Source organism: Amycolatopsis thermalba, from assembly GCF_023376025.1.
In the GTDB taxonomy this organism is placed as follows: Bacteria; Actinomycetota; Actinomycetes; order Mycobacteriales; family Pseudonocardiaceae; genus Amycolatopsis_E; species Amycolatopsis_E thermalba.
The window spans coordinates 1,471,439-1,525,786 of sequence record NZ_CP091196.1; the positions used below are offsets into that span (position 1 = coordinate 1,471,439).

The window sequence follows — 54,348 nt, forward strand, 5'->3', positions numbered from 1 at the left end:
ACGAGCGTGACGCACAGCAGATAGGTGCCCGCACGGGCGGACTCGTCGATGAAGGCGTGGACCGACATTCCCGCAATTCTGCCGGGGTGTAGTCGTGTCACTCCGTGCGGTAGCGGACCGCCGCGGTTCGTGATCGTGGGGTGCCTGCCTTGTTGCGTTGCGTAGTGGGGGCACAATGGCCCGCGTGACCGAGCCGAGCCGTTACGGCGACGGGGTCGCCGTGGTTGTCGTGACGTACTTCCCCGGTGAGGACCTCGACCGCTTCCTCGACAGCCTCGAAAAGGCGACCACCCGCGACGTCCACGTGGTCGTCGCCGACAACGACTCGACCGACGACGCCCTCGACCGGGCCGAGCAGCGCACGAACACGCACGTCCTGCGCATCGGCGAGAACCTCGGCTACGGCGGCGGCGCCAACCGCGGCGTGGCGACCCTCGACGAGCGCTACGGCTGGATCGTCATCGCCAACCCCGACCTCGAATGGGAACCCGGCTCGCTGGACACCCTCCTGGAAGCCGCCCAGCGCTGGCCCCGCGGCGGCGCCTTCGGCCCGCTCATCCGCGACCCCGACGGCACCGTCTACCCCTCCGCCCGCCTGCTGCCCTCGCTCGGCCGCGGCGTCGGCCACGCCGTCTTCGGCAAGATCTGGCCCGCCAACCCGTGGACCCGCGCCTACCGCCAGGAACACGCCGCCCCGAGCGAACGCACCTCCGGCTGGCTGTCCGGCTCGTGCCAGCTCATCCGCCGCGCGGCCTGGGACTCGGTCGGCGGCTTCGACACCCGCTACTTCATGTACTTCGAGGACGTCGATCTCGGCGACCGCATCGGCCGCGCCGGCTGGCACAACGTGTACGTGCCCTCCGCCGCGGTCACGCACATCGGTGGCAAGGCCACGTCCCGCGCGCCGAAGAAGATGCTGGCCGCCCACCACGAGAGCGCTTACCGCTACCTCGCCGACCGCCACCAGGGCCTCGCTTGGAAGCCGGTGCTGGCCGCGGTGAAGCTGGGTCTGAAGGTGCGCCTGAAGTTCGAGACGCGCGGCAGGTAACCCGGCCCTACAGGCCTTCCAGCCGCCGCGCGAAATCGGAGTTCCCGGTCTGCGTCTTGGTCGTCGGCACCAGGCCGTCGACCTCCTCCTCCGGCTGTACCGGCCGCAGGTCGACCCGCGTGTCCGGTTTCGAGTCCGGCAGGCTGCCCTGCACCGACTCGATCACCGACGCCGGCACCACGGCCGTCGTGTCCGGGTCGTCCGCGTCGATCTCGTCGACCACGTCTCGGGGGATCTGCTGCGTGGTCGAAGCGTCCATCGGCGAGGTCGCGGCGTCCGGCGTCACGACGAACGCACCCCGGGACTGTGCCCTGGCCAGCAGAGCATCCGCTCGATCGCGGGGGTCCATCCCCTAGGCCTCCCGACTCGACGTGGGCCCTCTCCGAACGGGGCCCTCCGTGTGCTGTCTAGGGTAGGCCCTCCGGGCCGTCGCCGTCATTGTTTCCCGCGGCTTGTCGCCCACCGGTGCGTGATAACGGGAAGGATTTCGAGGTGACATCGGAGCTTGATGTCGATGCCGTGGTGCTCGTGGGCGGTAAGGGAACCCGCCTGCGGCCGTTGACCCTGTCCGCCCCGAAACCGATGCTGCCCACCGCGGGCGTGCCGTTCCTGACCCACCTGCTGTCCCGCATCCGCGCCGCGGGGATCCGGCACGTGGTGCTCGGCACGTCCTACCGCGCCGAGGTGTTCGAGGAGCACTTCGGCGACGGCGCGTCGCTGGGGCTGGAAGTCGAGTACGTCGTCGAGGACGAGCCGCTGGACACCGGCGGCGCCATCCGCAACGTGGCCGGCCACCTGCGCGCCGACCACGCGGTCATCTTCAACGGGGACATCCTCTCCGGCGCAGACCTGCGGGCACTGGTCCAGACCCATCTCGACACGAGCGCGGACGTCACCCTCCACCTGCAGCGCGTCGAGGACCCGAGCCGCTTCGGCTCGGTGCCCACCGACGCCGACGGGCGGGTCACCGCGTTCCTGGAGAAGACCCCGAACCCGCCGACCGACCAGATCAACGCCGGCTGCTACGTGTTCCGCCGCCCGGTGCTGGAGTCGATCCCGGCCGGCCGCCGCGTGTCGGTCGAGCGCGAGACGTTCCCCGGCCTGCTGGCGGGCGGCGCGCACCTGCACGGGTTCGTCGACGCCTCCTACTGGCTCGACGTCGGCACCCCGGAGGCGTTCGTGCGCGGCAGCGCGGACCTGGTGCGCGGCCTGGCCCCCACCTCGGCGCTGCCCGGCCCGGCCGGCGAGGCCCTGGTCCTGGAGGGCGCGGACGTCGCCGCGGACGCGACCGTCACCGGCGGCTCGACCATCGGCGCCGGGGCGCACGTCGCGTCCGGGGCGCGGATCGGCGGGTCGGTGCTGTTCGACCGGGTGTCCGTGGCGGAGAATGCCGTTGTGGAGAACTCCGTGCTGGGCGTGGGCGCGCGCGTCGGCAAGGGGGCGGTGCTCAAGGGCGTCGTCCTCGGCGACGGCGCGGTCGTCGGCGCCGGGTGCGAGCTGCTCGACGGCGCCCGGGTGTGGCCGGACGTGACCCTGCCCGACGGTTCGATCCGGTTCTCCAGCGACGCCTGATGCGGTACCGCCCGCCGTTCACCCTCGACCTCGACGCGGTCCTCCGGCCGCTGCGCCGGGGCAAGGGCGATCCGTGCCTGCGGGCGGACGAGCACGGCCGGACGTGGCTCACCGGCAACACCGCCGACGGGCCGGGAACGCTGGTGCTGCGCCGGTTCGCCGACGGCGAGATCGAGGCCGCGGCGTGGGGCCCGGGGGCGGACCGGCTGCTCGACGGCGTGCCCGCGCTGGTCGGCGCCGAGGACGACGACAGCGAGTTCGTCTCGCACCACGACCGGATCGCCGAGGTGCGGCGCCGCATGCCGGGGCTGCGCCTCGGCGCGACCGGGCGGGTGTGGGACGTGCTGGTCCCGGCGGTGCTGGAGCAGAAGGTCACCGGTTACGAGGCGCGCCGGTCGTGGCGGGAGCTGTGCCGGTGGTTCGGCGAGCCGGCTCCGGGCCCGGCCCCGGCGGGGATGCGGGTGCCGCCGACGCCGGAGGCGATCATGTCCATTCCGGACTGGACCTGGCACCGCGCGGGCGTGGACCACAGCAGGCGGAAGGCGTTGATCTTCGCGGCGCAGGTCGCGCATCGGCTGGAGAAGGCGGTGGAGCTGCGCGGTGCGGAGGGGCGCGCGTGGCTGCGCAAGGTGCCGGGCATCGGGGTGTGGACCGCGTCGGAGGTCGCGCAGCGCGCCTGGGGCGATCCGGACGCAGTCAGCTTCGGCGACTTCCACATCCCGGCGGTGGTCGGGTACGCCCTGCTCGGCGAGCCCCTGGACGACGAGGGCCTGGCGGAGGTGCTGGCGCCCTACGCGCCACACCGGCAGCGCGCGGTGCGGTACCTGGAGGCGGCCGGGTTCTCGCGCCCACGCTTCGGCCCCAGGTTCTCGCCACGCGACTACCGCGCGATGTGACACACGCCCCCGAGCGTGGGACTCGCGCGCTCGAACGCAGAACTCGCGCCCCCGAGCGTGGGACTCGCGTGCGTGAGCGTGGGACTCGCGCGTGGTGCGAGTCCCACGTTCCTGCTTGCGAGTTCTGCGTTCCGGGGCGTGAGTTCTGCGTTACCGCGTGATGTGCAGCGCGGCGCGGGCGATCTTCAGCGCCTCCTCGCCGGACAAGCCCAAAGCTCGCGTCACCGCGGCGTACGTCTCGGCCGCCTCGCGCGCCCGCGCCAGCGACTCGTCCCCCGCGGCGGCCACGAACGAACCCGCCCGGCCGCGCGTTTCGATGAGTCCCGCCTCCTCCAGCTCCCGGTAGGCGCGGGCGATCGTGTTCGGCGCGATGCCCAGCTCCTCCGCCAGCCCGCGCACCGTCGGCAGCTTCGTGCCCACGGCGAGCGCGCCGGAGTTGATCTGCCGCGCCAGCCCGGACCGCACCTGCTCGTACGGCGGCACCGCCGAGGACGGGTCGACCGACACGATCATTCGCACGCCGCCGCGATCAGCTCGGTCAGGTCCTCCGAACCGGGCGGCAGCGCGGTCAGCGGCCACCACCGCAGGTCGTCCGACTCGTCGCTGCGCACCGGCTCCGAACCGGCCGGCGCGGTCACCACGAACCGCACGTCGAAGTGCCGCGTCGGCACCCCCAGCGAACACGTGATCGGGTGCACGTCCAGGTGCACCGGCTCCGCCGAGATCGTCAGCCCGCTCATCCCGGACTCCTCCGACGCCTCCCGCAACGCGGCGGCCGCCAGCGACGCGTCCGAATCCTCGCAGTGCCCGCCCAGCTGCAACCACCGCCCGACGCGCGGGTGCAGCGTCAGCAGCACGTGCGACCGCGAGGCGTCCAGCACCACGGCCGACGCGGTGATGTGCCCGGCCGCGCACGACCGGCGGCACGCGTCCTCCCGCGCGGCGAGGAACCCCAGGAACGCGTGCTGCAGCGCCTCCTGCCCGGCCGTGCCCGGCTGCCACTTCTCCAGCGTCTCCACCACGTCGGTGTGCAGGCTCACAGCTCGACCAGCCCGTCGGTCACCGGCTCGCGCGGCTGGGCAGCCGTGGCCGGGTGCCCGATCGCCACCGCGCCCAGCGGCTGCCACGACGGCTCCAGCCCCAGCACCTCACGCACCACGTCGGCGGCGAAGATCGTCGACCCGATCCAGCACGATCCGAGGTCCTCCGCCGCCAGCGCCACCAGCAGCCCCTGCACGGCGGCGCCCCCGGCGACGGTGAACATCGTCCGTTCGCACGCGTTGCGCCGCTCGTCCGGATAGGTGTGCGCGCCGTCGGGCACCAGGAACGGGATCACCACCTCGGGCGCCTCGAACAGGATGTCCCCGCGCGCCACGCGCCGGGCGATCTGCTCCTCGGTGAACGCGTCGCCGGCCAGGTCGGCCCGCCACGCCTCGCGCATCGCCTCCAGCAGCTTCGTCCGCAGCCCGCGGTCGCGCAGCCACACGAACCGCACCGGCCGCGTGTGGTGCGGCGCGGGCGCGGTCAACCCGGCGCCGATCGCGCGGCGCAGCGCGTCCGGATCGACCGGCTCGTCGGTGAACGAGCGCACCGACCGGCGTACCAGCACCGCCTCGCGACGGCCCTGCGCGATCGCCTCGCGCGTGCCGAGGGAGAACATGTCCTCCTCCGACGGCCGCACCAGCTTCCGCGCGTCCGAGCCGTCGTCGGTGATCTCCAGCCCGCGCACCACCGCGACCGGCGTCGCGGTCAGCTTGCCCTTCACCAGGTCCGCGGCCGCCGCGATCTCGTCGGCCACCGCGATCTCGGTGACCTGCAGCTCGTTGCCCTGCGCGTCGACCTCGCCCTCGTAGGAGTGCAGCACGCGCAGCCCGCTGGCCCCGATGGCGTTGTCGGTCTGCCCGACCCGCCAGGCCCGGCCCATCGTGTCGGTGATGACCACCGCGATCTCGACGCCCAGCCGCTCGCGCAACCCGTTGCGCAGCGCCAGCGCCGAGGCGTCCGGATCGGCGGGCAGCAGCGCGATCTCGTCACCGGCCACATTGGACGCGTCCACACCGGACGCCGCCTGCACGACGCCGATCCGGTTCTGCGTGATCAGGGTCCGGTTGAAGCGGGCCAGCACCCGCACCGACTCCTGCTCGACCAGCTCGCGCCGCGCCGCGTCGCGGGCTTCCGGGTCGCTGGGCACGCGCACCAGCCGGCCCTCGATCTTCGACACGACCTTGCTGGTGACCACCAGGACGTCACCGGAGCGCAGCCAGGGCGCGGCGGTCGCGATCGCGCCGGTCAGGTCGTCGCCCGGCCGGAACTCGGGCAGGCCCTCGACCGGCAGGATGTCCAGCCGCGCGGCGGAATGGTCACTCAACTTCGGCTCCCGCGAGTTCGAGCGCGGCACGCGCCATCGCCGCGGTGGCGTCCACATCGGACATCAGCAGCGGCACCGCCCGCACCGCGACGCCCGGCACGTGCACGGTCTCGCCCTCGGCGACCAGCCAGCCGTCGAGCAGGCCGTCCTCCGAGGTCTGCCGCGACCCGTAGTGGATGCCGACGGCCTCGGCCGACGTCTCCACCCCGATCGCGCTCAGGCACGCGTCGGCCATGCCGCGCACCGGCTTGCCGCTGATGATCGGCGACACCCCGACCACCCCGGCCTCGGTCTTGCGCAGCGCCTCCGTCACGCCCGGCACGGCCAGCACGGTGCCGACCGAGACGACCGGATTGGACGGTGCCAACAGGACCGCGTCGGCCTCGGCGATGGCGTCCAGCACACCCGGCCCCGGCTTGGCCTCCTCGACCCCGACCGGCACGATCGAATGCGCCTGCGGCTCGGCGCGGTAGCGCACCCACCACTCCTGGAAGTGGATCGCCTTGCGGTTGCCCGGGTCCTCCGGGTCGTCGATGACGACGTGGGTTTCGACCCGGTCGTCGGTCATCGGCAGCAGCCGCACACCGGGTTGCCACCGGTCGCACAGCGCCTCGGTGACCGCGGACAGCGGGTAGCCCGCGCGCAGCATCCGCGTGCGGATCAGGTGGGTGGCGATGTCCTTGTCGCCGAGCCCGAACCACGTCGGCTCGGCGCCGTAGGCCGCCAGCTCCTCCTTGACCACCCAGGTCTCGCCCTGGTGCCCCCAGCCGCGCTCGGTGTCGATGCCACCGCCGAGCGTGTACATGCAGGTGTCCAGGTCCGGGCTGATCCGCAGACCGTGCATCCACACGTCGTCACCGGTGTTGACCACCGCCGTGATCTCGTGCGTCGAGTCCCCAGGGCCGATCGGGGGCAGACCCAGCGCGGCTTTCACTCCGAGCAGGAAGCGGGCGCCGCCCACCCCGCCGACAACTACGACAACCTTCACAGCGAGCGATCCTCGCACGCCCGGGGGCCCGGAACCCAGTACCGGTACCTGTGGTGCTCGGTGAACCCGAGCCGCTCGTAGAACGCGAGCGCTCCCGCGTTGTCCACGGCGACCTGGAGCACGGTCCGCGTCGCGCCGCGCTCGGCCGCCCACGGACCGCACGCGGCCATCAACGCCGAGGCCAGGCCGCGGCGACGGTAGTCCGGCCGGACCGCCAGCCGGGCGATGTGCAGGACGTCGTCGGCCACCGCCGCGCGCACCGCGCCGGCTGTGACTCCCATCACTTCGGCGACCGCGTAGCCGATCTCGCCGGTGGTGAGCACGTGCCGCTCGGCGTCGGTCGGATCGGGCCGTCCGACGGTCAGCTCCCACCAGCCGTCGGTCGGCTCGGGGAGGACGGGCACCTCTTCGGCGCCTTCGCCGAGCGGGCCGGTGAGCACGGACACCAGGTGCCCGGCGGCGTGACCGGTGTTCGGCACCCAGCCCGCGGCCTCGATCGCGCGCTCGTTCGCGCTGCCGGCGACCACGTGCACGACCGGCGGGATCGCGTGGGCGTGGGCGAAGTCACAAACAGCCGCCAGTGCGCTGCCGATCGGCATCCCCGGGTCACCGACGGCCAATGCGCTGTTGGCGCGCCCGGTGAAGCCGCCGGCGGCGCGAAGCCGCCAGTCACCGATCTTGTCCACGGTTACCGCCGGCCACGCGTCGGCGCAGCGCAGTTCGAGCGTCTCGGAGGAGTCCACGCCCCCATTGTGCTCGCCGATCGGCGGATTAAGGGTGGCCTTACTTTGGAAGGTCCGCGCATCGGCGCGTAATGTCCAGGATTGGTAGTGGATCCTTGGACCTAGCTGGAGATCGCAGTGACGTACGTGATTGCCGAGCCCTGCGTCGACGTGCTCGACAAGGCGTGCATCGACGAGTGCCCCGTCGACTGCATTTACGAAGGCGACCGCATGCTCTACATCCACCCGGACGAGTGCGTGGACTGCGGTGCCTGCGAGCCGGTGTGCCCGGTCGAGGCGATCTACTACGAGGACGACGTGCCGGACGAGTGGGCCGAGTACACCAAGGCCAACGTCGACTTCTTCGACAGCCTCGGCTCGCCGGGCGGCGCCTCCAAGGTCGGCAAGACCAGCAACGATCCGCAGTGGATCAAGGACCTGCCCCCGCAGGGCGAATGAACCGCGGCGGTACCGGTCTGCCCGACTTTCCGTGGGACTCGCTCGCCGAGCCCACGGCACGGGCGAAGTCCCACCCGGGCGGCCTCGTCGACCTGTCGGTCGGCACGCCGGTCGACCCGGTGCCCGAGTCGATCCGGGCCGCCCTCGCGTCGGTCTCGGAGATCCCCGGGTACCCGGCCACCCACGGCACGCCGCAGCTGCGTGCGGCGGCGGTCGAGGCGCTGAACCGACGGCACGGCGTCACCGGCGTCGAGCCGGCGGCGGTGTTGCCCACGATCGGGTCCAAGGAGCTGGTCGCCTGGCTGCCGCGGCTGCTCGGCGCCGAGCCCGGCGACACCGTGGTGATCCCCGAGCTGGCCTACCCGACCTACGAGGTCGGCGCGCTGCTCGCGGGCGCCGGGATCCTGCGCGCCGACGACCCGCGCGGTCTCGCCGAGACGCCCGCGATCGTGTGGCTGAACTCGCCGTCCAACCCGACCGGACGCGTGCTGGGCGCCGACGCGCTGCGCGGGATCGTCGAGTGGGCCCGCGAGCGGGACGTGATCGTGGTCTCCGACGAGTGCTACCTCGCGCTGGGCTGGGACGCCGATCCGGTGTCGATCCTGCACCCGTCGGTGTGCGGCGGGCGCCACGACAACCTGCTGGCCGTGCACTCGCTGTCCAAGTCCGCGAACCTCGCCAGCTACCGCGCCGGGTTCGTCACCGGTGACCCGGAGCTGGTCGCCGGGCTGCTGGCGGTGCGCAAGCACGCCGGCATGATCGTGCCGCGCCCGGTCCAGGAGGCGATGACCGCCGCGCTGGCCGACGACAGCGCGCTGACGCTGCAGCGCGAACGCTACGCCCGCCGTCGCCTGGTGCTGCAGAAGGCGTTGCAGGACAACGGTTTCCGCATCGACCACTCCGAGGCCGGGCTCTACCTGTGGGCCACCCGCGGTGAGGACGCCTGGCAGACCGTGCGGTGGCTGTCCGAGCGCGGGATCCTGGTCGCGCCGGGCACGTTCTACGGCCCCGCGGGCGGCGAGCACGTGCGGGTGGCGCTCACTGCGACCGACGAGCGCGTCGAAGCCGCCGCCGAGCGCCTCGGTCAGTAGTCGCGGCCGCTGATCCCCCGGTAGACGAACCGGGTGAGCGCCTCGATCGCCTCGTCTTCGGTGAGGTCGGTCACCCCGTCGTGCCACAGCTGGGCGAAGCTGTCGACGACCGCGGTCATCAACGTGACGCTCGCCAGCGGTGAGCCGGGCAGGCGGTGGCCCGCCTCGGTCACGTAGTCCACGTGATCGGTGATCTCCTCGTTCTGCACCCGCGTGAACTCGTTGAGCTTGCGCGCGAAGTCCTCGTTGACCTGGGCCGCCTGCCGCAGGGCGCGCAGGGTCGCCGCGTGCTCGGCGTAGAAGTGCCAGTACCCCGCGACGTGGAACCGGACCGCCGCGGGATCGGTGAAGTCCGGGCTGTGCTCGGGGTGGTCCACGGTCTCGTCGCCGGCCGCCTCCAGGTCGGCCAGCAGTGACTCGAGCAGTTCTTCCTTGCTGGCGAAGTGGTTGTAGAACGACCCGGCCGCCCGGCCCGCCTCGGCCGTGATGTCGGTGATCTTCGTGTTCAGGTAGCCCCGCGTGGCGAACAGGCGCTGCGCGGCGGCCTTCAGCGCGGCCTCGGTCTCCGCGGCCTTCTCCTTGCGCTTCACCGCACCTCCTTGACGGGAGCACGCTAGCAAGTCCATTATGAATCTAAATTCAGTGAATGGAGATTCAGTCATGGATGTTTTGATCGCGGGCGCCGGCCCGGCCGGGCTCGCCCTGGGCATCGACCTCGCCCGGCGCGGGGTGGGCGTGCGAATCGTCGACAAAGCGACCGAGTTCTTCCGGGGGTCCCGGGGCGACGGGCTGCAGCCGCGCACGCTGGAGGTGTTCGACGACCTCGGGGTGATCGACGCGGTGCTGGCCGCGGGCCGGGACACACCGGCCTTCCGGGTGCACCTGGACGGCGAGTTCGTGGAGGAGCGCCGGATGGCCGAGCGGCGCGAGCCGACGCCGGACGTGCCCTACCCCAACGGGTGGACGCTGGGGCAGGCGCAGATCGAGGGCATCCTGCGCGACCGGCTGGCGGAGTTCGGGGTGCGCGTAGAGCTGGGCGCGGCGCTGACCGGCTTCACGCAGGACGCCTCCGGTGTCACCGCGGAGCTGGCCACCGGGGAGACCGTGCGGGCGGACTACCTGGTCGGCGCGGACGGCGGGCGCAGTTTCGTGCGGAAGGCGCTGGGGATCGAGTTCGAGGGCGTCACGGACGAGTCGGCGCGGATGCTGCTGGGCGACGTCGAGGCCGATCTCGACCCGGAGTTCGGTTACTGGTTCGCGCGGGCGGCGGATCCGGGGCGCGGGGTCGTGATGAGCCCGCTGCCGGGGATCGGGCTGTTCCAGTTCGGTGCGCCGCTGGGGGAGGAGGACGTCGAGCCGAGCGTGGTGACTTTGCAGTCCATTCTGGACGGAGTCGGCGCCGGCGTGCGGCTGGGGGAGCTGACGTGGTCGACGGTGTGGCGGCCGAACGTGCGGCTGGCGAAGCGGTTCCGGGTGGGCCGGGTGTTCCTGGTCGGCGATGCGGCGCACGTCCACCCGCCGACCGGTGGGCAGGGGCTGAACACGAGCGTGCAGGACGCGTACAACCTGGGCTGGAAGCTCGCGGACGGGTCGCCGGAGCTGCTGGACAGCTACGAATCCGAGCGGCGGGGGGTGGCCGAGCGGGTGCTGGGCGTCTCGTCGGAGCTGCTGCGCAAGTACCTGGAGGGCGACGAACGGGCGCACGAGCGCGGTGAGGAGACCCAGCAGCTGGACATCAGCTACCGGACTTCGGACGAGCCCGGGCTCGCGGTGGGGGACCGGGCGCCGGACGCGCCGCTGGTGGATGAGAGCGGCAAGGCGATCCGGCTGTTCGACCTGTTCCGCGGCCCACACGCCACCCGGCTGATCTTCGGCGGCCCGGCAACGGACGAGCCGCACACCTACGCGGTGCTGCGCCCGGGGGAGTCCGCCAGGGGCCGGCACGTGGTCGACGCCGAGGGGCACGCTTTCGCCGCGTACGCCGCGAAGGAGGTGGTCGTGCGGCCGGACGGGTACGTGGGCACGCTGGTGCGCTAGTGACGCGCCGACGTGGGCGGCTGGTGATGGTGTGGTCGTTCTGGTTGTGACTGCGGTCGGCGGGCCGCCGGTCAGGCGGCCCGCCGGTGCAGCTGCCGTCTGGCGGAGGGGGCCGGGCGGTGGGGGTTGGCCGCAGCCTTTGGCTGCGGTCGTGGGTGCCGTCGGCGCGCGGGCGCGTGGGGGTCTGGTCGGTGTGGCTGCTGCCTGGTGCAGGGGGCCAGGCAGTGGGGGCCGCTGGCCGCAGCCTGGCTGCGGCCGTGAAGTGCCGTCAGTGCGCGGCGCCCCGGCGGCCGGCCTGGCCGCGCTAGCCGCGCGGTGGCCTGGCCGGTGCAGCTGCCGCTCAGTGCAGGGGGCCGGGCGGTGGGGGCGCTAGCCGCACACCTTGGCCGCCGCCGCGTTCACCTTCGCCAGTGCTGCCGGCCAGGCGGCCCGGGCGGTGGCGCGGCGCCTCAGTTCCCGCTCCGCGATGCGGCCCGCGACGAAACCCACGGCGGGCTCGTCGGCCACCGCGAGCAGGTCCCGCATCCGCGCGGCGGCCACCACCGCGTCCTGGTGGTCCCCGAGCACGTCCTGCAGCCGCTTGGTCGCCTTGATCAGCTCCCGCACCCGCGTGACCTGCTTCTTCCGCGCCGCCGCCTGCGCCGTCTCCGCCGCGTACCGCAGCCGCTTGCCGTGGATCCGCAGCTCGTGCAGCTCGTCGTCCGGCGGGTCGGCCGGCAGGGCGGCCACCGCCTTCGCCAGCTTCCGGTACGGCTTGCGCACCACGGCACCGACGTCCACCGGGCCCGGCGCCGGATCAGCGGTCAGCTGCAGCTCCGTCAGCACCAGCCGCGCCGTCGACCGCAACAACGCCGCGTACCGGGCGCTGCCCAGGCACCGGTTGAGCCGCCGCTTCGCCTTCGCCCGCTCGGCCACGAAGATCCGCACCAGCCGCGCCCCGGCCGCCTGGTCGGGCTCGCCGAGCGACGCGACCGTCGCGCGCAGGTGACCGATCAGCACGTCGTGGTCGCGCACGTCACCGAGCCCGGCGGCGAGCCACTTCAGCTCGGCCCGCACGTCGTCGCCCGCCGGCCCCAGCAGCTTCAACGCGCTGCGGAGCCGGCGGACGGCCACGCGCATCTGGTGCAGGTCCTCGGGATCGGACCCGGACCGCGTGCCCGGCTCGTACCTGAGCATCGCGCGCAGCTGCCCGTCGATCCGGGCCCGGAGCAGCGTCTCCGGGGTGTCCCGCGGACCCGCGACCAGCGGTTGCCCGGGCAGGCCGAGGTCACCGACGGTCACGACCCGGGAGGGCAACGTAGCGGTGCTCACCAGATGAATGATAGGTGAACGAAACCCGCGTTCAGTTCGCGTGCAGCATCTCGTTCAGCTCGATGCCGGCCCCGGTGCGCGGCACGGCCTCGACCGCGCCGGTCTCCGAGTTGCGCCGGAACAGCGCGCCGGAGATGCCGGACAGCTCGCGGGCCTTGACGGTCTTGCCCTCGACCACGACCTTCGTGCCGGCCGTGACGTACAGCCCGGCCTCCACCACCGAGTCGTCGCCGAGGGAGATGCCGACCCCGCCGTTGGCGCCGATCAGGCAGCGCTCGCCCAGCGAGATGACCTCCTTGCCGCCACCGGACAGCGTGCCCATGATCGACGCGCCGCCGCCGACGTCGGTGCCGTCGCCGACCACCACACCGGCCGAGATGCGGCCCTCGACCATCGACGCGCCGAGCGTGCCGGCGTTGAAGTTCACGAAACCCTCGTGCATCACCGTGGTGCCGTTGGCCAGGTGCGCGCCCAGGCGCACGCGGTCCGCGTCGCCGATCCGCACCCCGGCGGGCACCACGTAGTCGACCATGCGCGGGAACTTGTCCACGCTGTAGACGGTGACCGGGCCACGCGCCCGCAGCCGCAGCCGGGTCTGCTCGAAGCCCTCGACCGGGCACGGGCCGTGGTTGGTCCACACGACGTTGGCCAGCAGGCCGAAGATCCCGTCCAGGTTCTGCCCGTGCGGCTGCACCAGGCGGTGCGACAGCAGGTGCAGGCGCAGGTAGATGTCGTGCGCGTCGGCCGGAGCCTTCGCGAGCGTGCCGATCGTGGTGCGCACCGCGACCACCTCGACGCCGCGGGCCTCGTCCGGGCCGAGCAGCGCGGCGGCGGCCTCGCCGAGGATCTCGGCGGCCTGCTCGCGGGTCAGCCGCTCGGTCCCGCTGGTGCCGGGCTCGCCCAGCTTGGGCTGCGGGAACCAGGTGTCCAGCACGGTCCCGTCGGTGGTGACGGTGGCCAGGCCGACGCCGTGCGCACCGGTGGTCTCGGGATTGGGGCTCTGCTCGCTCACGGCCCTAACCGTAACTCAGCCGGTCACGAGCTGGGTGTCCACCAGTTGCTTGACCGACCGGAGGCTGTCGGCGATCGAGGTGAGCGCCGTGGTGCACGCCCCGCCCGGCTCGGCGACGGCGTCGCAGTGGCTGCCGCGGTAGGCGCCGATGCCCTTCTCCAGGTCGTTCGCCGCCGCGACCAGGTCCGGGTGCTTGGTGCCGGCCTGCTCGCGCACCAGGCCCGGGGTGCTGCCCAGCTCGGTCACGTACTTGCCGCAGCCGCGCGGGGTCTGCCCGGCCGGGTCGCGGAAGCAGGTGTCCGCGGTCAGGGCGTTGAGCTTGATCGACAGCGCGTAGGGGGTTTCCGCCGGCCCGGCGCCGCCCTTCGGGGTCGGGCCCGCCTCGTTCGAACAGCCGGCCAGCACGAGTGCCAGCGCACCGAGCGTGATCAGGGGCTTCCATGTGCGCATCAGCCCACGGTACGACACCCCCTAGAGTCGGGACATGACGACTCTCGACCTGCACGCCGACCCCGTCGACCTGACCGCCGCGCTGGTGGACGTCCCGAGCGTGTCCGGGCAGGAGACGGCGCTGGCCGACGCGGTGCAGGCCGCGTTGCTCGCGCAGGCCGGGCACCTCGAGGTGGTGCGCAACGGTGACGCCGTGCTGGCCAGGACGAACCTCGGCCGGCCCGCCCGCGTGGTGCTGGCCGGGCACCTGGACACGGTGCCGGTCAACGAGAACCTGCCGGTGCGCCGCGAGGGCTCCGGCGACGACGAGGTGCTGCACGGGCTCGGCACGGTCGACATGAAGGGCGGCGACGCGGTGTTCCTGCACCTGGCCGCCACCGTCACCGAGCCGCGCCACGACGTCACGTTCGTCTTCTACGACAACGAGGAGGTCGAGGCCGTGCGCAACGGTCTCGGCCGGATCGAGCGGGAGATGCCGGAGTGGCTGGCCGGCGACCTGGCGATCGTGGGGGAGCCGTCGAACGCGGTCATCGAGGCCGGCTGCCAGGGCACCATGCGGGTCGAGCTGCGGCAGACCGGCAAGCGCGCCCACACCGCGCGCGCCTGGATGGGCGTCAACGCGATCCACGCCCTGGGCGAGCCGCTGCGGCGGCTGGAGACCTACCAGGCGCGGGTGGTGGACATCGACGGTCTCACCTACCGCGAGGGCCTGCAGGCCGTGCGGATCTCCGGCGGGGTGGCCGGCAACGTCGTGCCGGACGAGGCGGTGCTCGCGGTGAACTTCCGCTTCGCCCCGGACCGCAGCCCGGAGCAGGCCGAAAAGCACCTGCGTGAGGTGTTCGACGGCTACGAACTGTCCGTTGTGGACCTTTCGCCGGGCGCGCTGCCCGGCCTGACCGCCCCGGCGACGGCCGAGCTGGTGCGGGCCGCGGGCGGCGAGGTGGCGGCGAAGCTGGGGTGGACGGACGTCGCCCGGTTCGCCGCGCTGGGCATGGCGGCGGTGAACTTCGGCCCCGGGAACCCCACCCTCGCGCACACCCGTGAGGAGCACGTCGCGGCCCGGGAGATCCGGCAGGTCACGCGCGTGTTGCGGGACTTCCTGGGCCAGTAAGCTCGGCGGGGTGACAGGGCCAGAAGTGGACGAAGCGTCCGAGTATCCCGAGCACCCGCGGGAGAAGCAGCGGGGTCCGGTCGTGCTGCGCCGCGAGCGCCGCATCGAGCAGACCACCACCGACCAGCGCCTGCTCGACTCGCGCGGGCCCAGCGACTGGGTGCACACCGACCCGTGGCGGGTCATGCGCATCCAGGCCGAGTTCGTCGAGGGCTTCGGCGCGCTGGCCGAGGTGCCGCGCGCGGTCACCGTGTTCGGCTCGGCCCGCACGCCCCGCGACCACCCCGAGTACGAGCTGGGCCGCAAGATCGGCGCCGGGCTGGCGAACGCCGGGTTCGCGGTGATCACCGGGGGCGGGCCGGGCGCGATGGAGGCGGTCAACCGGGGCGCGTCCGAGGCCGGCGGGCTGTCCATCGGGCTCGGCATCGAGCTGCCGTTCGAGCAGGGCCTGAACCCGTGGGTCGATCTCGGGGTGAACTTCCGGTATTTCTTCACCCGCAAGACGATGTTCATCAAGTACGCGCAGGCGTTCATCTGCCTGCCCGGTGGTTTCGGCACACTGGACGAGTTGTTCGAGGCGCTCACCCTGGTCCAGACCAAGAAGGTGACGAAGTTCCCGGTGGTCCTGTTCGGACGGTCCTACTGGGGCGGGCTCTACGACTGGGTCCGGGACGCGGTGTACGCCCAGGGCAAGATCAGTGACAAGGACCTGGCGCTGCTGCACCTCACCGACGACGTCGACGAGGCGGTGGCGATGGTCGAGGAGGCCTACAAGGCCTGGGAGGACACCCACTAAGTGAAGCGGATCTGTGTGTTCTGCGGTTCTTCCGGCGGCGGCGACCCGGTGTACGTGGACGCCGCCACGGCGCTCGGCAAGCTGCTCGCCGAGCGGGGCATCGGCCTGGTCTACGGCGGCGCGAGCGTCGGCCTGATGGGCGCGGTCGCCGACGGCGCGCTGGCGGCGGGCGGTGAGGTGATCGGGGTGATCCCGGAGCACCTCAAGCGGGTCGAGATCGCGCATGCGGGCTTGTCGGAGCTGGTGGTGACCGCCGACATGCACGAACGCAAGGCGAAGATGGCCGAGTACGCCGACGCGTTCCTGGCCCTGCCCGGCGGCGCCGGGACGCTGGAGGAGCTGGCCGAGGTCTGGACGTGGGCCCAGCTCGGCTTGCACGGCAAGCCCATCGGCCTGGTCGACGTGCGCGGGTACTACCGCCCGTTCCGCGACTTCATCGACCACATGGTCACGGAGAAGTTCCTGCGCGCCGAGCACCGGGACCTGGTCTTCGTGGACGAGGACCCAGCAGCACTACTGGACGCCTTCGCGAGGTACGAGGCCCCCGACATCGCCAAGTGGCAATAACAGCACCACCACCACGACCCAAACCGCCACCCGGCAACGAAACCGGCCCCACCGCCCGAGCCACCCCTCTCCCGCAACCCGATCCCCAGCCAAATCGGTTGCCGAGCAGTCGGGTCAAGGCACGCTTTCCCGCCTTGACGCGACTTCTCGGCAACCGAACAATTGAAGATCGGGTTCGGGAGGGCACTTCTCATCCGGGCGTAGCGAAGCGAAGCCGGCGCTTGAGATACGCGCGTAGCGCCTACGCAGCTTCACCCGGACGCTTGTGGTACTTGTCCACGTACTCCTGCCCCGAAAGCTCCGCGATCGCGTACATCACCTCGTCGGTAACAGCGCGCCGAATCGCCGGCGACGCGTCCAGGCCGTCGTAGCGGGAGAAGTCCAGCGGCTCCCCGAACTCGACGGTCACCTTCGCGAACCGCGGGAACAGCTTGCCGTTCGGCACCAGCTTCTCCGTGCCGGTCAGCGCCACCGGCACCACCTTCGCGCCGGTCGCCAGCGCCAGCGAGCCCACCCCGGTGTGCCCGCGGTGCAGGCGGCCGTCGAGCGAGCGGGTGCCCTCCGGGTAGATGCCGAACACCCCGCCCTGGTCGAGCACCCGGCGGCCGGACTCCAGCGCCGCCAGCCCGGCCTTCGCGTTGCCGCGCTCCACCGGCACGAACCCCACCGCGTCCAGGAACGCGGCCATCAGACGGCCGCGCAGGCCCTTGCCGGTGAAGTACTCCGCCTTGCCGAGGAACCGCACCCGCCGCGGGCTGACCAGCGCCAACAGCGTCGTGTCCACGGCCGCCCGGTGGTTGGGCGCGAGGATCACCGGGCCGTACGCCGGAACCCTCTCCGCGCCACGCACCTCCGGCCGGTAGATCAGCTTGACCACCGGTACGGCCAGGAGACGGATCAGCTGGTAAAGCACGGTTCCTCCAGTTCGTCGTCGATTCCAGCATGGCACGATCGGCGGTCATGGACACCGGCTGGTTCGCCCTGCGCACGTGGCAGGAGCCCGATTTCGACCCCGCTGACCTGGTACGGGCGAAAGCGGGCCGCACCGTGTCGGTGGTGCTGCCCGCACTCGACGAGGAGAAGACCGTGGGCCGGGTGGTCGCCTCGGTGCGGCCGCTGGTCGGCACGCTCGTCGACGAGCTGGTGGTCGTCGACTCCGGCTCCACCGACGCGACGGTCGCGGTCGCCGCGGCGGCCGGGGCCCGTGTGGTGCGCCGCGAGGACGTGCTGCCGGACCTCGAACCGCTGCCCGGCAAGGGCGAGGTGCTGTGGCGGTCACTGGCCGCGACCAGCGGTGACCTCGTCGTGTTCCTCGACTCCGACCTCGTCGACCCCGACCCCGGGTTCGTGCCCGCGCTGCTCGGCCCGCTGCTGCTGACCGAGGGCGTGCACCTGGTCAAGGGCTTCTACCGGCGGCCGCTGCGGGTCGAGTCGGCCGAGGCCGGCCACGGCGGCGGCCGGGTGACCGAGCTGCTCGCCCGCCCGGTGCTGTCCGCGCTGCGGCCCGCGCTGTCGGCGGTCGTCCAGCCCCTGGGCGGCGAGTACGCGGCCACCCGCGAGTTCCTCGAATCGGTGCCGTTCGCCGCGGGGTACGGCGTGGAGATCGGGCTGCTGCTCGACGCCGAGGCCCGCTACGGCATGGCCGGGCTGGCCCAGGTCAACCTGGGTGTCCGCAAGCACCGGAACCGGTCGCTGCTGCAGCTGGGCGTCATGGCCCGGCAGATCCTCGGCACCGCGCTGGCCCGGTGCGGCATCGACGCGGGCGGCTCCGGGACGCTGACCCAGTTCGTGGCCGACGCCGGGACGTGGGTGCCGCGGGAGTCCGAGGTCCTGGTCGCCGACCGGCCGCCGATGCGGCAGGTGCGCTCGGGGGACGAACCGCGCCCGGGTGTGTCACGATTCTGACGTGACGACCGCCCTGATCTACCTCCTGATCATGCTGCTCGTGGCGGCGGTGGTGTTCCTGCTGGCCGCCGTCGTGTTCGGCCGCGGCGAGGAGCTCGCGCCGTTGCCGCCGGGCAGCTCGCCGACCCGCCTGCCGGTCCGCGACATCACCGGCGAGGACGTGCAGAAGGTGCGCTTCCAGCTGGTCCTGCGCGGGTACAAGATGTCCGAAGTGGACTGGGTGATGCGGCGGCTGGGCACCGAGATCGACGAGCTGCGCGCCCGGGTGGCCGTGCTCGAGGCGGAACGGCAGACATCGGGATGATCGACCTGGTCCTGTCCGTGGACGTGCACGCGGGCGCGGGCACGACGTGGCTCGCGCTGACCGACTGGGAGCGGCAGCACGAGTGGATGCTCGGCACGCACGTCGAGGTCGTCGAGGGTGACGGGCGCAGCGTCGGGTCGAAGCTGAGCGCGTTCACCGGGGTGCGCGGGGTGGGCGTCACCGATCCGATGGAGATCACCAGCTGGGAGCCGCCGGTGCGGTGCACGGTCCGGCACCTGGGCAGCGTCGTCAAGGGCACCGGTGCCTTCCACGTGCACGCCAAGGGCGCGCACCGGTCCACGTTCGTCTGGTCGGAGAGCCTGGTGCCGCCGTTCGGGCCGGCGGGGCAGCTGGGCTGGCCGGTCGTGAAGCCCGCGTTCGTGCTCGGGCTGCGGTATTCGCTGAAACGGTTCGCGAAGTTCGCGGAGAGCTACTCGGTGGGGCAGGTGTGATGGAGTCGATCGGCGCCGACGGCGTGTCGCGGTGCCCGTGGGCGAACTCGGCGCCGGACTACGCCGAGTACCACGACACGGAGTGGGGCGTGCCGCTGCGCGGGCAGGACGCGCTGTACGAGCGGTTGTGCCTGGAGGCGTTCCAGTCCGGGCTGTCGTGGATCACGATCCTGCGCAAGCGGGAGGGCTTCCGGAACGCCTTCGCCGGGTTCGTGCCGGAGAAGGTGGCCGAGTTCGGCGACGACGACGTGGAGCGGCTGATGGCCGACGGGTCCATCGTGCGCAACCGGGCGAAGATCCTGGCCGCGATCACGAACGCCCGCGCGATCGCGGAGCTGGATCAGCCGCTGGACGAGCTGCTGTGGTCGTTCGCGCCGACCGGGAAGCGCCCGCGCCCCCGCACGATGGCCGACGTCCCGGCCATCACCCCGGAGTCGACGGCGATGGCGAAGGCGCTGAAGAAGCGCGGGTTCGCCTTCGTCGGCCCGACGACGTGCTACGCGCTGATGCAGGCCACCGGCATGGTCGACGACCACCTGGTGACCTGCTTCCGCGCGTCCTGACCTACTTGCCCTGGAAGTCGGGCTTGCGCTTGGCGACGAAGGCCTCCACCGCCTCGCGGTGGTCGGCCGTCGAGCCGAGCACCGTCTGCGCGGCGTCCTCCGCGGCCAGCGCGTCCTCCAGCGAGCCCTCCGCGGCCACGGTCAGCACGTGCTTGATCTTGGCGTAGCTGACCGTCGGCCCGGCGGCGAGCTTCGCGGCGAGCGCCTGCGCCCGGCCGGCCAGCTCCTCGTCCGGCACGACCTCCGTGACCAGGCCCAGCGACAGCGCCTCCTCAGCGCCGACCGTGCGCGCCAGCAGCATCAGCTCGGCCGCCCGCCCGTAGCCGACCAGCCGCTGCAGCGTCCACGACGCGCCCGAGTCCGGACCGAGCCCGACGTTGGCGAAGGCCATCAGGAAGTTCGCCGACGACGCGGCCACCCGCAGGTCCGCGGCGTAGGCGAAAGCCGCCCCCGCGCCCGCGGCCGGGCCGTTCACCGCGGCGATCACCGGCTTCGGCATCTCGACGATGGCCCGGACGATCGGGTTGTAGTGGTCCTGCACGGTCCGCAGCGGGGCCGGGTCGCCGGCCTGCAGCAGCCCGACGTGCTCCTTGAGGTCCTGGCCCGCGCAGAACGCCTTGCCCGCGCCGGTCAGCACCACCGCGCGCACCGCCGGGTCCGCCGAAGCCTCGCGCAACGCGGCGAGCAGGCGCTCCTTCAGCTCCACGGTGAGCGAGTTGTAAGCCTTGGGGCGGTTCAACGTCACGGTGCGCACGCCGTCGGCGTCGGCGGTGAGCAGCACGTCCTCGGTGGTCACCGGAGGTCCTCCTGAAAACTCGGGTGCGGGGCGATACCAGCACCTAAGCAAACACGAAAAGATCGGTCCGCGTTCGCGCGCCCATCCTGATGAGGGAGAATGGGGCCTGACCCGGTTGGCTTGAGGAGCGCGACCCGGGCGCGCCGGTTGATACGGAGGGAGCACGCTATGGCGGCCATGAAGCCCCGGACCGGAGATGGTCCCCTCGAGGTGACTAAGGAGGGGCGGGGCCTCGTGATGCGCGTTCCGCTCGAGGGCGGTGGGCGACTTGTCGTCGAGCTGTCGGCCGAAGAGGCCAAGGATCTGGGGGTTGCCCTGCAGGAGGCCACCAGCTGAGCACGTCCCGTCCCGTCGTCACCGGCTGACGTCACGCGCGGCCGCAGTCCCTTGAGTTCCAGGAGGTCGCCAGATGGCGCGGTTCCCCCTGCCGTCCGTTCCCAGCCGCCTGATCGACGTCGAGGTCGCCGACGCGCGCCGTCGTGGCGCCGACCTGGCCGTCCTGGTTCCCGCGGGTGCGGCCGCGCCGGTCGCCGGGGTCGAGCACTCCGGCAAGGCCGGTGAGGTCCGCCGGGTCCCCGCCGGGGACGTGCGCTGGCTGGTCGGGATCGGCGAGGGCGAGCCCGCGCAGTGGCGCACCGCGGGCGCGGCGCTGGCCCGGGAGGCCGCCGACGTCAAGGCCGTGCAAGTCGAGCTGGGTGGCGACGTCACCGGCGAGCAGGTCGCGGAGCTGACCCTGGGCGCGCTGCTCGGCGGGTACCGGTTCAAGGTCACCGCGGAGGTGGACGAGCCCGCGTTGCGCACCCTGCGCCTGATCACGCCGGAGGCCGGTCACCAGCGGATCGTCGAGCGCGTGCGGGTGCTGGCCGGGGCGTCGGCGCTGGCCAGGGACCTGGCGAACACGCCGTCCAACGTCAAGAACCCGGAGTGGCTGGCGGACACCGCCGCGCGCCTGGCCGGCGAGGTGCCCGGCCTGAGCGCCACGATCCGGGACGAGCAGTGGCTGGCCGCGCAGGGCTTCGGCGGGGTGCTCGCGGTCGGCGGCGGTTCGGCGAGCCCGCCGCGGCTGATCGAGCTGACCTACCGGCCGCGCGGCGCGGTGCGGCACCTGCTGCTGGTCGGCAAGGGCATCACGTTCGACACCGGCGGTCTGTCGATCAAGCCGGCCGACGGGATGCACCTGATGCGCACCGACATGGCCGGTGGTGGCGCGGTGATCGCCGCGGCGCTGGCGATCGCGTCGCTGCGGCTGCCGGTGCGGGTCACGGCGCTGGTGCCGGCGGCGGAGAACCACGTGTCCGGGTCGTCGTACCGGCCGGGCGACGTGGTGCGGCACTACGGCGGGCGGACCACCGAGGTGTCCAACACCGACGCCGAGGGCCGCATGGTGATGGCCGACGCGCTCGCCTACGGGATCCGGCGGTTCAGCCCGGACGCCGTGGTCGACGTGGCCACCCTGACCGGCGCGATGAAGGTCGCGCTGGGCCTGCGGACCGGCGGGCTGTTCGCGACGGACGACAAGCTGGCCGACGAGATCCGCGAGGCCGGCGCGAGCGTGGGGGAGGCCTGGTGGCGGATGCCGCTGCTGGACGCCCACGCCGACGCGGTGCGCGGTGAGCTGGCCGACGTGAAGCAGGCGCCGGGCGGGCCGGGCGGCATCACGGCGGCGCTGTTCCTGCGCGAGTTCACCGAGGGCCTGCCGTGGGCGCACCTGGACATCGCGGGCCCCGCCCGAGCCGAAAAGCCCTACGCGGAGGTCGTCCCCGGCGCGACGGGCTTCGCGGCGCGGACGCTGGTCGCGTTCGCGGAGTCGTGGGGCTCGGACCAGGGGTAGCTCCGGGGCGCCGTCGCGGCGATGGGCCTGCTCACGTGGCGCGGACGCTGGTGGCGTTCGCGCCAGTCGTGGGGCTCGGATCAGGCGTAGCTCCCGGGCGCCGTCGTGGCGGTGGCAGTGCCGGTGGCCGGTAGCCGGGTGAGTCCGCGCGGGTCTCGTCAGGCGTAACGTGCGCCGTTCGTGCGGACGTGGTCGCGGAAGGCGGCGACCGCTGGGGTCGGCTCCTCGCCCGCCCGCCAGGTCAAGCCGATCGTCCGGCTGACCCGCGGTGACAGCGGCACCTCCACCACCCCGGCCGGCGGTACCGGCCCGAACCGCGGCAGCAGCGCCACCCCCAGCCCCGCCGCGACCAGGCCCCGCGCGGTGTCCGACTCCTGGCTCTCGAACGCGATCCGCGGCTCGAAACCGGCCGCCGCGCAGAGGTCGTCGATGATCTGCCGCAGCCCGTAGCCGTGCTCCAGCGTCACGAACGGCTCGCCGGCCAGCTCCGCCACCCGGATGCGGCGCCGCCGGGCCAGCGGGTGCGCCTCTGGCACCGACAGCAGCAGCTCCTGCTCCGACAAGGCGAAGCTGTCCAGCGTCGCGGTCTCCGGCAGCGGAGCCACCAGCGCCAGGTCCAGCTCACCGTCGGCGAGGCGGTCCAGCACGTGTTGCCGCGAGCCCTGGACCAGCGAAAACCGCACCCCGGGGTGGTCGGCGCGGAAGTCGCGCAGCAGCGACGGGACCAGCCACCGGCCCAGCAGGTGCAGGAATCCGAGCACCACGTGCCCGCGATCCGGCGAGATCTCCTCCCGCGTCTGCCGCACGCCCGTCTCGACCGCGGCGAGTGCCCGCGCGGCCGTCGCCGCGAGGATCTCGCCCGCCCTCGTCAGGCGGACGCCGCGCCCGTCCGGCCGGGTCAGCGGCGCGCCGACGATCTCGGCCAACGCGGCCAGCCGCCGGCTCACCGTCGGCTGCGGGACGCCCAGCCGTTCCGCCGCACGGGTGATGTTGCGCGTCTCACGCAGGGCGGACAGCAGGGCCAGGCTGGGGGCCAGCTCCGCCGCCAGCTGCTGGTCAGACGCTTCAGCCGGATTTTCATACGCCACGGTATGAATAGTGCCAGTTCTACGCATTGGAAGTATCTGTTAGCGCGGCTTACGTTCGAGGGCGTGTCAGTCGATGTGCTCGTCTCCGTCCGTCCGGAGACGCGGCGGGTGAAGCTCGCGGTCGCCGCCGCGGGGATCTCGTCGTTCGCCCTGCTCTACGCGCCGCAACCGGTCCTGCCGCAGCTCGCCGCGCAGTACCACCTCGACCCCGGCTCGGCGTCGCTCGCGGTGTCGGTGGCGACCGCGGCGCTCGCGATCGCGGTGCTGCCGATCGCGGCGCTGTCGGAGATCGTGGGGCGGCGGCCGATCATCATCGCGTCGGTGACGCTGTCGGTCGTGCTGGGCCTGCTGATGCCGTTCGCGCCCTCGTACCCGGTGCTGTTGGTGCTGCGGGCGCTGCAGGGGATCGCGATCGCCGGGTTCCCGGGCGTGGCCTCCGCGTACCTGGTGGAGCAGCTCGGCAGGACCGGGGTGGCCGCGGCGGTGGGGGCGATGATCGCGGGCAACACGGTCGGCGGGATGCTCGGCCGGTTGTCCGCCGGGTTCAGCGCGGAGGCGCTGGGCTGGCACGGCGCGCTGGCCGTGGTCGCGGGCGTGGCGCTGGTGTGCAGCGCGATCACCGTCCTGTCGCTGCCCGCCGGTGCGCGGGCGCCGGGGGAGCGGTCGCGGGGCGTGCTGAGCGGGATGGGTCTGGCGTTGCGGCGGCCGGTGCTGCTGGCGCAGTACGGCGTGGCGCTGCTCGCGATGGGCGCGTTCGTGGCGATGTACAACGCGGCCGGGTTCCGGCTGACCGGGGACCTCGGCCTGTCCCCGGCGGTCGCGTCACTGGTGTTCCTCGCCTACGCGGTGGGCTCGGTGTCGTCGTCGAACGCGGGCCGGCTGGTCGCCCGGTTCGGACGGCCGCGCGCGGTGCTCGGCGGGCTGGCCGTGATGGCGAGCGGGATCCTGCTGACCCTGCCCGATTCGCTGCCGCTGGTGGTGCTCGGGTTCGTGGTGCTCACCGGCGGTTTCTTCGCCGCGCACGCGGTGGCCAACGGCTGGGCCGCGGCCGAGGCGCCGGAGGGCGCGCGCGGCCAGGCGTCCGGGATGTACACCCTGGCCTACTACCTGGGCAGCAGCGTCGGCGGCACGCTCGGCAGTGTGGTTTTCGGGCACTTCGGCTGGCGCTGGCTGGTCGGGGCTGCGGTGGTGTGGCTGGTGCTGGCTGGTGGGGCGGTGGTCGGCCTGCGCGGGCGCGGTGTTCGGCGAGTGGTCGTTTCGGTCTGAACGGTGGGCTGGGCGTGTGGCGGGGCTCGGTGTGCTGGACGGTCGGGCTGTCGCGCGTTCGTGGAGCGGATGGTTGCCGGGTGTGGGTCGGCGGTTGATGGGGTTTCTGCTGGAGCCGGGCGGGACGTTCGGCAGTGTGGTTTTCGGGCACTTCGGCTGGCGCTGGCTGGTCGGCGCCGCGCCCTGGCCGGTGGGGCGGTGGTCAGCTTGCGGGCGGCCGCCACCCGGCGAGCGGTGGTCAGCCCTCCAGCAGGAAGTACTCGTTCCCGAACGGGTCGGCGAACCACGTCGCCATCACGCCCCACGGCATGACCTGCGGTTCCCCCACGAACCGCACGCCGCGGGCGGTCATCTCGGCGTAGGCGGCGGCGACGTCCGGCGTGATCACCGTGATGCCGGTGCCGCCCGGGGCCACCGCGCGCTCGTAGACCTCCGGCTGCCCGAGCACGATCGACGTCCGCGCGCCCGGCGGCGCCACGGTCAGGAACCGGTGGACCGGCCCCAACCGCACGTCCTCCCGCTTCTCCCAGCCCAGCGTGCCGACGTAGAAGCGCAGAGCCTCCTCCTGGTCGCCGACCAGGATGGTGGCCGAGTGCAGGTGGGTGATCACCCTCCGGACGCTACGGCGGCGCTCTCACCGGTGTCTTCTCCGTTCTTGCGCATCGGCCGAGGCCAGCGCGGGCAGGGCGATCAGGACCGGCGGCGACCAGTCCTGACCCAGCTCCAGGTGCACGTCGCGCTGGTGCACCGGCGCCTCCGCGGACACCCGGACCGCGCGCGGGCAGGCGCCGAGCACGGTGCGGCCCGGGATGAGCTGGGCCGCCGGGCCGGTGCCGGTGGGCAGTGCCGAGGACATCACCCAGTACGTGCCCGGTGGGACGCCGGTGAGCAGGAAATCGCCCGGTTCGGCCAGCAGCGTGCCGCTGACCGGGAACCCGCGCGCGGCGCGCTTGGAGAACAGCCCGACGTAGACCGCCGGGTTCGGGCCCAGCGCCATCAAGGCGGCCGGGCTCAGCCGGACCGTGCCCATGACCGTGCCGCCGCCCGCGCCCGGCACCGACACCGGGTGCGGCGGTGAGCCGGTGAGCACGTCCGGCAGCCGCCGGAACTCGACGGGCGTGGTGCCGACCGCGGCGGTGAAGCGGGTGGTGAACGTGCCGACCGCGGAGAACCCCACCGCGTTGCAGATGTCGATGATCCGCTCGTCGGTCCGCAGGAGCAGTTGTTTGGCCTTCTCGAACCGGCGGGCCGTCAGGTATTGGCACGGCGGCATGCCCAGCTCCCGCGTGAACGTGCGGGCCAGGTGGAACGGGCTGTAGCCGACGTGGTCGGCGACGTCCCCCAGCCCCAGCGGTTCCGCCGCGTGCGTGGTGATGAACCGCGCGGCGCTGACGACTGCCTCGCGCATGACGACCCCCTCGTCGATCCGGACATTTCGCGTGAGGTGATCCTGCACCAGGGGTACGACAATTTCGAGGGGCGTCACCGGCTGCCAGCGCCGGGCGACGCAGCGCAGACCAGCGCTGACCAGCGGCGATCACTGCACCGCGGCGACCAGCAGCCCTCCGCCGACCGGCAGCAGCGCCGGCACCAGTCGTTCGTCCTCGCGGATGGCCCGCGCCAGTTCGCGCGCCGCGAGGGAGCCCGGCTCCCGCCGCTCGCCGCGGGCCGCGTCCGTCACGCCGTGGAACGCGATCACCCCGCCCGGCCGCAGCAGCTGCACGCCGTGCTCGTAGTAGCGCGGGTACTCGGCCCGCGCCGCGTCCACGAACACCAGGTCGTACCCGCCGCTGGTCAGCCGCGGCAGCACGTCCAGCGCCCGGCCCATGATCAGCCGCGTCCGCCCGGGCGGGTACCCGGCCTCGCGGAACGTCCGCCGCGCCGCCTGGTGGTGCTCCGGCTCGATGTCGATCGAGGTCAGGACCCCGTCCGGCGCCATGCCGCGCAGCAGGTAGAGCCCGCTGACCCCGATGCCGGTGCCGATCTCGACCACCGCGCGGGCCCGCAGGCTCGTCGCCAGGAAGCACAGCGCCGCCCCGGTCGCGGGTCCGAGCGCCGCGCAGCCCAGCTCCGCCGAGCGCGCCCGTGCGGCGAGCAGCGCGGCGTCGGCCGGGTGGTCGGGCAGGTAGCCCTCGGCGTGGTCGCCGCCACTCGCCGCGAGCGTCTCGGAGGTCACGCGCGCAAGGTTAGCGCTGGTCGTCACCAAACCCGCGGAAGACGTGCACACTTCTCTCAGGCGGCTCTCAGTCTCGTCTCACTACCCACATAAGGAGAGAGGCCAAGCTGGGTCTCAACGGGCACCAGGGGTACCCGGGAACACAGTGCGGATGGCCCGCGTTGGACAGATCAGTTGGGAGAACAGCCTGATGGAGGTGCCGTCCCCCACGATGCAGAACAGCCTGAAGAACGAGCAGGTCGAGGGCCACCCGGTCACGGTCGACGAGTCCGCGTGGACCCCGCCGTCGTGGGACGAGGTCGTCCGCGAGCACGGCGACCGCGTCTACCGCCTGGCGTACCGCCTGACCGGCAACAGCCACGACGCCGAGGACCTCACCCAGGAGACGTTCATCCGGGTGTTCCGCTCGCTGGCGTCCTACAAGCCGGGCACCTTCGAGGGCTGGCTGCACCGCATCACCACGAACCTGTTCCTGGACATGGCGCGCCGCCGCTCGCGGGTGCGCATGGAGGGGCTGCCCGAGGACACCGACCGCATCGTCGGTGACGACCCGAGCCCCGAGCAGGTGTACAGCGACACCCACCTGGACCCGGACCTGCAGGCCGCGCTCGACGAGCTGCCGCCGGAGTTCCGCGCCGCCGTGGTGCTGTGCGACGTCGAAGGGCTTTCCTACGAGGAGATCGGTGCGACGCTCGGCGTGAAGCTGGGCACCGTGCGCAGCCGGATCCACCGCGGCCGGCAGGCGCTGCGTGCCTCGCTCGAACGGCGCCGGGCGGCCAAGGAGGAATCCGTGGGGGTTTCCGCATGAGCGAACTGCGAGGCTGGGGCCTGCCCGAGTCTCACCTGCTTCCCGACGCCGTCGTCGCCTTCGTGGACGGCGAGATGAGCCTGGGCGCCCGCGAGCGTGCCGCGTCGCACGTCGCGCGCTGCCCGATCTGCGCGGCCGAGGTGACGTCGCAGCGCCAGGTGCGCGCGGCCGTCCGGCACGCGGGAGCACCGTCGATGCCGGCCAGCCTGCTGGCGAGCCTGCGCAACATCCCGCAGGACACCGACCTGCCCACCAGTCCCGACAACCTCGCGGTGACCGAGGACGGCCAGCTGGTCGCGATCCAGCGGCCGGACCGCGTCGCCGGCCTCAAATCGTCCCCTTTTGGGTCGTCGGCGCCGCTCGGGTCGAGCGCGCCTTTCGGTAGCGGTTCCGCCGTGCTGGGCGGGCAGCGTCAACCGTCGGTGCGGCGCCGGGTCGCGCAGGGTGCCGGGGTGGCCGTGTCCGGCCTGGTGCTGAGCGCGCTCGCGCTCGTGGTGACCTCGTCGACCGGCGGCGATCCGACCCAGGCCAACCCGGAGCCGGGGCAGGCCCCCGCGCCCGGCGTGCTGCGTGCCCAGCTCGGCGGCGAGCCGAGCGCACCGGCCACCACCACGACCACCACCACCCCTGCCCCAGTGGCCGGTCGCTGACGCGCCCTTCACCGCCCGCGCGGGACAATCGGTGGCGTAGGGTCGCGCCGACAGCACGACGAGCCAGCCACCCGGGGAACGATGAGTCAGCCGAATCCACCACAGGACAGCGCCGGCGCGGAACCGCGGCTGGCGCCGCGCCCGCTGGACCGGCCGCCGGTGGATCCCGCGGAGGCCGGTGTGTTCGGCCGCCCGCACGGCGTGGACGGCGCCTTCGACAAGCTCTACACCCCCGGCACGCGCAACGGCGACAAGATCGCGTCCACGCCGCCGGCGCCGGAGTCGCTGGCCGAGGCCTTCGGCCGCCCGCCCGGCGCGGAGGACGTGCGGCTCCAGCGGCCCGCCGGGGACAACGGCAGGCACCCGGGCGGTGAGCCGGAGCCGCCGCTGTGGTCCCGGATGACCGACCCGTGGCGCGATCCGGGTTCGGCCGCGGTGCTGTCCCGCCCGGCGCTCGATCCCGACGACTCCGACGACTCCGACGCCGACCGTCCGCGCAGCGCCCAGCTGTCGCTGCCGGAGCTGCTGTTCGGCCGCCGGGTCAAGCCGGTCGCGCTGGGCCTGCTCGGGGTGATCTGCCTGCTCATCGGCGCGGTCGGCGGCCTGATCGGCTGGTGGCTCGGCGGCGCGGGTGACTCGCTGACCGGCTCGGCGACGATTTCCGAGGCCGAGGCTGGCAAGGAACGCGCGCCCGGCTCGATCGCCGACATCGCGCAGCGCGTCGCGCCCGCGGTCATCTCGATCGAGGTCAAGTCCGGCCAGTCCGGCAGCGTCGGCTCGGGCGTGATGATCGACCCGCAGGGCTACGCGATCACCAACAACCACGTCATTTCGCTGGCCACGAGCGATCCGCAGGCCAAGATCACCGCGGTGTTCACCGACGGCACCCGCACCGAGGCGCGGGTCGTCGGGACGGACCCGAAGACGGACCTGGCCGTGATCAAGGTGGCCGTGTCCAATCCGACGGTGCTGCAGATCGGCGACCCGGCCAGCCTCGAACCGGGCGATTCGGTGATCGCCGTCGGCTCGCCGCTGGGGCTGGAGAACACCGTGACCTCGGGCATCGTGAGCGCGCTGCACCGGCCGGTCACCGCGGCGGGGGAGAACGGCGAGCCGCCGGTCACCTACGACGCCATCCAGACCGACGCGCCCATCAACCGCGGCAACTCGGGCGGGGCGCTGGTCGACTCCACGGGCGCGCTGGTCGGCATCAACTCGTCGATCCGCACCGATGGTGGTCAGGACGGTTCGGGCGGCAGCATCGGCATCGGGTTCGCGATCCCGGCCGACGACGCCATCAAGATCGCGCGGACGCTCATCAGCAGTGGTCAGGTCAAGCACGCCGACATCGGGGTGAACGCGGCGTCGGTGGCGGCGGAGACGTCGGAGGGCGCGCAGGTGCTCAACGTCGCCGACGGTGGTCCGGCCGCGCGGGCCGGCATCGCGGAGGGCGACGTCATCACCAAGCTCGGTGACCGGCTGGTGCGCAACGCCGCGGAGCTGACGGTGGCGGTGCGGCAGCACGAGATCGGCGAAACGGTGCCGGTGCAGCTGGTGCGGCAGGGGCGGACGCTGATGGTCGACGTGACGCTGGGCTCGGACTGACGGCGCGGTGGCCGAGACGTGAACTCCTCGATCAGCGGTGGACCGGGGCTGTCGCCGAGGTAACCTGGGAGAGCTACGGCCGTGTGAGGCGGAGGTTCGCGAATGTTCGAAAGCGTTGGCTGGGGCGAGATCCTCGTCCTGATCGTCGCGGGCCTGTTCATCCTCGGCCCGGAGCGACTGCCCGAGGCGGCCGCGTGGCTGGGCCGCAGCGTGCGGAAGGTGCGCGACTTCGCGAACGGCGCGCGGCAGCAGCTGAAGGACGAGATGGGCTCGGACTTCGAGCAGTTCCAGAAGCCGCTGGAGGACCTGCGGCAGCTGCGCAACTTCGACCCGCGCCGGGCGGTGACGCAGCACCTCTTCGACGGTGACCCGGACCCGCTCGGGATCAACGGCCTGTCGGGCGGAAGCGTGAAGCCGAACGGCTACCCCGCGGCGGCCAGCCCGGCCACCAAGGCGGAGCCGGAGCCACTCAAGCCAGGCGAGAAGCCACCGGTGGACCCCGACGCCACCTGAGCAAAGAAGGCGCCCCTGACGGGGCGCTCTTTTTTTGGGAGCGTGCCCGAAAACCGCCGGCCGGCAACGCAACAGCACCGACTACCCCAAGGGCCGCGCGGCAGCCCTGCACAACCCCCGCCCGGCAACGCAACAGCACCGACTACCCCAAGGGCCGCGCGGCAGCCCTGCACAACCCCGCCCGGCAACGCAACAGCACCGACTACCCCAAGGGCCGCGCGGCAGCCCTGCACAACCCCCGCCCGGCAACGCAACAGCACCGACTACCCCAAGGGCCGCGCGGCAGCCCTGCACAACCCCCGCCCGGCAACGCAACAGCACCGACTACCCCAAGGGCCGCGCGGCAGCCCTGCACAACCCCCGCCTGGCAACGCAGCAGGACCGACTACCCCAACCAGACCTCCCCCGCCCCCGATCCACAGCCGGTCTTTGGTCGCCGACCAGGCGTGTCAAGGTACTCTTTCCCGCCTTGACACGCCTGCTCGGCGACTGAAACACAATCAGGCATCGGGGGCGGGGGTGGTCGTAAGGTGACCGTTCGGCGCCGTGAGGCGCTCCCGCCCGCAGGGCGTTGCCCGCCCGCAGGGCGGACTCCCCGCCTGCCCAACGTCACCTCTAAAGATCAAAAGATGTCCTCGCCGGACGGGCAGGCTCCGGGATGACGGGGGACCGTTGTTGTCTCACCTCGGGTGGGTGGTCGCTGGGTGGTCATCCCGTCGCCTTCCGGTTTGTGCGTATCACCTTGAGCCAGGGCCGCAAGGTTGGCACCGTCGGCCGCCGGAGAGAGCCCGGGTTGCGGCCCTGGCTCAAGGTGATCGTCCAGTGTCAGGCGACGGGATGACCACCCAGCTACCTTGGGTTCTCAAGCGCCCTAGCGGCCGCTGGGGCTGAGGTTCAGCATCTTGCCCGCCAGCCCGCGCGCCCGCACCGAGAGCTTCTTCGCCACGTCCTGGAGGACCTGCGACGCCTGGGCCTCCGGCTCCGCCAGCACCAGCGGCGTCCCCGCGTCGCCCTGCTCACGCAGGCGCGGGTCGAGCGGGACCTGGCCCAGCAGCGGCACCTCCGTGCCCACCGACTTCGACAGCGAATCCGCCACCGTCCGGCCGCCGCCGGAGCCGAAGATCTCCATCCGCTCCCCGGACGGCGTCTCCAGCCACGACATGTTCTCGATGACCCCGGCGATCCGCTGCCGCGTCTGCATCGCGATCGCGCCGGCCCGCTCGGCGACCTCGGCCGCCGCCTGCTGCGGCGTGGTCACCACCAGGATCTCCGCGTTCGGGATCAGCTGCGCGACCGAGATCGCGATGTCCCCGGTGCCCGGCGGCAGGTCCAGCAGCAGGATGTCCAGATCGCCCCAGAACACGTCGGCCAGGAACTGCTGCAGCGCGCGGTGCAGCATCGGCCCGCGCCACACCACCGGCGTGTTGCCCGAGGTGAACATGCCGATCGAGATGACCTTCACGCCGTGCGCCTGCGGCGGCATGATCATCTGCTCGACCTTCGTCGGCTTCTCGCGCGCGCCCAGCATGCGCGGCACCGAGTGACCGTAGATGTCCGCGTCGACCACGCCGACCGACAGCCCGCGCTGGGCCATCGCCACCGCCAGGTTGACCGTCACGCTCGACTTGCCGACCCCGCCCTTGCCGGACGCGACGCAGTACACCCGCGTCATCGAGCCCGGCTGGGCGAACGGGATGACCGGTTCCGCCGAATCCCCGCGCAGCTGTTTCCGCAGCTCGGTGCGTTGCTCGTCGCTCATCACGTCGAGCTCCACCCGGACCTCGCGCACACCGGGGAGCTTGCCGACCGCGGCCTGGGTGTCCTTGGTGATGGTGTCCTTGAGCGGGCAGCCGGCGACCGTCAGATACACCGCGACCGTGACGACGCCGTCCTCGCTGACCGCGACGTCCTTGACCATTCCGAGGTCCGTGATGGGCTTGCGGATCTCGGGGTCGTGAACGTCCTTCAGCGCCGCGCGGACGTCCTCGGCGCTGGGGATCTGCTGCGTACTGGTCACCCCACCATGCTACGGACCGGTAATGGCCTCTGCCTGGGCCCTATTGCTTTTGCCACGTCGCGGCTTCGTGTTGAGGTCCTCACGCAGCTTGTCCAGCTCCCCGCGCAGGTAGTCGCGGGTGGCGACCTCGCCGACGGCCAGGCGCAGCGCGGCCAGCTCACGCGCCAGGTACTCGGTGTCGGCCTTGGTCTGCGCCGCCCGGTGCCGGTCCTCCTCCAGCGACACCCGGTCGCGGTCGTCCTGGCGGTTCTGCGCCAGCAGGATCAACGGCGCCGCATACGCCGCCTGGGTGGAGAAGGCCAGGTTGAGCAGGATGAACGGGTACGGGTCCCAGCGCAGGGCGGCCGCGCTCAGGTTGATGATGATCCACACGATCACGATGAGCGTCTGCCAGAACAGGTACTTCCCGGTGCCGAGGAACCGGGCCAGCCGCTCGGACAGCCGTCCGAAGCTGTCCGGGTCGATGCTGACCCGGGGCCCGCGGCCGGAGCGGGGCTGGTCGAGGCGGCGCCGCGCGGTCAACTCAGGCACTGTCAATCTCCTGTCCCTCGGTGATGTCGGCCAGCCCGGTCTCGCGCCAGCGGTCGGGCAGCAGGTGGTCGAGCAGGTCGTCGACGGTGACGGCGCCCAGCAGGTGGTCCTGGTCGTCCACGACCGGACCGCAGGCGAGGTTGTAGGCCGCGAAGTAGCGGGTGATCTCCGGCAGCTCGGCGTCCGGGCCCAGGGCGGGCAGGTCGGTGTCCACGGCGCTGGCGACCAGCTCGGCAGGCGGCTCGCGCAGCAGGCGCTGGAAGTGCACGCAGCCGACGTACCGGCCGGTCGGGGTCTCGGTCGGCGGGCGGCACACGAACACCAGGCTCGCCAGCGCGGCGGGCAGGTCGGGGTTGCGGATGTGAGCCAGCGCCTCGGCGATCGTGGCGTCCGGGGTGAGGATGACCGGCTCCGGCGTCATCAGGCCGCCCGCGGTGTCCGACGAGTAGGTGAGCAGGCGCTTCAGCGGCTCGGACTCGTCCGGGTGCATCAGCTCGAGCAGGCGGCTCTGGTCGGCCGGGGCCAGCTCGGCGAGCAGGTCGGCCGCGTCGTCCGGGTTCATCGCCTCCAGGATGTCGGCGGCGCGCTCCTCGGCCAGGTGCGCGAGCAGCTCCTTCTGGTCCTCCTCGGGCAGCTCCTCCAGCACGTCGGCGAGCCGCTCGTCGTCCATCGAGTCGACCACCTCGTGCCGCCGCTTGGTCGGCAGGTCGCGCATGGTCGCGGCGATGTCGACCGCGCGCATGGTGTCGAACAGCATGAGCAGCTGCCCGGCGCCCTGCGGCTGGCCGGTGAGGTCGGTCAGGCTCAGCCCGCGCACCTCCGACCAGGGCAGCACCCGCAGCGACGACCGCCGCCTGCTCAGGCCGAGCCGCCCGGTGCGCTCGCGGACGGCGAGCTTGGCCAGCACCCAGTCACGCGTGCGGACCGGTTCCATCGCCGCGTCGGCGACCGTGACCCGCGCGTCGGTGGCGGCCAGCCGGGCCTGCGCGTCGATCAGCTGCCCGAGCACCAGCACCTCGTTGGGGCGGCGGTGGAAGCGGCGCATGTTGACCGAGCCGGTCGCGAGCGTGACGGCGGTCGGTTCGATCGCGGTGACCCGCAGCATGGGCACGAACACGCGGCGCCGGGTGGCCAGCTCGACGACGAGACCGAGCACCCGCGGCGGCTGCTGATCCAGCCGCAGGCCGGCGACCAGGTCGCGGACCTTGCCGATCGACTCGCCGTCCGGCCCGAACACCGGCAGGCCGGCCAGCTGGGCGGCGAAGACTCTGTTCACTCCGGCCATGCTGGAAGATTAGGCGAGCCGCGCGTAGCGCGTCGGTTGAGGGCGGTGGCGGGCTGGCGGGTGGGGACTAGGCGAGCGCCGCCCACTCGGCGATCGCACTGAGGATCGGCACGCTGGGAAAACCCCCGTGCTCGGCGGCCCACAGCCAGTCGTCCACGGCCCGCACCAGCGTCCAGGCGCGGGCGCGGTCCGCGTCCAGCCCGGCGGTCAGCACCCGGGCCCGCTCTTCCACTGTGGACTCGTCGAACCGGTTCCACAGCAACGGGATCAGGCCGAACTCCGGATCCCCGGCGATCGGCTGCGGATCGATCACGAGCCACGGTTCGCGCGACCCGGCGAGGACGTTTTCGTAGTGCAGGTCCTGATTGACCAGTGACGTCCCGGCCTCCGGGCCGAGGTCCCGGCACACCGCGACCGCGGCGTCCAGCAACCGCTTCGGCACCGGCCCGCCCAGCCGCGCCCATTCCACGGGCATCTCCTCGGCGAGCCGGACGGCCTCGTCGCGCAGGGTGCGGCCGAGCGGGGGAGCGGGGACGGTCAGCCGGTGCAGCAGGCCGCACGCGATCTCCAGCGCCTTGTCCAGCGGCTCGGTCAGCAGCGTCCGGGACGCGTCGAGCCGTTCCAGCAGCAGCGCGCCGCGAGCGCTTTCCAGCAGCCGCACCGCGCCGCGACCATCCCAGGTGGACAGTGCCACCGGCTCGTCCCGGGTCCAGTCGTCCTGCCAGGCGAGCTTCAGCACGAGCGGTTCGCCGTCGCGGCGCACCGGGAACACCAGCGCCGTGTAGCCGTGCCAGGGCGGCCCCTCGATCGCCAGCCCCCACTGCCGGCAGCACCAGTCCGCCAGGTCCGGCAGCGCGGCCAGCCACGGCCGCACCACGTCCCCCTCGTTGTCGATCAGCCGCTCCGCGAACTCCTCAGGTACCCGCACGTCACCCAGAGTGCCAGCGATCGGGCACTTCCCAATGACTGTGACGGGGGTAACATCGCGTCAAGGGACACGCACCCCTGGGAGCCGCCATGCTGGCCGAAATCATCACCGTCGTCGCGGCCGTGGGAGTCACCGGGCTCGCCACCAGCCTCCGCGTGGTCCGGCAGTACGAACGCGGGCTGGTGTACCGGTTCGGCCGGGTCCGCCCGAACGTCCGCGAGCCGGGCCTGACCATGCTGCTGCCGGGCGCCGACCGGCTGCAGAAGGTGAACATGCAGATCGTCACCCTCCCGGTGCCCGCGCAGGAGGGCATCACGCGGGACAACGTGACGGTCCGTGTCGACGCCGTCGTGTACTTCAAGGTCATCGACCCCGTGGTCGCCGCCGTCAACGTGCAGGACTACCGGTTCGCCGTCGGGCAGGTGGCGCAGACCTCGCTGCGCTCGATCATCGGCAAGAGCGACCTGGACGACCTGCTCTCCAACCGGGAGCGGCTCAACCAGGGGCTCGAGCTGATGATCGACAGCCCGGCCCTGGACTGGGGCGTGCACATCGACCGGGTGGAGATCAAGGACGTCGCGCTGCCCGAGTCGATGAAGCGGTCGATGTCGCGCCAGGCGGAAGCCGAGCGGGAACGCCGGGCGCGGGTGATCTCGGCCGACGGCGAGCTGCAGGCGTCGCACAAGCTGTCCGAGGCCGCGGGCATCATGGCCGACGCCCCGGCGGCGTTGCAGCTGCGGCTGCTGGAGACGGTGGTGCAGGTGGCGGCGGAGAAGAACTCCACGCTCGTACTGCCGTTCCCGGTCGAGCTGCTCCGCTTTCTCGAACGGCACACCGCCCACCCGGAGAAGTCCGCCGAGCGGCAGGTGAACGGGCAGGCGCCGGCGCCGCGGCAGCCGGAGGAGTCCGCCCCCGGGTGAGGCGCGCCATATGCGGGATCGCACGGCGGGCGCGATACTCGCCGGTAATAACGCCCGCAGACACAGGAGTCGCCCCATGGCCCGTCTGGCCCGGACCGCCGGTCTCACCGACGTGCAGCACGAGATCCTGTCCACCGTCCGCTCGTTCGTGGACAAGGAGATCATCCCGCACGCCCAGGAGCTGGAGCACGCGGACGCCTACCCGGCGGACATCGTCGAGGGCATGAAGGAGATGGGGCTGTTCGGGATCACCATTCCCGAGGAGTTCGGCGGGCTGGGCGAGTCGTTGCTGACCTACGCGCTGGTGGTCGAGGAGATCGCGCGCGGGTGGATGAGCGTGTCGGGTGTGATCAACACGCACTTCATCGTGGCGCACATGATCTCCCGGCACGGCACGCCGGAGCAGAAGCAGAAGTACTTGCCGAAGATGGCACAAGGACTCGTTCGCGGTGCTTTTTCCATGTCCGAGCCGGATCTGGGCTCGGACGTGGCGGCGATCAAGACGCGCGCGCGGCGGGACGGGGACGACTACGTCATCGACGGGTCGAAGATGTGGCTGACCAACGGCGGCTCGTCGAACCTGATCGCGCTGCTGGTGCGTACCGACGAAGGCGCGGAGAAAGCGCACCAGAACCTCACGACCTTCCTGGTGGAGAAGCCGGAGGGCTTCGGTGAGGTGGCGCCGGGGCTGACGATTCCGGGCAAGATCGACAAGATGGGCTACAAGGGCGTCGACACCACCGAGGCGGTGTTCGACGGCTTCCGGATCCCGGCGTCGCAGGTCCTCGGCGAGGCCCCGGGCCGGGGGTTCGCGTTCATGATGGACGGCATCGAGGTGGGCCGGGTGAACGTGGCGGCGCGGGCGTGCGGGATCGCGATCCGGGCGTTCGAGCTGGCGGTGGAGTACGCGCAGCAGCGCCGGACGTTCGGCAAGCCGATCGCCCAGCACCAGGCGATCGCGTTCAAGCTGGCCGAGATGGCGACCAAGGTCGAGGCCGCGCACCTGATGATGGTCAACGCGGCCCGGCTGAAGGACACCGGCGAGCGCAACGACGTGGCGGCGGGCATGGCGAAGCTGATCGCGAGCGAGTACTGCGCCGAGGTGACGCAGGAGGCGTTCCGCATCCACGGCGGCTACGGGTACAGCAAGGAGTACGAGATCGAGCGCCTGATGCGCGAGGCGCCGTTCCTGCTCATCGGCGAGGGCACCAGCGAGATCCAGAAGACGATCATCAGCCGCGGCTTGCTGCGCGAGTACCAGGTCAAGAGCTGATCAACCCCTGGTGTGTCGGGTTCGCGTGGTTTCATGGGGGTTGGCAGGATGAAGTCACTCGATCACTACGACAGCACAGGTGATGACCGTGACCAGCCCGTTCTCCTCCGGCGGCCGTCAAGTACAGGGCCTGCCGCGCTTGCCGACGCCGCCCACGGGGTGGCCGATCGGCTCCTACGCCACCTACCAGGAGGCGCAGCGGGCGGTCGACTACCTCGCCGACAACCAGTTCGCGGTCGAGGACGTGACCATCGTCGGCGTCGACCTGATGCTCGTCGAGCGGGTGCTGGGCCGGCTGTCGTGGGGTCGCGTCCTCATGACCGGCGCGATCTCCGGCGCCTGGTTCGGCCTGTTCGTGGGTTTCCTGCTGGCGATGTTCGCCTCCGGCGCGACGGTCACCTACCAGCCGATCCTGGTCGGCCTGGTCTCCGGTGTGCTGTTCGGCCTGGTGTTCGCCGCCATCAGCTACGCCTCCTCGCGCGGCCGCCGCGACTTCGCCTCGGCCAGCCAGCTGGTCGCGGGCCGCTACGACGTCCTGTGCCAGCCCCGCAACGCTGAGCAGGGCCGTGACCTGCTGGCGAAGCTCGCGATGCGGCCATCCGGGGCAACGGACTGAATCGTGACCTCCACCGCTTGCGGACGGTGATCGCCGGGCATAGTTTCAGTTCCCACCGATCGTGCGACCCGGGTTGACACCCTCGGGTTGCTTGATTGCATGCACGACGGCGTGCGGGGTGGGTCTCCCGCCGGCCGCGTGCCGAGGAGGAGGCCTGATGGGGAACGGTAAGAGCCGGGGCAGGCCGCCCGGCCGGATCGCAGCGGTGGTCGGCGCGGGCATGCTGACCGCCGGGCTGGTGACCGCCTGTGGATCCGAACAGGGGATCACGCTCAACCTGTACTACGCGCCGGAGGACACGTTCCAGTCGGTCGTGGACAACTGCAACGCCAAGGCCGAGGGGCGCTACCGGATCGTCTACAACAAGCTCCAGCGCGGCGCCGACGACCAGCGGCTGCAGATGGCGAGACGGCTCGCCGCCGGTGACGACGGCCTGGACATCCTGGGCCTGGACGTCACCTGGGTGCCGGAGTTCGCCGAGGCCGGCTGGGCCGAGGAGTGGACGGGGCCGAACAAGGCGCAGGCGGAGGCGGGCGTGCTGCCCGGCCCGCTGGCCACCGCCACCTGGAACGGCAAGCTGTACGCGGCCACGAAGAACACCAACGTCCAGCTGCTCTGGTACGACGACCGGATCACACCGCGGCCGCCCGCGACCTGGGACGAGATGATCAACCAGGCCGAGCAGCTCAAGGCGGCCGGCAAACCGCACAACATCCTGTTCACCGGCGCCCAGTACGAGGGCCTGGTGGTCATCTACAACACGCTGGTCGCCTCCGCGGGCGGGCGCATCCTCTCCGACGACGGCAAGTCCGTGGTCATGGACGAGGGCGCGGTGCAGGCGCTGGAGCTCCTCAAGCGGGTCACCTCCAGCGGCATAACCGACCCGTCGCTGACGAACCAGAAGGAGGACGACGTCCGGCAGGCGTTCCAGCGCGGCAACGGCGCGTTCGAGCTGAACTGGCCGTTCGTCTACGCCTCCTACGCCGACGAGCAGCCGCAGGACCTGCAGCACTTCAAGTGGTCCACCTACCCGGCCGTCGACCCGGGGATCCCGGCGAAGACCACGATCGGTGGCTACGACCTCGCGGTCAGCACCACCTCCAAGCACAAGCCGGAGGCGTTCGAGGCGGCGCTGTGCCTGCGCAGCCCGGAGAGCCAGAAGTTCTCCGCGCTCAACGACGGTGTCCCGCCGAGCATCGAGGCGCTCTACACCGACGACACCCCGCTCGACCCGACCAAGCCGGTCGACGCGGACAACAACCCGAGCATGGCCACCGCGTACCCGATGCGGGACGCGATCCTCGCCGCGCTCAAGGATCCGGCGGTGCGCCCGCTGACCCCGGCGTACCAGAGCCTGTCCACGGTGATCTCCAAGGTGCTGTCGCCGCCGTCGGAGATCGATCCGCAGCGGACGGCCGAAGAGCTGCGCAGCAAGCTGACCGACGCGCTGAACTCGAAAGGGGTGATCCCGTGAGCACGGTCGAGGACGTTTCCACGACGCCACAGACCACGGCGAGAACGGGGAAAGCGGCCCTGAGCGAAGGGAAGAGGGCGGAGCGGCGGCTGGGCTGGCTGCTGTGCGCGCCCGCGGCGCTCGTGATGGTCGCGGTCACCGGGTACCCGATCGTCTACTCGATCTGGCTGTCGCTGCAGCGGTACGACCTGCGGTTCCCGCAGAACACCGAGTTCGTCGGGCTCGCCAACTACGCGGCGGTGCTGTCGGACTCCTACTGGTGGACGGCGTTCGGCACCACGATGGCCCTCACGATCATCTCGGTGGCCATCGAGCTGGTGCTGGGCATGGTGCTCGCGCTGATCATGCACCGCACGCTCGTCGGGCGCGGCCTGGTGCGCACGGTGTCGCTGATCCCGTACGGCATCGTGACCGTGGTCGCCGCGTTCTCCTGGTACTACGCGTGGACCCCGGACACCGGCTACCTGGCCAACACCCTGGCCGGGGACTCGGCGCCGCTGACGCAGTACCTGCCGTCGATGGCGATCATCATCCTCGCCGAGGTGTGGAAGACGACGCCGTTCATGGCGCTGCTGCTGATGGCCGGGCTCGCGCTGGTGCCGGACGACCTGCTCAAGGCCGCGGCGATGGACGGCGCGAGCGCTTGGCAGCGGTTCATCAAGGTCATCGTGCCGGTGATGAAGCCGGCGATCCTGGTGGCGCTGCTGTTCCGCACCCTGGACGCGTTCCGCATCTTCGACAACATCTACGTGCTCACCGGCGGCCAGAACGACACGTCGTCGGTGTCCATGCAGACCTACAACAACCTGATCAAGGGCCTGAACCTGGGCATCGGGTCGACGATGTCGGTGCTCATCTTCATCACGGTCGCGATCATCGCGTTCATCTTCATCAAGCTGTTCGGCACCGCGGCGCCGGGCAGCGACAAGGGAGGGAAGCGCTGATGGTGATGGGCGGAGCGGTCACCACCGGCCGCAAGACGAAGTGGACGCTGATCGACATCGTGGTGGTGGTCTACGCGCTGGTGCCGGTGCTGTGGATCCTGTCGCTGTCGCTGAAGACGAAGGACACCATCGACGACGGGAAGTTCATCCCGCGTTCGTGGACGCTGGAGAACTACGCGGACATCTTCCAGACCCTGGACTTCGTGCGGGCGCTGATCAACTCGATCGGCATCTCGATCATCGCGACGCTGATCGCGGTGATCCTGGGGACGATGGCGGCGTACGCGATCGCGCGGCTGGATTTCCCCGGCAAGCAGCTGCTGGTCGGGGTCTCGCTGCTGATCGCGATGTTCCCGCAGGTGTCGCTGGTGAGCCCGCTGTTCAACATCGAGCGCACGCTCGGGCTGTTCGACACCTGGCCGGGGCTGATCCTGCCGTACATCACGTTCGCGCTGCCGCTGGCGATCTACACGTTGTCGGCGTTCTTCCGGGAAATCCCGTGGGAACTGGAGAAGGCGGCCAAGATGGACGGCGCCACGCCCGGCCAGGCGTTCCGGCGGGTCATCGCGCCGCTGGCGGCCCCGGGCGTGTTCACCACCGCGATCCTGGTGTTCATCTTCTGCTGGAACGACTTCCTGTTCGCCATCTCACTGACCTCGACCAACGCGTCGCGGACGGTGCCGGCGGCGTTGTCGTTCTTCACCGGGGCCTCGCAGTTCGAGGACCCGACCGGGACGATCTGCGCCGCCGCGGTCGTGATCACCGTCCCGATCATCCTGTTCGTGTTGTTCTTCCAGCGCCGCATCGTCGCGGGGCTGACCTCCGGTGCGGTGAAGGGGTAGCGCCATGGCTGAGATCGTGCTGGACAAGGTGAGCAAGCGCTATCCGGACGGTGCGCTCGCCGTGTCCGAAGTGGACTTGCAGGTCGCCGACGGTGAGTTCATCATCCTGGTCGGCCCGTCCGGGTGCGGGAAGTCGACCACGCTGAACATGGTGGCCGGGCTGGAGGACATCTCCTCCGGCGAGCTGCGCATCGACGGCGAGCGGATGAACGAGAAGGCGCCGAAGGACCGGGACATCGCGATGGTGTTCCAGTCCTACGCGCTGTACCCGCACATGAGCGTGCGGGAGAACATGGCCTTCCCGCTGCGGCTGGCGAAGATCGACGACGCCACGGTGAAGGCGAAGGTCGAGGAGGCCGCCGAGATCCTGGACCTGACCCCGCACCTGGACCGCAAACCGTCCAACCTGTCCGGCGGGCAGCGGCAGCGGGTGGCGATGGGCCGGGCGATCGTGCGCAGCCCCAAGGCGTTCCTGATGGACGAGCCGCTGTCCAACCTGGACGCCAAGCTGCGCGGGCAGATGCGGACGTCGGTGTCGAAGCTGCAGCGCCAGCTCGGCACGACCACGCTGTACGTCACGCACGACCAGACCGAAGCCATGACGCTGGGCGACCGGGTCGTGGTGCTGCGGGCCGGGTACGTGCAGCAGATCGGGTCGCCGCAGTTCCTCTACGACCACCCGGCCAACCTGTTCGTGGCCGGATTCATCGGGTCGCCGTCGATGAACTTCGTGCCCGCGACGCTGGAGGACGGGAGCCTGAAGAGCCCGCTGGGCACCGTCGAGCTGCCGGACCGGCTGCGCCGCCTGGCGGAGGCGGCCGGTGCGCCGCGGGAGGTGATCGCCGGCATCCGGCCGGAGCACTTCGAGGACGCCGGGCTGCTCGACGACACCGCCACGCGCGGCGGGTGCGTGTTCAGCGCCCATGTGGACGTGCTGGAGTCGATGGGCTCGGAGAAGTACGCGTACTTCACGGTGGAAGGCGCGACGGCGACGTCGTCCGAGCTGGCGGAGCTGGCGGCGGACGCCGGAGCGGACGACGTGCCGGGCGGCGGAGCGTCCATCACGGCCCGGCTGTCCCCGTCGTCGGGCGCCCGGGAGGGCGGCACGCTCGACGTGTGGTTCGACGTGCAGAAGGTGCAGCTGTTCGATCCGTCGTCGGGGAAGAACCTGACCTACGAAGAGTGACCGCGCTCCGGCGCGACGAGGGCCACTTCTCCTGGCGGAGGGGTGGCCCTCTTTCGTGCCCGGAGAACGCTGTGATTTAACCCACAAGAGTGATGGATTATTCGGTAATGTCGAATCACCGTTGGTATCGCGGAAGGGGATTCCGATGACGTTGCCGATCGACGAGGTGCTGACCACCACCCGCGCGGTTCGGAGGCGGTTGCGGTTCGACCGGCCCGTCGCGCCGGAGGTGATCCGGGAGTGCCTGGAGGTCGCCGTGCAGGCGCCCAGCGGCGGGAACCGGCAGCCGTGGCGGTGGATCGTGGTGCGGGACGCGGAGCAGCGCGCGCGCATCGCCGAGGTCTACCGGCGGTGCTTCGCCGAATACGTCGCCGAGCTGGGCGACCCCGGGCCGTCCCGGGACCTGGACAGCGCCCGGTTCCTCGCCGACAACCTGCACCGGGTGCCGGTGCTGGTGCTGCCGTGCCTCGTCGCGTCGCGGCTGCCCGAGGGCAGCCAGGCCGGCCTGTGGGGCTCGCTGCTCCCGGCCGCGTGGAGTTACCTGCTCGCCGCGCGGGCCCGCGGTCTCGGCACCGTGTGGACCACCTGTCACCTGCGGCGGGAGGCCGAGGTCGCGGAGATCCTCGGTCTCCCGCCGGGGATCCGCCAGGGTGCCCTGATCCCGACCGCCTACCACGACGGCGGCCCGTTCCGGCCGGCCCGGCGGGCGCCGCTGGCGGACGTGCTCGTGGTCGACCGGTGGCGGCGAACCCGGGAACTCGTGGCCGACCTCGACGACCCGTTCTTCTTCGACCACGAACTCGACCACCTGCCCGGGATGCTGCTCCTGAGCGCCGCGCTGGACCTCGTGCGCCCGGCCGGGGCGGAGCCCGCTGTAGTCCTGACGCTCGACTTCCGGGGCATGGGGGAACTGGACGCGCCGGTCCAGCTGACCGCCGAGCCGAGCGAGTCGAGCACCGGGCGGTGGCGGGTGGAGGCCGGTCAGGAGGGGCGGACGATCATGACCGGCACGATCGAGGTGGGCGCCACTGCTGAGTGGCCCCTGGGTTCGCTGGGGGATCCGGCGTGGCCTGCCGATTCCGGCGCGGTCGAGGTGGGCGCTGCCGTCGAGTGGCCCGTGGATTCGGTGGAGGATCCGGTGCGGTCTGCCGGTTCCGGCGCGGTCGAGGTGGGCGCTGCCGTCGAGTGGCCCGTGGGTTCGGTGGAGGATCCGCGCCGGGTGGTGCGGCCCGTCGATCGGCGACTGGTGCACCGCCGCCGGGCGGAGAACGTGGTCGTCGGCGACCTCGCCGAGAGCGAGCAGGACTGGCGCGTCACCGTGCTGCCGCCGCCGGCCGGGCACCACCTCGACGGCGGGCGGACCGCGGAACGGCTGATCGAGGCGGCGCGGCAGTTCGTGACGCTCCTGGAGTACGCGGACAACCAGCGGCAGGAGGGCACCCGCTTCGTACTGACGCGGCTGGCCGCCACGGTGCCCGCCGGCCCGTCCACCGGAGCGGTCCTGAGCTGGGCGAAGACCGGCACCCGAGGCAACCGGCCACGCTACGACGTACGGATCCTGGACGCGGACGGCCAGTGCGTGGGCTCGGTGACCGTGTGCGGCCGCGCCCTCAGCGATGCGGCGTTCCGCAGGCTGCGGGGCCGGACAGCGCCGCAGCCTGCCGCGTTGTGAGGTGGGCTTCGGTGATGGTGTGCGGCGCGCCGTCGGCGGTGCGGTGTTCGGCAGGCTGCGGGGTCGGGCGGTGCCGCAGCCTGCCGCGTTGTGAGGTGGGCTTCGGTGATGGTGTGCGGCGCGCCGTCGGCGGTGCGGTGTTCGGCAGGCTACAGGGCCGGGCGGTGCCGCAGCCTGCCGCGTTGTGAGGTGGGCTTCGGTGATGGTGTGCGGCGCGCCCTCAGCGATGCGGCGTTCCGCAGGCTGCGGGGCCGGACAGCGCCGCAGCCTGCCGCGTTGTGAGGTGGGCTTCGGTGATGGTGTGCGGCGCGCCCTCGGCGGTGCCGCATTCCGCAGGCCGCGGTGACCGGGGGTCTCACCGTCGGCGGGCTCGCTGGGCTTCGGGCCGGTGTTCGGTCGCGCTCTCAGTGATGCGGCGTTCCGCAGGCTGCGGGGCCGCCCGGCGCCGCTGGCCGGCGTGACCGGGGGTCTCGGCGTGCGGCGCGCGCTGCGGGGCCGGGCAGCGGCGCCGGCCTTCAGCGCCGGCGGGCCCGCAGCGCTTCGATGACCTCGTCGTCCCAGCGGTGTTGCCGGATCAGCCGGTAACGCTCGCCCGCGACCCACATGTACGCCTCGGCCTCGGTGCGGTCCCCGATCAGCTCCGCCTGCCGCATCATCTCCACCACCGGCAGGTACTCCTCGTCGTACCAGCGCCGGGCGATCGTGGCGCGGTCGAGGAATTTGCCCTCCGCCTGCATGAGCCGGAACCCCCACGCCTCGACGTGCTCACCGAGGTGCGCGTAGTCCCACGGGTCGCTCACCACGATCGCCGCGCGCGCCTCGCCGGTCAGCGGCACCCGCGACAGGAACAGCCGCCGGTAGTCCTTGACGATCAGGTCGCCCCGGTAGCGGATGCCCTTCGGGTCGAGCTTGGTGTGCACCTCGGTCACCGACGCCTCGATGGTCTCCAGCCCGAGCGCGTAGGCGACCGAAACGCGGTGGTGCCCGTCGATCACGAAGTGCAGGTCACCGACCCGGTACACCTCGATCGGCGGGATGTGCTCGCCGCGGCGCGCGGCCAGCGCGAGCCGTTCCCAGCGCTCCCGCACCCGGCCGGACGTGGGCCGGAACCGGCGGTCGAAGTCGCGGCCCCGGTCCACGCTGCCGACGATCGAGTTCAGCGGGATCACCCGCCGCCCGATCCGCCGCTCGCCCGCGTACCCCAGCGCGTCCACGACCTCGTCGAACGGCAGCATGATGTTGACGTCGTCGGGTTCCCGGCGCAGCCAGTTCGCCAGCCGGGACAGCACCTGCCGCCGCCGGGCGCGCAGGAAGTCGTGTTCGGCGTCGGCGCGGGGGAAGCCGGTGTCGCGCGCGGGGGTCACGTCCGCACCTCGTGCGGGGTGAACTCGATGAGGTGCTTGCCGACGACGTTGCGGACTCGGGTCTCGCCCATCCGGTGCTCCCGGGGGTGTTCGCCGTAGGGGTGGATGTGGCCGTGCAGCAACCAGTCCGGCCGCATCCGCTCGACCACCGGGTGCAGGCAGTCGAAGCCGCGGTGCGGCGGGTCTTCGCGGTCGCCGACGCCGCGCGGCGGGGCGTGCGTCAGCAGGACGTCGACGCCGCGGCCGTCGCGGCGCCGCCGGCGCGCCGCCTGCCGGACCAGGCCCCGGGCGCGGCGGGCCTGCTGCGCCTGGGTCCACTGGTTCGGCCCGTCGTTGTAGCGGACCGAGCCGCCCAGCCCCGCGATCCGCAGACCGCACACGTCGACCACGCGGCCGTCGGCGTTGATGCCACCGGCCGGACCGGGCCACGCCTGCGGGAACCCGGCCCGCAGGAACAGGCCGCCGTGGCGGGTGAACCCGGACAGGTCCGGGTCGTGGTTGCCGGGCACGAACACGCACGGCACACCGCCCAGCGCGTCGGTCAGGAACTCCAGGTAGTCGAACGGCAGGTCACCGGCGGCCAGGACGAGGCCGACGTCGCAGCCGGGGCCGATACCGGCCCACAGCCGCTCGTCGACCTCGTCGGCGACCACCAGTGCGCGCATGGGTCCACGATAAGGACTCCTCAGCGGGCCTGCGCGAGTTCCGGGTGGTCCGCGATCAGGACCGCCACCACCGCGATCCACGTCAGGGTCAACGCGAGCGCCCAGAACTTCACGCTCGTGAGCAGTCTGGTCATGAGTCGACTCCTTTCATCGAACACTTCAGGAATGGGCTACAGCCAGTTGTTCTTCCTGAATATTCGGTAAAGAAGCAGGCAGATCCCGAGAATCAGCACGAGAACCGCCGGATAGCCGAACTGCCAGCGCAGTTCCGGCATGTAATCGAAATTCATGCCGTAGATACCCGCGATCATCGTGGGCACCGTGATCATCGCCGCCCACGAGGTGATCTTGCGCATGTCGCTGTTCTGCTGGAGCGTGATCTTGGCGACCGTCGCGTTCACCAGCGTCGTCAGCAGCTCGTCGAAGTTGCCCACCCGCTCCGACACGGTGGTCAGGTGGTCGTCGACGTCGCGGAAGTACGACCGGACCTCGTCGGGCACCAGCCGGGTGAACCCCTCGGCCAGCCGGCGCACCGGCGTGACCAGCGGCAACACCGCCCGGCGCAGCTCCAGCACCTCGCGTTTCATGAGGTAGATCTGCTCCGCGCTGACCGTCGACCGCGGCGCGAACACGCGCGCCTCCATCTCGTCGATGTCCTCCTCGATCGACGAGGTGACCTCCAGGTACTGGTCGACGATGAGGTCGGTGATGGCGTGCAGCACCGCGGCCGGGCCGTTCACCAGCCGCTCCGGGTCCTCGTCGAGCTCACGGCGCAGCCGCGCCAGCCCGGAGTGCGCCCCGTGCCGGACGGTGATGATGAAGTCCAGCCCGAGGAACGCCATCAGCTCGCCGCTCTCCACGATCTCGTTGGCCGTGGTGGGCGACTCGTGCTCGACGTAGCGGACCGTCTTGAGCACCATGAACAACGTGTCGTCGTAGCGCTCCAGCTTCGGCCGCTGGTGCGCCTGCACGGCGTCCTCGACGGCCAGCTCGTGCAGGCCGTAGACCTCCGCGATGCCCTGGATCTGCTGCTGGTCGGGCTCGTGCAGGCCGATCCAGACGAACCCGTCACGCCGGCGCCGGACCTCCTTGATGGCCTCGGCGTGCGTCCAGCGCCCGGGCAGCCGTTCGCCGTCGACGTACACGGCGCAGTCGACGATGTAGGCCGACACCGGGACCGGCACGGGCGGCTCGACCCGGGTCGACCGGCCGTTGCCCCGGCCGCGCAGGCCACCGAGGGAGGGAATCGCAGGCATGGGATCTCCTGGCTTTCGCAGTGCGTACCACGACCGCCGGGCGGGCAGGAATGCGTCCGCTCGGCACTGACCAGCGTTTTCCCGGGCGAAAAGAGACCTAACGGCCGGAGAGGATTCCGGCCATGCGGAGGGAAACGCTGGGTTTACTAGGGAGCGGACTATCGCCACTACTCATCGTGCGTTCCTCACCTCCTCCAGCCGGACCGGCAACGTGGCGGCTGTCGCGTTGACGCACCGCCTCCATTGGCCGAGGGTACTCCTCAACATCAGTTGACGTCGCTCCAGGTCGGTGTGGCGTTACCCGCAGGGAGGTCGAGCGGTGCAGTTCGGGCGGTATTTCGAGGAGTTCGAGGTGGGCGCGGTGTACAAGCACTGGCCCGGCAAGACGGTGACCGAGTACGACGACCACCTGTTCTGCCTGCTCACCATGAACCACCACCCGCTGCACATGGACGCCCACTACGCGGCCGAGACCACCGACTTCGGCAAGAACGTCGTGGTGGGCAACTACGTCTACTCGCTGCTGCTGGGCATGTCGGTGCCGGACGTGTCGGGCAAGGCGATCGCGAACCTGGAGATCGAATCGCTCCGGCACGTCAAGCCGACCTTCCACGGTGACACCATCTACGGTGAGACCGAGGTGCTGGACAAGACCCCGTCGAAGTCGAAGGACGACCGGGGCGTGGTGTACGTGGAGACCCGGGGCTACAAGCAGGACGGCACGATCGTGTGCATCTTCCGCCGCAAGGTCCTGGTGCCGAAGCAGAACTACGGTGAGGCGCGTGGGGGCGAGCAACCGGGCCGTCCCGTTCCGCACGAGTGAGGGAGAGCGCGTGACGATCGGGTTGGCCGAAGCCAAGCGGCAGCTGAGCGAGTTCGCCGGGAGCGCGGCGGGCGAGTCGCCGCTCTACGAGCACCTCGCGTCGAAGGCCGCCAAGGACGACGAGGTGGCCGGCCTGCTGGCCGCCGCGCCCGGCGGGGCGAGCCCGGCGCTGCTGTTCGCGGTCGCGCACCGGCTCATCCAGGCCGACCCGATCCACCCGCTCTCGCGCTACTACCCGTCGCTGGGCGGGTTCGACGGCGTCGACGGCCAGACCTGGCCGGTGTTCCGCGAGTTCCTGCTCGCGCACGCGGACGACGCGGCCGGGATGCTCGCGTCGAAGTCGCTGGCGAACAACGAGGTGCGCCGGGCCGCGTCGGCCTTCCCCGGGGTCGCGATGGCCGCCAAGCAGGCCGGCGGCAAGATCGCGTTGATCGAGGTCGGCACCGCGGGCGGGTTGCTGCTGGGGATGGACAGGTTCGCCTACCGGTACCAGTGCGACGGTGGCGAGCAGCTGGTCGCCGGGCCGGCCAAGGCTGCCGTCGGGCTGCACTGCGCGCTCGACCTGGCGCCCGGCGCGGTGCTGCCGAAGCTGCCGAAGAAGCTGACCGTCGCCGCGCGGGTCGGGCTCGACCCGGCGCCGCTGGATCTGTCCGATGAGGACGAGCTGGCGTGGCTGGAGGCGTGCGTGTGGGCCGACCAGCCGGACCGGGTGCGGCTGCTGCGGGCGGCGGCGCTGGCGCAGCGCAAGTCGCCGCCGGAGATCATCGCCGCGGGCGCGGTCGGCGGGTTCGACGAGGCGGTGTCCCGGGTGCCCGCGGACCTGCCGCTGGTGGTGCTCACCAGCCGGACCATGGGCCACATCCCGGACGCCGACCGCGCCGAGTTCCTGTCCCGCATGGCCGCGCTGGGCCAGACGCGTCCACTGTGGTGGGTCATGGACGAGACGTACGAGCACGGGCTGTCCGCGGTGCTGCCGGGCCGGGACGAGCTGGCCTTCGCCCGGGACGGCCTGACGACGCTCGGGCTGGCGCGGCGCACCGCGGACGGCTGGGACGCCGTCGCCCTGGCCCGCACCACGCGCTACGGCGCCCGGATGACCTGGCTGGCCGCCTAGCTGTTGTGTGGCCGGGCCCACTGCGGTGAGGATGTGGTCATGGCTGAGGACACGTGGTTCACCCCGCTCACCCCGCTGGCGTTCCTGGAGCGCTCCGCCGAGGTCTTCGCCGACAAGGAGGCCATCGTCTACGGCGAGCGCCGCGTGACCTACCGCGAGTTCGCCGCCGAGGCGACGCGCGTGGCGCGGGCGCTGCGGGCGAGCGGTATCGAGCCCGGGGACCGCGTGGCGTACCTGCTGCCGAACATCCCGGAGATGCTGGTCGCGCACTTCGCGGTGCCGCTCGCCGGCGCGGTGCTGGTCGCGATCAACACCCGGCTCGCGCCGGCCGAGATCCGCTACATCCTCCAGCACTCCGGGGCGAAGGTGCTGGTCGTGGACGCCGCGTTGCACGCCTCGGTGCCGCCGGACGCCGGCGTGGACATCGTGACGGTGGTCGACGGCGCCGCGCCGGATCCGGCCGTCGGCGGCATCACCTACGACGAGCTGCTGGCGCGCGGCAGCGACGAGCCGCTGCCGTGGCGCGTCGCGGACGAGCGGTCGACGATCTCGATCAACTACACCTCCGGGACGACGGGACGGCCCAAGGGCGTCCAGTGCCACCACCGGGGCGCGTACCTGAACTCGCTCGCCGAGATCATCCATTCGGGTCATTCGCCGGAGTCGAAGTACCTGTGGACGCTGCCGATGTTCCACTGCAACGGCTGGTGCACGACGTGGGCGGTCACCGCGATCGGCGGCACGCACGTGTGCCTGCGGGCGGTCGACGCGGCGGAGATCTGGCGGCTGCTGGACGGCGAGGGCATCACGCACCTCAACGGCGCGCCGACGGTGCTGAACACGATCGCGGGCTACTCCGGGGCGCATCCGCTGTCGCGCGAGGTCGTGGTGACCACGGCCGGGGCGCCGCCGTCGCCGACCGTGATCCGGCGGATGACGGACCTGGGCGCGCGGCTGGTGCACGTGTACGGGCTGACCGAGACGTACGGCCCGTACACGGTGTGCGAGGCGCAGGAGGGGTGGATCAAGCTCGACATCGCCGAGCGGAGCAGGCTGATGGCGCGGCAGGGCGTCGGGATGCTGGTGACCGACGGGATCCGCGTGGTGGACGAGCAGATGCGCGACGTGCCCCGCGACGGCGTCACGATGGGCGAGGTCGTGATGCGCGGGAACAACGTGATGTCCGGCTACTTCGCCGACCCCGAGGCGACGGAGAAAGCGTTTCGCGGCGGCTGGTTCCACTCCGGCGACCTGGGCGTGTGGCACCCGGACGGCTACATCCAGCTGCGTGACCGGGCGAAGGACATCATCGTCTCGGGCGGCGAGAACATCTCGACGATCGAGGTGGAGGCGGCGCTGGACTCGCACGAGGCCGTCGCGGAGGTCGCGGTGGTCGGCGTCCCGGACGAGAAGTGGGGCGAGCGGCCCAAGGCGTACGTCGTGCTGCGCCCCGGGGCCGCGGTGACGGCCGAGGAGCTGCGGTCGCACGTGCGGGAGCAGATCGCGCGCTTCAAGGTGCCGGACCGGGTGGAGTTCGTGGCGGCGCTGCCGAAGACCTCGACGGGGAAGATCCAGAAGTTCCAGCTGCGCGAACGGGACTGGAGTGGCGCGGAGAGCCGCATCCAGGGCTGAAAGCGCCCTCAGCAGCGCGGAGGCGGCTCGCTCCGCGGGAACAACGCGCCCCTGCGGGGCGGCTCGGCACGAAGGCAGCGCGTTTCCGTCGGCTCGCCACAGCCGACAGGCCGCCGCGAGCAGCGATTTTCGCCGCAGCCGAGGCGTCGCCTCGGCAGCCGAGTTGCTGCTGCGGGGGAGGTTGGGGTGTCGCTGGTGGCGGTGTGCTGGCCGGGTCGCCGCGTATTGGCCCGGTGAGGTGGCGGTTTCGCCGCAGCCGAGGTGTCGCCTCGGCTGCCGAGTCGCTGCTGCGAAGAAAGGTGGGCGTCGCCGCGAGTGGGGTGCCGCCCGGGCCGCTCCTCGCCCGGCGAAGTGGCCCTGGGTTCCGCTGCCGGAAAGCGCCCTCAGCAGCGCGGCAGCATCTCCCAGCCACGCAGTGTGTCCGCCAGCCCATCGGTCAGCGCGAGCGCCGTGAAGGTCGCTTCGTCGACCCAGCGCACGTCGGCCGCGTCGTCGCCCGCCTGCAGGAAACCGCTCTCCACCTGGCAGACGTAGTCGTAGATCTCGTAGCGGCCGCGGACCACGTGCCCCGCCAGCGCGCCCGGCCGGACCACGAGACCGGTCTCCTCGCGCATCTCCCGGACCAGGGCCTCACTGTCCGTTTCGCCCGGTTCGACGCGTCCGCCGGGGATCGACCACAGTCCGCGTCCGGGCTCGTTCGCGCGCTGGACGAGCAGCAACCGGCCCTCGTGATCGTGCAAGATCCCGCCTACGCACCGCACGGACACCGGGCGAATCCCGCTCATGAGGGCAGCCTAACCCGGTCCCGCCGGACGCGGAGAGTAACCAACCGATTAGATCACAGCCGGACACTGACCCAAGCGCGGGACTTACCTCCCGTAACCCTGCGGAGTGCGGTACAACGTTACTGGTGAGCTTGCCAGTCCGATGCCGGAGTAAGAGACGGGATTGATCGTTGTGAACGCGAAGAAGATTGCCGGGCTCGTGGGTATCGCGTTGGTGCTGTTCTTCGTGATCGCCCAGCCGGGCAACGCGGCCAACCTGGTCAGCAACATCGTCGACTTCCTGCGTGAATCGGCCGAGGCCGTCATCACCTTCGTCAGCAACGTGTTCACTTCGTAGGCGGCCGGATAGGCTGGCTTGATGTTCGCCCCCCGGGATCCCGACGAGTACCTGCTCGACACCGAGCGGCGCGTGGTTCGGGTCCGCAGGCACTGGGCCTTCCTGGCCTGGGACACCTTCGAGACGATCGCCCTGCTCGCGATCTGCGTGATGGTGTCCTACCTGCTGCCACCGTCCCTGTGGGTGGTCCAGAACATCCTCTGGTACGCGGCGCTGCTCGTGGTCGTCGTGTACGCGTTCAAGGTCATCGAGTGGTGGGTCGAACGCCTGGTGGTGACCGACAAGCGGTTCGTGCTCACCAGCGGCGTCATCACCACCAAGGTCGCGATGATGCCGATCTCGAAGGTCACCGACCTGACCTACGAACGCTCGGCGTGGGGCCGGATGTTCGGCTACGGCACGGTCGTCGTCGAGTCGGCCGGTCAGATCCAGGCGCTGAACCGGATCGAGTTCCTGCCGAGCCCGGAGGAGTTCTACGACACCATCTCCGAACTCGTCTTCGGCGACAAGCACAAGCAGAGCGAGCGCTTCTCCATGATCAAGGCCCAGCGCCTGGCGCGCGGCAAGAAGATCGTCGGTTGAGGTGTCGTCGTGCCTGGTCGGCCGTGTGCCGGCCGGGTAGGCGACAATGATTCCGATGCGCATCGATCTGCACACCCACTCCACCGTGTCGGACGGCACGGACACGCCGGCCGAACTGGTGGCCACGGCCGCCGCCGCGGGGCTCGACGTGGTCGCGCTGACCGACCACGACACCACGGCCGGCTGGGCCGCGGCGGCCGCGGCGCTGCCGCCGGGTCTCACGCTCGTGCCCGGCGCCGAGCTGTCGTGCGTGAGCAGTTTCGGCGTCAGCATCCACCTGCTGGCCTACCTGTTCGACCCGGCGTCCCCGGCGATCGTGGCCGAGCAGACCCGGCTGCGGCAGGAGCGCCGCACCCGGCTGCGGGCGATGGCGGTGCGGATGCAGGCCGACGGCCTGCCGATCGACGCCGACGAGCTGCTCGAATCGCTCGGTCCGGACTCCCCGGCCGGCCGTCCGCACCTCGCGCAGGCCCTGGTGCGGGCCGGGCTGGTGACGAGCGTGGACCAGGCGTTCGCCGAGTACCTGGGCGCCGGCCGCGGCTACTACCTGCCGCGGCAGGACACGCCGGTGGAGCGGGCGATCGAGATGATCGCCGAGGCCGGTGGCGTGACCGTGTTCGCGCACCCGTTCGCGCGCAGCCGCGGGCGGATCGTGTCGGCGGAGTACATCGTCGGGCTGGCGGAGCTCGGGCTGACCGGGCTCGAGGTCGACCACCCCAACCACGACGAGGCCACGCGCGCCGAGCTGCGCGGGCTGGCCGATGAGCTGGGGCTGGTGCAGACCGGGTCCAGCGACTACCACGGCACGAACAAGACGATCCCGATCGGTGCGGAGAACACCGATCCCGAGCAGTTCGAGGCGCTCATCGACAAGGCGTCCGGCGCGCGGATCGTGGTGGGCTGACCTTGGCGGTCGCCGACTTCTTCGACGCGAAGCTGTTCCTGGAGGCGTCGATCACGCTGGTCGTGATCATGGACCCGCCGGGGACCGTGCCGGTGTTCCTCAGTCTGGTCGGCCGCAAGCCGCCCGCCGTGCGGGCGCGGGCGGCGCGGCAGGCGGTGCTGGTGTCGCTGCTGGTGATCTCGCTGTTCGCGATCGCGGGGCAGGCGATCCTGGCCTACCTGGGGATCGGGGTGCCCGCGCTGCAGGGGGCGGGCGGGCTGCTCCTGCTGCTCATCGCGCTGGACCTGCTGACCGGCCGCGGCGCGACGAGCGAGCCGAACGTGGTGGAGGACGTGAACGTCGCCCTGGTGCCGCTGGGCACGCCGCTGCTGGCGGGCCCGGGAGCGATCGCCGCGACGATCGTCTTCGTGCGGCAGGCGGCCGGGCACGTGGGCGCGTACGTGGCGCTGGCCTGCGCGATCGTCGCGGTGCACATCGTGATCTACGCGTGCATGCGGTTCTCCGGCGTGGTGATCCGGCTCATCAAGGAAAGCGGTATCACGCTGCTGGCGAAGATCGCGGGTCTGCTGCTGGCCGCGATCGCCGTGGAACTGGTCGCGAACTCGGTGCGCGGCTTCATCGAGGGCGGCTGACGCTCCACCGGCGACGCGCAGGTGTCAGCCGCCGATCACCGGCGGGCTGATGCGGTTGCCGTTCTCGTCGGTGCCGCCCTCGTGGCCGAAGATGCTGTCCGGATCGTCTTCGAGCAGGTACGCGGGCCGCTCGTGGTCCTTGTCCTCCTCCTTCTTCGAGTTGCCTGCCGGACCGGCCAGG

General features: G+C 71.8%; 61 protein-coding genes (2 of these 61 only partly in view). 35 read left to right on the forward strand and 26 right to left on the reverse strand.

All coding sequences use genetic code 11. From position 1 onward, the window contains the following. Positions 1 to 68 carry the start of a hypothetical protein gene (locus L1857_RS07205; protein ID WP_116110937.1) on the reverse strand. The gene continues 466 nt to the left of window position 1, outside the view, so only the first 68 of its 534 coding nucleotides appear in the window; the start codon lies at positions 66 to 68; its stop codon lies off the left edge, out of view. A 107-nt stretch (positions 69 to 175) separates the two neighbouring features. Here L1857_RS07205 and L1857_RS07210 point away from each other — a divergent pair, with 107 nt between their 5' ends. After that, entirely contained in the window at positions 176 to 1,048 is an 873-nt protein-coding gene (locus L1857_RS07210; RefSeq protein WP_094006900.1) for a glycosyltransferase family 2 protein, read from the forward strand. A gap of 7 nt (positions 1,049 to 1,055) precedes the next feature. Here the strand turns inward: L1857_RS07210 and L1857_RS07215 are convergent, their stop codons facing one another. Further along, positions 1,056 to 1,397, reverse strand: a complete 342-nt coding sequence (locus tag L1857_RS07215) for a hypothetical protein (RefSeq protein ID WP_198958294.1) — start codon at positions 1,395 to 1,397, stop codon at positions 1,056 to 1,058. A 143-nt stretch (positions 1,398 to 1,540) separates the two neighbouring features. On the opposite strand from L1857_RS07215, the gene manB reads away from it, so the two are divergent. Both manB and L1857_RS07225 read left to right on the forward strand, forming a co-directional pair. Next, entirely contained in the window at positions 1,541 to 2,620 is a 1,080-nt protein-coding gene (manB, locus tag L1857_RS07220; RefSeq protein ID WP_116110936.1) for a mannose-1-phosphate guanylyltransferase, read from the forward strand. Beyond that, positions 2,620 to 3,516, forward strand: a complete 897-nt coding sequence (locus tag L1857_RS07225; RefSeq protein WP_094006897.1) for a DNA-3-methyladenine glycosylase family protein — start codon at positions 2,620 to 2,622, stop codon at positions 3,514 to 3,516. Before manB ends, L1857_RS07225 begins: the two co-directional genes overlap by 1 nt. 150 nt (positions 3,517 to 3,666) lie before the next feature. On the opposite strand, the gene L1857_RS07230 is transcribed toward L1857_RS07225, so the two are convergent. Genes L1857_RS07230 through L1857_RS07250 form a run of 5 tightly spaced genes read right to left on the reverse strand, consistent with a single transcriptional unit; the run spans position 3,667 to position 7,615 of the window. Beyond that, a complete protein-coding gene (locus L1857_RS07230) occupies positions 3,667 to 4,029 on the reverse strand; it encodes a GntR family transcriptional regulator (RefSeq protein ID WP_094006896.1) in 363 nt (120 codons plus the stop codon). After that, positions 4,026 to 4,556: an NUDIX domain-containing protein gene (locus L1857_RS07235; protein WP_116110934.1), complete on the reverse strand. Its 531-nt coding sequence runs from the start codon at positions 4,554 to 4,556 to the stop codon at positions 4,026 to 4,028. The genes L1857_RS07230 and L1857_RS07235 overlap by 4 nt, the downstream gene beginning before the upstream one ends. Beyond that, complete coding sequence (locus L1857_RS07240) at positions 4,553 to 5,884, reverse strand: coenzyme F420-0:L-glutamate ligase (RefSeq protein WP_162831070.1); 1,332 nt, start codon at positions 5,882 to 5,884, stop codon at positions 4,553 to 4,555. Before L1857_RS07240 ends, L1857_RS07235 begins: the two co-directional genes overlap by 4 nt. Beyond that, positions 5,877 to 6,872 carry a 2-phospho-L-lactate transferase gene (gene cofD / locus L1857_RS07245; protein ID WP_094006939.1) on the reverse strand — a complete coding sequence of 332 codons (996 nt, stop codon included), beginning with the start codon at positions 6,870 to 6,872 and terminating at the stop codon, positions 5,877 to 5,879. The genes L1857_RS07240 and cofD overlap by 8 nt, the downstream gene beginning before the upstream one ends. Next, positions 6,869 to 7,615: a GNAT family N-acetyltransferase gene (locus L1857_RS07250; protein WP_116110932.1), complete on the reverse strand. Its 747-nt coding sequence runs from the start codon at positions 7,613 to 7,615 to the stop codon at positions 6,869 to 6,871. The genes cofD and L1857_RS07250 overlap by 4 nt, the downstream gene beginning before the upstream one ends. Positions 7,616 to 7,732: 117 nt before the next feature. Here L1857_RS07250 and fdxA point away from each other — a divergent pair, with 117 nt between their 5' ends. Further along, positions 7,733 to 8,053, forward strand: a complete 321-nt coding sequence (gene fdxA, locus L1857_RS07255; protein ID WP_020420964.1) for a ferredoxin — start codon at positions 7,733 to 7,735, stop codon at positions 8,051 to 8,053. Beyond that, on the forward strand, positions 8,050 to 9,144 hold the full coding sequence (gene dapC / locus L1857_RS07260) for a succinyldiaminopimelate transaminase (RefSeq protein WP_249464685.1): 1,095 nt from the start codon (positions 8,050 to 8,052) through the stop codon (positions 9,142 to 9,144). Before fdxA ends, dapC begins: the two co-directional genes overlap by 4 nt. Here dapC and L1857_RS07265 read toward each other — a convergent pair. Beyond that, positions 9,138 to 9,734, reverse strand: coding sequence for a TetR/AcrR family transcriptional regulator (locus L1857_RS07265; RefSeq protein ID WP_116110930.1), 597 nt, complete (start codon positions 9,732 to 9,734; stop codon positions 9,138 to 9,140). The genes dapC and L1857_RS07265 overlap by 7 nt on opposite strands. A 70-nt stretch (positions 9,735 to 9,804) precedes the next feature. Here L1857_RS07265 and L1857_RS07270 point away from each other — a divergent pair, with 70 nt between their 5' ends. Beyond that, on the forward strand, positions 9,805 to 11,181 hold the full coding sequence (locus tag L1857_RS07270) for an FAD-dependent monooxygenase (RefSeq protein WP_116110929.1): 1,377 nt from the start codon (positions 9,805 to 9,807) through the stop codon (positions 11,179 to 11,181). A gap of 369 nt (positions 11,182 to 11,550) precedes the next feature. Here L1857_RS07270 and L1857_RS07275 read toward each other — a convergent pair whose 3' ends face one another. Genes L1857_RS07275 through L1857_RS07285 form a run of 3 tightly spaced genes read right to left on the reverse strand, consistent with a single transcriptional unit; the run spans position 11,551 to position 13,954 of the window. Then, positions 11,551 to 12,492 (reverse strand): CHAD domain-containing protein, encoded by a 942-nt coding sequence (locus tag L1857_RS07275; protein WP_240323207.1) that lies wholly within the window; start codon positions 12,490 to 12,492, stop codon positions 11,551 to 11,553. A gap of 31 nt (positions 12,493 to 12,523) precedes the next feature. Further along, positions 12,524 to 13,504: a 2,3,4,5-tetrahydropyridine-2,6-dicarboxylate N-succinyltransferase gene (gene dapD / locus L1857_RS07280; RefSeq protein ID WP_094006888.1), complete on the reverse strand. Its 981-nt coding sequence runs from the start codon at positions 13,502 to 13,504 to the stop codon at positions 12,524 to 12,526. 15 nt (positions 13,505 to 13,519) lie between these two features. Further along, positions 13,520 to 13,954, reverse strand: a complete 435-nt coding sequence (locus tag L1857_RS07285) for a hypothetical protein (RefSeq protein WP_094006938.1) — start codon at positions 13,952 to 13,954, stop codon at positions 13,520 to 13,522. Positions 13,955 to 13,988: 34 nt separating this feature from the next. Between L1857_RS07285 and dapE the strand changes: the two genes are divergently transcribed. Genes dapE through L1857_RS07300 form a run of 3 tightly spaced genes read left to right on the forward strand, consistent with a single transcriptional unit; the run spans position 13,989 to position 16,428 of the window. Beyond that, entirely contained in the window at positions 13,989 to 15,065 is a 1,077-nt protein-coding gene (gene dapE / locus L1857_RS07290) for a succinyl-diaminopimelate desuccinylase (protein ID WP_094006887.1), read from the forward strand. A 25-nt stretch (positions 15,066 to 15,090) separates the two neighbouring features. Next, positions 15,091 to 15,861 carry an LOG family protein gene (locus L1857_RS07295; RefSeq protein WP_094006886.1) on the forward strand — a complete coding sequence of 257 codons (771 nt, stop codon included), beginning with the start codon at positions 15,091 to 15,093 and terminating at the stop codon, positions 15,859 to 15,861. Continuing rightward, complete coding sequence (locus tag L1857_RS07300) at positions 15,862 to 16,428, forward strand: LOG family protein (protein ID WP_094006885.1); 567 nt, start codon at positions 15,862 to 15,864, stop codon at positions 16,426 to 16,428. It begins immediately after the preceding gene. Positions 16,429 to 16,669: 241 nt separating this feature from the next. Here L1857_RS07300 and L1857_RS07305 read toward each other — a convergent pair whose 3' ends face one another. Beyond that, positions 16,670 to 17,341 (reverse strand): lysophospholipid acyltransferase family protein, encoded by a 672-nt coding sequence (locus tag L1857_RS07305; protein ID WP_094006884.1) that lies wholly within the window; start codon positions 17,339 to 17,341, stop codon positions 16,670 to 16,672. Between the two features lie 47 nt (positions 17,342 to 17,388). On the opposite strand from L1857_RS07305, the gene L1857_RS07310 reads away from it, so the two are divergent. From L1857_RS07310 to L1857_RS07325, 4 genes are read left to right on the forward strand one after another with little or no spacing between them, the layout of a single operon-like run. Next, positions 17,389 to 18,333, forward strand: a complete 945-nt coding sequence (locus L1857_RS07310; protein WP_094006883.1) for a glucosyl-3-phosphoglycerate synthase — start codon at positions 17,389 to 17,391, stop codon at positions 18,331 to 18,333. Between the two features lies 1 nt (position 18,334). Continuing rightward, positions 18,335 to 18,637: a DivIVA domain-containing protein gene (locus L1857_RS07315; RefSeq protein WP_094006882.1), complete on the forward strand. Its 303-nt coding sequence runs from the start codon at positions 18,335 to 18,337 to the stop codon at positions 18,635 to 18,637. Next, positions 18,634 to 19,089 (forward strand): SRPBCC family protein, encoded by a 456-nt coding sequence (locus L1857_RS07320; protein ID WP_116110926.1) that lies wholly within the window; start codon positions 18,634 to 18,636, stop codon positions 19,087 to 19,089. The genes L1857_RS07315 and L1857_RS07320 overlap by 4 nt, the downstream gene beginning before the upstream one ends. Beyond that, complete coding sequence (locus L1857_RS07325) at positions 19,086 to 19,652, forward strand: DNA-3-methyladenine glycosylase I (protein WP_116110925.1); 567 nt, start codon at positions 19,086 to 19,088, stop codon at positions 19,650 to 19,652. The genes L1857_RS07320 and L1857_RS07325 overlap by 4 nt, the downstream gene beginning before the upstream one ends. A gap of 1 nt (position 19,653) precedes the next feature. Here the strand turns inward: L1857_RS07325 and L1857_RS07330 are convergent, their stop codons facing one another. Then, positions 19,654 to 20,448 carry an enoyl-CoA hydratase-related protein gene (locus L1857_RS07330; RefSeq protein ID WP_094006879.1) on the reverse strand — a complete coding sequence of 265 codons (795 nt, stop codon included), beginning with the start codon at positions 20,446 to 20,448 and terminating at the stop codon, positions 19,654 to 19,656. Between the two features lie 168 nt (positions 20,449 to 20,616). Between L1857_RS07330 and L1857_RS07335 the strand changes: the two genes are divergently transcribed. Both L1857_RS07335 and L1857_RS07340 read left to right on the forward strand, forming a co-directional pair. Next, entirely contained in the window at positions 20,617 to 20,784 is a 168-nt protein-coding gene (locus tag L1857_RS07335) for a DUF3117 domain-containing protein (RefSeq protein WP_081617745.1), read from the forward strand. Positions 20,785 to 20,857: 73 nt separating this feature from the next. Beyond that, positions 20,858 to 22,279 (forward strand): leucyl aminopeptidase family protein, encoded by a 1,422-nt coding sequence (locus L1857_RS07340; RefSeq protein ID WP_249464687.1) that lies wholly within the window; start codon positions 20,858 to 20,860, stop codon positions 22,277 to 22,279. Positions 22,280 to 22,437: 158 nt separating this feature from the next. Here L1857_RS07340 and L1857_RS07345 read toward each other — a convergent pair whose 3' ends face one another. Then, positions 22,438 to 23,367 (reverse strand): LysR family transcriptional regulator, encoded by a 930-nt coding sequence (locus L1857_RS07345; RefSeq protein ID WP_116110922.1) that lies wholly within the window; start codon positions 23,365 to 23,367, stop codon positions 22,438 to 22,440. A gap of 108 nt (positions 23,368 to 23,475) precedes the next feature. Between L1857_RS07345 and L1857_RS07350 the strand changes: the two genes are divergently transcribed. After that, positions 23,476 to 24,633: an MFS transporter gene (locus tag L1857_RS07350; RefSeq protein WP_116110966.1), complete on the forward strand. Its 1,158-nt coding sequence runs from the start codon at positions 23,476 to 23,478 to the stop codon at positions 24,631 to 24,633. A 238-nt stretch (positions 24,634 to 24,871) separates the two neighbouring features. Here the strand turns inward: L1857_RS07350 and L1857_RS07355 are convergent, their stop codons facing one another. From L1857_RS07355 to L1857_RS07365, 3 genes are all read right to left on the reverse strand, one after another. Continuing rightward, positions 24,872 to 25,243 (reverse strand): VOC family protein, encoded by a 372-nt coding sequence (locus L1857_RS07355; protein WP_094006876.1) that lies wholly within the window; start codon positions 25,241 to 25,243, stop codon positions 24,872 to 24,874. Between the two features lie 24 nt (positions 25,244 to 25,267). Beyond that, positions 25,268 to 26,041: a helix-turn-helix transcriptional regulator gene (locus L1857_RS07360; protein ID WP_116110921.1), complete on the reverse strand. Its 774-nt coding sequence runs from the start codon at positions 26,039 to 26,041 to the stop codon at positions 25,268 to 25,270. Between the two features lie 129 nt (positions 26,042 to 26,170). After that, on the reverse strand, positions 26,171 to 26,809 hold the full coding sequence (locus L1857_RS07365) for an O-methyltransferase (RefSeq protein ID WP_094006874.1): 639 nt from the start codon (positions 26,807 to 26,809) through the stop codon (positions 26,171 to 26,173). Positions 26,810 to 26,999: 190 nt separating this feature from the next. Here L1857_RS07365 and sigE point away from each other — a divergent pair, with 190 nt between their 5' ends. The 4 genes from sigE to tatB all read left to right on the forward strand — a co-directional run bounded on the left by sigE (position 27,000) and on the right by tatB (position 30,385). Beyond that, complete coding sequence (gene sigE / locus L1857_RS07370; RefSeq protein ID WP_094006873.1) at positions 27,000 to 27,617, forward strand: RNA polymerase sigma factor SigE; 618 nt, start codon at positions 27,000 to 27,002, stop codon at positions 27,615 to 27,617. Further along, positions 27,614 to 28,267, forward strand: a complete 654-nt coding sequence (locus L1857_RS07375; protein ID WP_116110919.1) for an anti-sigma factor family protein — start codon at positions 27,614 to 27,616, stop codon at positions 28,265 to 28,267. Before sigE ends, L1857_RS07375 begins: the two co-directional genes overlap by 4 nt. Positions 28,268 to 28,348: 81 nt before the next feature. Beyond that, on the forward strand, positions 28,349 to 29,872 hold the full coding sequence (locus L1857_RS07380) for a S1C family serine protease (RefSeq protein ID WP_094006871.1): 1,524 nt from the start codon (positions 28,349 to 28,351) through the stop codon (positions 29,870 to 29,872). 102 nt (positions 29,873 to 29,974) lie between these two features. Then, positions 29,975 to 30,385 carry a Sec-independent protein translocase protein TatB gene (gene tatB / locus L1857_RS07385; protein WP_094006870.1) on the forward strand — a complete coding sequence of 137 codons (411 nt, stop codon included), beginning with the start codon at positions 29,975 to 29,977 and terminating at the stop codon, positions 30,383 to 30,385. 871 nt (positions 30,386 to 31,256) lie between these two features. Here tatB and L1857_RS07390 read toward each other — a convergent pair. From L1857_RS07390 to L1857_RS07405, 4 genes are all read right to left on the reverse strand, one after another. Further along, entirely contained in the window at positions 31,257 to 32,402 is a 1,146-nt protein-coding gene (locus tag L1857_RS07390; RefSeq protein WP_249464688.1) for an Mrp/NBP35 family ATP-binding protein, read from the reverse strand. Positions 32,403 to 32,411: 9 nt separating this feature from the next. Further along, positions 32,412 to 32,933 carry a DUF1003 domain-containing protein gene (locus L1857_RS07395; protein ID WP_094006868.1) on the reverse strand — a complete coding sequence of 174 codons (522 nt, stop codon included), beginning with the start codon at positions 32,931 to 32,933 and terminating at the stop codon, positions 32,412 to 32,414. Further along, on the reverse strand, positions 32,926 to 34,218 hold the full coding sequence (locus L1857_RS07400; protein WP_094006867.1) for a magnesium transporter MgtE N-terminal domain-containing protein: 1,293 nt from the start codon (positions 34,216 to 34,218) through the stop codon (positions 32,926 to 32,928). The genes L1857_RS07395 and L1857_RS07400 overlap by 8 nt, the downstream gene beginning before the upstream one ends. A 67-nt stretch (positions 34,219 to 34,285) precedes the next feature. Further along, complete coding sequence (locus L1857_RS07405; protein WP_429728359.1) at positions 34,286 to 35,155, reverse strand: aminoglycoside phosphotransferase family protein; 870 nt, start codon at positions 35,153 to 35,155, stop codon at positions 34,286 to 34,288. 80 nt (positions 35,156 to 35,235) lie between these two features. On the opposite strand from L1857_RS07405, the gene L1857_RS07410 reads away from it, so the two are divergent. The 8 genes from L1857_RS07410 (at position 35,236) to L1857_RS35360 (ending at position 44,073) form a co-directional block, all read left to right on the forward strand. After that, positions 35,236 to 36,066 (forward strand): slipin family protein, encoded by an 831-nt coding sequence (locus L1857_RS07410; protein ID WP_094006866.1) that lies wholly within the window; start codon positions 35,236 to 35,238, stop codon positions 36,064 to 36,066. 76 nt (positions 36,067 to 36,142) lie between these two features. Further along, a complete protein-coding gene (locus tag L1857_RS07415; RefSeq protein ID WP_094006865.1) occupies positions 36,143 to 37,339 on the forward strand; it encodes an acyl-CoA dehydrogenase family protein in 1,197 nt (398 codons plus the stop codon). An 82-nt stretch (positions 37,340 to 37,421) separates the two neighbouring features. Beyond that, positions 37,422 to 37,955, forward strand: coding sequence for a YflT domain-containing protein (locus L1857_RS07420; RefSeq protein WP_094006864.1), 534 nt, complete (start codon positions 37,422 to 37,424; stop codon positions 37,953 to 37,955). Between the two features lie 157 nt (positions 37,956 to 38,112). Further along, complete coding sequence (locus L1857_RS07425) at positions 38,113 to 39,429, forward strand: ABC transporter substrate-binding protein (RefSeq protein WP_094006863.1); 1,317 nt, start codon at positions 38,113 to 38,115, stop codon at positions 39,427 to 39,429. After that, the gene (locus tag L1857_RS07430; RefSeq protein WP_094006862.1) at positions 39,426 to 40,373 is read left to right on the forward strand and encodes a carbohydrate ABC transporter permease; all 948 of its coding nucleotides are present in this window, start codon (positions 39,426 to 39,428) and stop codon (positions 40,371 to 40,373) included. Before L1857_RS07425 ends, L1857_RS07430 begins: the two co-directional genes overlap by 4 nt. Then, positions 40,373 to 41,215 (forward strand): carbohydrate ABC transporter permease, encoded by an 843-nt coding sequence (locus L1857_RS07435; protein WP_094006861.1) that lies wholly within the window; start codon positions 40,373 to 40,375, stop codon positions 41,213 to 41,215. The genes L1857_RS07430 and L1857_RS07435 overlap by 1 nt, the downstream gene beginning before the upstream one ends. A gap of 4 nt (positions 41,216 to 41,219) precedes the next feature. After that, a complete protein-coding gene (locus L1857_RS07440) occupies positions 41,220 to 42,401 on the forward strand; it encodes an ABC transporter ATP-binding protein (RefSeq protein ID WP_094006860.1) in 1,182 nt (393 codons plus the stop codon). Positions 42,402 to 42,546: 145 nt separating this feature from the next. Continuing rightward, positions 42,547 to 44,073, forward strand: coding sequence for a nitroreductase family protein (locus L1857_RS35360; RefSeq protein ID WP_205413295.1), 1,527 nt, complete (start codon positions 42,547 to 42,549; stop codon positions 44,071 to 44,073). Between the two features lie 515 nt (positions 44,074 to 44,588). On the opposite strand, the gene L1857_RS07455 is transcribed toward L1857_RS35360, so the two are convergent. The 3 genes from L1857_RS07455 to L1857_RS07465 form a co-directional block, all read right to left on the reverse strand. Then, positions 44,589 to 45,437 (reverse strand): ParB N-terminal domain-containing protein, encoded by an 849-nt coding sequence (locus L1857_RS07455; RefSeq protein WP_094006854.1) that lies wholly within the window; start codon positions 45,435 to 45,437, stop codon positions 44,589 to 44,591. After that, on the reverse strand, positions 45,434 to 46,102 hold the full coding sequence (locus tag L1857_RS07460; RefSeq protein WP_094006853.1) for a metallophosphoesterase family protein: 669 nt from the start codon (positions 46,100 to 46,102) through the stop codon (positions 45,434 to 45,436). The genes L1857_RS07455 and L1857_RS07460 overlap by 4 nt, the downstream gene beginning before the upstream one ends. A gap of 170 nt (positions 46,103 to 46,272) precedes the next feature. Next, positions 46,273 to 47,358 (reverse strand): magnesium and cobalt transport protein CorA, encoded by a 1,086-nt coding sequence (locus L1857_RS07465; RefSeq protein ID WP_116111428.1) that lies wholly within the window; start codon positions 47,356 to 47,358, stop codon positions 46,273 to 46,275. 319 nt (positions 47,359 to 47,677) lie between these two features. On the opposite strand from L1857_RS07465, the gene L1857_RS07470 reads away from it, so the two are divergent. From L1857_RS07470 to L1857_RS07480, 3 genes are read left to right on the forward strand one after another with little or no spacing between them, the layout of a single operon-like run. Beyond that, positions 47,678 to 48,181 carry a MaoC family dehydratase gene (locus tag L1857_RS07470; protein ID WP_116111427.1) on the forward strand — a complete coding sequence of 168 codons (504 nt, stop codon included), beginning with the start codon at positions 47,678 to 47,680 and terminating at the stop codon, positions 48,179 to 48,181. Between the two features lie 10 nt (positions 48,182 to 48,191). After that, positions 48,192 to 49,295 carry a DUF2332 domain-containing protein gene (locus tag L1857_RS07475; RefSeq protein WP_162831112.1) on the forward strand — a complete coding sequence of 368 codons (1,104 nt, stop codon included), beginning with the start codon at positions 48,192 to 48,194 and terminating at the stop codon, positions 49,293 to 49,295. A gap of 39 nt (positions 49,296 to 49,334) precedes the next feature. Beyond that, positions 49,335 to 50,927 (forward strand): acyl--CoA ligase family protein, encoded by a 1,593-nt coding sequence (locus L1857_RS07480; protein ID WP_249464690.1) that lies wholly within the window; start codon positions 49,335 to 49,337, stop codon positions 50,925 to 50,927. A gap of 383 nt (positions 50,928 to 51,310) precedes the next feature. Here L1857_RS07480 and L1857_RS07485 read toward each other — a convergent pair whose 3' ends face one another. Beyond that, complete coding sequence (locus L1857_RS07485) at positions 51,311 to 51,712, reverse strand: NUDIX hydrolase (protein ID WP_094006848.1); 402 nt, start codon at positions 51,710 to 51,712, stop codon at positions 51,311 to 51,313. A gap of 163 nt (positions 51,713 to 51,875) precedes the next feature. On the opposite strand from L1857_RS07485, the gene L1857_RS07490 reads away from it, so the two are divergent. The 4 genes from L1857_RS07490 to L1857_RS07505 are packed head-to-tail and all read left to right on the forward strand — an operon-like array spanning position 51,876 to position 54,167. Then, positions 51,876 to 52,049 (forward strand): hypothetical protein, encoded by a 174-nt coding sequence (locus L1857_RS07490; protein WP_085929391.1) that lies wholly within the window; start codon positions 51,876 to 51,878, stop codon positions 52,047 to 52,049. A 21-nt stretch (positions 52,050 to 52,070) separates the two neighbouring features. Further along, a complete protein-coding gene (locus tag L1857_RS07495; protein ID WP_017986943.1) occupies positions 52,071 to 52,631 on the forward strand; it encodes a PH domain-containing protein in 561 nt (186 codons plus the stop codon). Positions 52,632 to 52,677: 46 nt separating this feature from the next. After that, positions 52,678 to 53,535, forward strand: coding sequence for a PHP domain-containing protein (locus tag L1857_RS07500; RefSeq protein WP_094006847.1), 858 nt, complete (start codon positions 52,678 to 52,680; stop codon positions 53,533 to 53,535). A 2-nt stretch (positions 53,536 to 53,537) separates the two neighbouring features. Further along, a complete protein-coding gene (locus L1857_RS07505) occupies positions 53,538 to 54,167 on the forward strand; it encodes a MarC family protein (protein ID WP_094006846.1) in 630 nt (209 codons plus the stop codon). A 24-nt stretch (positions 54,168 to 54,191) separates the two neighbouring features. Here L1857_RS07505 and L1857_RS07510 read toward each other — a convergent pair whose 3' ends face one another. Continuing rightward, positions 54,192 to 54,348, reverse strand: partial view of a hypothetical protein gene (locus L1857_RS07510; RefSeq protein WP_116111423.1) — the 3' portion only. Its footprint extends 1,274 nt past the window's final position; 157 of the gene's 1,431 nt are visible here — the last part of the coding sequence; its start codon lies beyond the right edge, outside the window; it ends in the stop codon at positions 54,192 to 54,194.

What these genes read in the sequence shown, in the direction of transcription:
- L1857_RS07210 (WP_094006900.1), top strand. Translation starts at nt 176, where the DNA reads ATGGCCCGCGTGACCGAGCCGAGCCGTTACGGCGACGGGGTCGCCGTG.
- L1857_RS07215 (WP_198958294.1), bottom strand. Translation starts at nt 1,397, where the DNA reads ATGGACCCCCGCGATCGAGCGGATGCTCTGCTGGCCAGGGCACAGTCC.
- L1857_RS07225 (WP_094006897.1), top strand. Translation starts at nt 2,620, where the DNA reads ATGCGGTACCGCCCGCCGTTCACCCTCGACCTCGACGCGGTCCTCCGG.
- L1857_RS07230 (WP_094006896.1), bottom strand. Translation starts at nt 4,029, where the DNA reads ATGATCGTGTCGGTCGACCCGTCCTCGGCGGTGCCGCCGTACGAGCAG.
- dapC (WP_249464685.1), top strand. Translation starts at nt 8,050, where the DNA reads ATGAACCGCGGCGGTACCGGTCTGCCCGACTTTCCGTGGGACTCGCTC.
- L1857_RS07270 (WP_116110929.1), top strand. Translation starts at nt 9,805, where the DNA reads ATGGATGTTTTGATCGCGGGCGCCGGCCCGGCCGGGCTCGCCCTGGGC.
- L1857_RS07285 (WP_094006938.1), bottom strand. Translation starts at nt 13,954, where the DNA reads ATGCGCACATGGAAGCCCCTGATCACGCTCGGTGCGCTGGCACTCGTG.
- dapE (WP_094006887.1), top strand. Translation starts at nt 13,989, where the DNA reads ATGACGACTCTCGACCTGCACGCCGACCCCGTCGACCTGACCGCCGCG.
- L1857_RS07310 (WP_094006883.1), top strand. Translation starts at nt 17,389, where the DNA reads ATGGACACCGGCTGGTTCGCCCTGCGCACGTGGCAGGAGCCCGATTTC.
- L1857_RS07320 (WP_116110926.1), top strand. Translation starts at nt 18,634, where the DNA reads ATGATCGACCTGGTCCTGTCCGTGGACGTGCACGCGGGCGCGGGCACG.
- L1857_RS07335 (WP_081617745.1), top strand. Translation starts at nt 20,617, where the DNA reads ATGGCGGCCATGAAGCCCCGGACCGGAGATGGTCCCCTCGAGGTGACT.
- L1857_RS07340 (WP_249464687.1), top strand. Translation starts at nt 20,858, where the DNA reads ATGGCGCGGTTCCCCCTGCCGTCCGTTCCCAGCCGCCTGATCGACGTC.
- L1857_RS07360 (WP_116110921.1), bottom strand. Translation starts at nt 26,041, where the DNA reads ATGCGCGAGGCAGTCGTCAGCGCCGCGCGGTTCATCACCACGCACGCG.
- sigE (WP_094006873.1), top strand. Translation starts at nt 27,000, where the DNA reads ATGGAGGTGCCGTCCCCCACGATGCAGAACAGCCTGAAGAACGAGCAG.
- L1857_RS07375 (WP_116110919.1), top strand. Translation starts at nt 27,614, where the DNA reads ATGAGCGAACTGCGAGGCTGGGGCCTGCCCGAGTCTCACCTGCTTCCC.
- L1857_RS07380 (WP_094006871.1), top strand. Translation starts at nt 28,349, where the DNA reads ATGAGTCAGCCGAATCCACCACAGGACAGCGCCGGCGCGGAACCGCGG.
- tatB (WP_094006870.1), top strand. Translation starts at nt 29,975, where the DNA reads ATGTTCGAAAGCGTTGGCTGGGGCGAGATCCTCGTCCTGATCGTCGCG.
- L1857_RS07400 (WP_094006867.1), bottom strand. Translation starts at nt 34,218, where the DNA reads ATGGCCGGAGTGAACAGAGTCTTCGCCGCCCAGCTGGCCGGCCTGCCG.
- L1857_RS07410 (WP_094006866.1), top strand. Translation starts at nt 35,236, where the DNA reads ATGCTGGCCGAAATCATCACCGTCGTCGCGGCCGTGGGAGTCACCGGG.
- L1857_RS07415 (WP_094006865.1), top strand. Translation starts at nt 36,143, where the DNA reads ATGGCCCGTCTGGCCCGGACCGCCGGTCTCACCGACGTGCAGCACGAG.
- L1857_RS07420 (WP_094006864.1), top strand. Translation starts at nt 37,422, where the DNA reads ATGACCGTGACCAGCCCGTTCTCCTCCGGCGGCCGTCAAGTACAGGGC.
- L1857_RS07425 (WP_094006863.1), top strand. Translation starts at nt 38,113, where the DNA reads ATGGGGAACGGTAAGAGCCGGGGCAGGCCGCCCGGCCGGATCGCAGCG.
- L1857_RS07435 (WP_094006861.1), top strand. Translation starts at nt 40,373, where the DNA reads ATGGTGATGGGCGGAGCGGTCACCACCGGCCGCAAGACGAAGTGGACG.
- L1857_RS07440 (WP_094006860.1), top strand. Translation starts at nt 41,220, where the DNA reads ATGGCTGAGATCGTGCTGGACAAGGTGAGCAAGCGCTATCCGGACGGT.
- L1857_RS35360 (WP_205413295.1), top strand. Translation starts at nt 42,547, where the DNA reads ATGACGTTGCCGATCGACGAGGTGCTGACCACCACCCGCGCGGTTCGG.
- L1857_RS07460 (WP_094006853.1), bottom strand. Translation starts at nt 46,102, where the DNA reads ATGCGCGCACTGGTGGTCGCCGACGAGGTCGACGAGCGGCTGTGGGCC.
- L1857_RS07465 (WP_116111428.1), bottom strand. Translation starts at nt 47,358, where the DNA reads ATGCCTGCGATTCCCTCCCTCGGTGGCCTGCGCGGCCGGGGCAACGGC.
- L1857_RS07480 (WP_249464690.1), top strand. Translation starts at nt 49,335, where the DNA reads ATGGCTGAGGACACGTGGTTCACCCCGCTCACCCCGCTGGCGTTCCTG.
- L1857_RS07485 (WP_094006848.1), bottom strand. Translation starts at nt 51,712, where the DNA reads ATGAGCGGGATTCGCCCGGTGTCCGTGCGGTGCGTAGGCGGGATCTTG.
- L1857_RS07495 (WP_017986943.1), top strand. Translation starts at nt 52,071, where the DNA reads ATGTTCGCCCCCCGGGATCCCGACGAGTACCTGCTCGACACCGAGCGG.
- L1857_RS07500 (WP_094006847.1), top strand. Translation starts at nt 52,678, where the DNA reads ATGATTCCGATGCGCATCGATCTGCACACCCACTCCACCGTGTCGGAC.